At 42.4% G+C, this 57,671-nt stretch carries 54 protein-coding genes and 1 pseudogene; 48 read left to right on the top strand and 7 right to left on the bottom strand.

The window, feature by feature from the left end; genetic code table 11:
• Positions 1-247 precede the first annotated feature (247 nt).
• The 11 genes from argC to holA all read left to right on the top strand — a co-directional run bounded on the left by argC (position 248) and on the right by holA (position 11,809).
• The gene (gene argC / locus OCV88_RS14020) at positions 248-1,303 is read left to right on the top strand and encodes an N-acetyl-gamma-glutamyl-phosphate reductase (protein WP_158426072.1); all 1,056 of its coding nucleotides are present in this window, start codon (positions 248-250) and stop codon (positions 1,301-1,303) included.
• A gap of 11 nt (positions 1,304-1,314) precedes the next feature.
• Positions 1,315-1,767, top strand: coding sequence for a GNAT family N-acetyltransferase (locus tag OCV88_RS14015; RefSeq protein ID WP_158426071.1), 453 nt, complete (start codon positions 1,315-1,317; stop codon positions 1,765-1,767).
• A gap of 119 nt (positions 1,768-1,886) precedes the next feature.
• On the top strand, positions 1,887-2,786 hold the full coding sequence (argB, locus tag OCV88_RS14010; RefSeq protein ID WP_158426070.1) for an acetylglutamate kinase: 900 nt from the start codon (positions 1,887-1,889) through the stop codon (positions 2,784-2,786).
• The gene (locus OCV88_RS14005) at positions 2,779-3,978 is read left to right on the top strand and encodes an aspartate aminotransferase family protein (RefSeq protein ID WP_158426069.1); all 1,200 of its coding nucleotides are present in this window, start codon (positions 2,779-2,781) and stop codon (positions 3,976-3,978) included. Before argB ends, OCV88_RS14005 begins: the two co-directional genes overlap by 8 nt.
• 97 nt (positions 3,979-4,075) lie before the next feature.
• Positions 4,076-4,516 (top strand): DMT family transporter, encoded by a 441-nt coding sequence (locus OCV88_RS14000; RefSeq protein ID WP_158426068.1) that lies wholly within the window; start codon positions 4,076-4,078, stop codon positions 4,514-4,516.
• Between the two features lie 136 nt (positions 4,517-4,652).
• Positions 4,653-5,243 carry a helix-hairpin-helix domain-containing protein gene (locus OCV88_RS13995; protein ID WP_158426067.1) on the top strand — a complete coding sequence of 197 codons (591 nt, stop codon included), beginning with the start codon at positions 4,653-4,655 and terminating at the stop codon, positions 5,241-5,243.
• 12 nt (positions 5,244-5,255) lie between these two features.
• Positions 5,256-5,951 (top strand): response regulator transcription factor, encoded by a 696-nt coding sequence (locus OCV88_RS13990; protein WP_158426066.1) that lies wholly within the window; start codon positions 5,256-5,258, stop codon positions 5,949-5,951.
• A 10-nt stretch (positions 5,952-5,961) separates the two neighbouring features.
• Positions 5,962-7,389, top strand: coding sequence for a sensor histidine kinase (locus OCV88_RS13985; protein WP_158426065.1), 1,428 nt, complete (start codon positions 5,962-5,964; stop codon positions 7,387-7,389).
• 8 nt (positions 7,390-7,397) lie between these two features.
• Entirely contained in the window at positions 7,398-8,375 is a 978-nt protein-coding gene (locus OCV88_RS13980; protein WP_158426064.1) for a GerMN domain-containing protein, read from the top strand.
• A 4-nt stretch (positions 8,376-8,379) separates the two neighbouring features.
• Entirely contained in the window at positions 8,380-10,758 is a 2,379-nt protein-coding gene (locus OCV88_RS13975; RefSeq protein WP_262591369.1) for a DNA internalization-related competence protein ComEC/Rec2, read from the top strand.
• Positions 10,759-10,828: 70 nt separating this feature from the next.
• Positions 10,829-11,809, top strand: a complete 981-nt coding sequence (gene holA / locus OCV88_RS13970; protein ID WP_158426062.1) for a DNA polymerase III subunit delta — start codon at positions 10,829-10,831, stop codon at positions 11,807-11,809.
• 114 nt (positions 11,810-11,923) lie between these two features.
• Here holA and rpsT read toward each other — a convergent pair whose 3' ends face one another.
• Complete coding sequence (rpsT, locus tag OCV88_RS13965) at positions 11,924-12,187, bottom strand: 30S ribosomal protein S20 (RefSeq protein WP_158426061.1); 264 nt, start codon at positions 12,185-12,187, stop codon at positions 11,924-11,926.
• A 182-nt stretch (positions 12,188-12,369) separates the two neighbouring features.
• Here rpsT and gpr point away from each other — a divergent pair, with 182 nt between their 5' ends.
• The 9 genes from gpr to dnaJ all read left to right on the top strand — a co-directional run bounded on the left by gpr (position 12,370) and on the right by dnaJ (position 23,384).
• A complete protein-coding gene (gene gpr, locus OCV88_RS13960; RefSeq protein ID WP_158426060.1) occupies positions 12,370-13,329 on the top strand; it encodes a GPR endopeptidase in 960 nt (319 codons plus the stop codon).
• Positions 13,330-13,498: 169 nt separating this feature from the next.
• A complete protein-coding gene (gene spoIIP / locus OCV88_RS13955) occupies positions 13,499-14,539 on the top strand; it encodes a stage II sporulation protein P (RefSeq protein WP_262591366.1) in 1,041 nt (346 codons plus the stop codon).
• Between the two features lie 97 nt (positions 14,540-14,636).
• The gene (lepA, locus tag OCV88_RS13950; protein ID WP_158426058.1) at positions 14,637-16,445 is read left to right on the top strand and encodes a translation elongation factor 4; all 1,809 of its coding nucleotides are present in this window, start codon (positions 14,637-14,639) and stop codon (positions 16,443-16,445) included.
• Positions 16,446-16,450: 5 nt separating this feature from the next.
• Positions 16,451-17,614 carry a radical SAM family heme chaperone HemW gene (gene hemW / locus OCV88_RS13945; RefSeq protein WP_158426057.1) on the top strand — a complete coding sequence of 388 codons (1,164 nt, stop codon included), beginning with the start codon at positions 16,451-16,453 and terminating at the stop codon, positions 17,612-17,614.
• Position 17,615: 1 nt separating this feature from the next.
• A complete protein-coding gene (locus OCV88_RS13940; RefSeq protein ID WP_158426056.1) occupies positions 17,616-18,257 on the top strand; it encodes an HAD family hydrolase in 642 nt (213 codons plus the stop codon).
• 268 nt (positions 18,258-18,525) lie between these two features.
• The gene (hrcA, locus tag OCV88_RS13935) at positions 18,526-19,566 is read left to right on the top strand and encodes a heat-inducible transcriptional repressor HrcA (protein ID WP_158426055.1); all 1,041 of its coding nucleotides are present in this window, start codon (positions 18,526-18,528) and stop codon (positions 19,564-19,566) included.
• Between the two features lie 18 nt (positions 19,567-19,584).
• A complete protein-coding gene (grpE, locus tag OCV88_RS13930; RefSeq protein WP_330671978.1) occupies positions 19,585-20,223 on the top strand; it encodes a nucleotide exchange factor GrpE in 639 nt (212 codons plus the stop codon).
• Positions 20,224-20,261: 38 nt separating this feature from the next.
• Positions 20,262-22,142, top strand: coding sequence for a molecular chaperone DnaK (dnaK, locus tag OCV88_RS13925; protein ID WP_158426054.1), 1,881 nt, complete (start codon positions 20,262-20,264; stop codon positions 22,140-22,142).
• Positions 22,143-22,214: 72 nt separating this feature from the next.
• The gene (gene dnaJ, locus OCV88_RS13920) at positions 22,215-23,384 is read left to right on the top strand and encodes a molecular chaperone DnaJ (RefSeq protein WP_158426053.1); all 1,170 of its coding nucleotides are present in this window, start codon (positions 22,215-22,217) and stop codon (positions 23,382-23,384) included.
• A gap of 63 nt (positions 23,385-23,447) precedes the next feature.
• Here dnaJ and OCV88_RS13915 read toward each other — a convergent pair whose 3' ends face one another.
• Entirely contained in the window at positions 23,448-24,356 is a 909-nt protein-coding gene (locus OCV88_RS13915; RefSeq protein WP_158426052.1) for a LysR family transcriptional regulator, read from the bottom strand.
• Between the two features lie 45 nt (positions 24,357-24,401).
• Positions 24,402-24,848, bottom strand: coding sequence for a MarR family winged helix-turn-helix transcriptional regulator (locus tag OCV88_RS13910; protein WP_158426051.1), 447 nt, complete (start codon positions 24,846-24,848; stop codon positions 24,402-24,404).
• A 192-nt stretch (positions 24,849-25,040) separates the two neighbouring features.
• On the opposite strand from OCV88_RS13910, the gene OCV88_RS13905 reads away from it, so the two are divergent.
• Positions 25,041-25,802, top strand: coding sequence for an SDR family NAD(P)-dependent oxidoreductase (locus OCV88_RS13905; protein ID WP_158426050.1), 762 nt, complete (start codon positions 25,041-25,043; stop codon positions 25,800-25,802).
• 152 nt (positions 25,803-25,954) lie between these two features.
• Here the strand turns inward: OCV88_RS13905 and OCV88_RS13900 are convergent, their stop codons facing one another.
• Both OCV88_RS13900 and OCV88_RS13895 read right to left on the bottom strand, forming a co-directional pair.
• The gene (locus OCV88_RS13900) at positions 25,955-26,461 is read right to left on the bottom strand and encodes a DUF1097 domain-containing protein (protein ID WP_158426049.1); all 507 of its coding nucleotides are present in this window, start codon (positions 26,459-26,461) and stop codon (positions 25,955-25,957) included.
• A 5-nt stretch (positions 26,462-26,466) separates the two neighbouring features.
• Entirely contained in the window at positions 26,467-27,471 is a 1,005-nt protein-coding gene (locus OCV88_RS13895; RefSeq protein WP_158426048.1) for a phosphotriesterase family protein, read from the bottom strand.
• 544 nt (positions 27,472-28,015) lie between these two features.
• Between OCV88_RS13895 and OCV88_RS13890 the strand changes: the two genes are divergently transcribed.
• The 7 genes from OCV88_RS13890 to thiI all read left to right on the top strand — a co-directional run bounded on the left by OCV88_RS13890 (position 28,016) and on the right by thiI (position 35,645).
• Positions 28,016-28,372 carry a cupin domain-containing protein gene (locus OCV88_RS13890; protein WP_158426047.1) on the top strand — a complete coding sequence of 119 codons (357 nt, stop codon included), beginning with the start codon at positions 28,016-28,018 and terminating at the stop codon, positions 28,370-28,372.
• Positions 28,373-28,424: 52 nt separating this feature from the next.
• Positions 28,425-29,705: an MFS transporter gene (locus tag OCV88_RS13885; protein ID WP_158426046.1), complete on the top strand. Its 1,281-nt coding sequence runs from the start codon at positions 28,425-28,427 to the stop codon at positions 29,703-29,705.
• 161 nt (positions 29,706-29,866) lie between these two features.
• A complete protein-coding gene (locus OCV88_RS13880) occupies positions 29,867-31,471 on the top strand; it encodes a spermidine synthase (protein ID WP_158426045.1) in 1,605 nt (534 codons plus the stop codon).
• Between the two features lie 98 nt (positions 31,472-31,569).
• On the top strand, positions 31,570-32,523 hold the full coding sequence (gene prmA / locus OCV88_RS13875; RefSeq protein ID WP_158426044.1) for a 50S ribosomal protein L11 methyltransferase: 954 nt from the start codon (positions 31,570-31,572) through the stop codon (positions 32,521-32,523).
• 12 nt (positions 32,524-32,535) lie between these two features.
• Positions 32,536-33,285, top strand: a complete 750-nt coding sequence (locus OCV88_RS13870; RefSeq protein ID WP_158426043.1) for a 16S rRNA (uracil(1498)-N(3))-methyltransferase — start codon at positions 32,536-32,538, stop codon at positions 33,283-33,285.
• Positions 33,286-33,290: 5 nt separating this feature from the next.
• Complete coding sequence (locus OCV88_RS13865) at positions 33,291-34,445, top strand: cysteine desulfurase family protein (RefSeq protein ID WP_158426042.1); 1,155 nt, start codon at positions 33,291-33,293, stop codon at positions 34,443-34,445.
• 15 nt (positions 34,446-34,460) lie between these two features.
• Positions 34,461-35,645 (top strand): tRNA uracil 4-sulfurtransferase ThiI, encoded by a 1,185-nt coding sequence (thiI, locus tag OCV88_RS13860; protein ID WP_158426041.1) that lies wholly within the window; start codon positions 34,461-34,463, stop codon positions 35,643-35,645.
• 174 nt (positions 35,646-35,819) lie between these two features.
• On the opposite strand, the gene OCV88_RS13855 is transcribed toward thiI, so the two are convergent.
• Positions 35,820-36,050, bottom strand: a complete 231-nt coding sequence (locus OCV88_RS13855) for an HPr family phosphocarrier protein (protein ID WP_158426040.1) — start codon at positions 36,048-36,050, stop codon at positions 35,820-35,822.
• Between the two features lie 87 nt (positions 36,051-36,137).
• Between OCV88_RS13855 and mtaB the strand changes: the two genes are divergently transcribed.
• From mtaB to OCV88_RS13805, 10 genes and pseudogenes are all read left to right on the top strand, one after another.
• Positions 36,138-37,418, top strand: coding sequence for a tRNA (N(6)-L-threonylcarbamoyladenosine(37)-C(2))-methylthiotransferase MtaB (mtaB, locus tag OCV88_RS13850; protein ID WP_158426039.1), 1,281 nt, complete (start codon positions 36,138-36,140; stop codon positions 37,416-37,418).
• A 55-nt stretch (positions 37,419-37,473) separates the two neighbouring features.
• Positions 37,474-37,737 (top strand): IreB family regulatory phosphoprotein, encoded by a 264-nt coding sequence (locus tag OCV88_RS13845; RefSeq protein ID WP_158426038.1) that lies wholly within the window; start codon positions 37,474-37,476, stop codon positions 37,735-37,737.
• A gap of 11 nt (positions 37,738-37,748) precedes the next feature.
• Positions 37,749-38,177, top strand: a complete 429-nt coding sequence (ruvX, locus tag OCV88_RS13840; protein WP_158426037.1) for a Holliday junction resolvase RuvX — start codon at positions 37,749-37,751, stop codon at positions 38,175-38,177.
• 13 nt (positions 38,178-38,190) lie between these two features.
• Complete coding sequence (locus tag OCV88_RS13835) at positions 38,191-38,448, top strand: DUF1292 domain-containing protein (RefSeq protein WP_158426036.1); 258 nt, start codon at positions 38,191-38,193, stop codon at positions 38,446-38,448.
• A 119-nt stretch (positions 38,449-38,567) separates the two neighbouring features.
• The gene (locus tag OCV88_RS13830) at positions 38,568-40,232 is read left to right on the top strand and encodes a ribonuclease J (protein WP_330671977.1); all 1,665 of its coding nucleotides are present in this window, start codon (positions 38,568-38,570) and stop codon (positions 40,230-40,232) included.
• A complete protein-coding gene (locus OCV88_RS13825; protein ID WP_158426035.1) occupies positions 40,178-40,594 on the top strand; it encodes a YlbF/YmcA family competence regulator in 417 nt (138 codons plus the stop codon). The genes OCV88_RS13830 and OCV88_RS13825 overlap by 55 nt, the downstream gene beginning before the upstream one ends.
• Positions 40,595-40,596: 2 nt before the next feature.
• The gene (locus OCV88_RS13820; protein WP_158426034.1) at positions 40,597-41,250 is read left to right on the top strand and encodes an O-methyltransferase; all 654 of its coding nucleotides are present in this window, start codon (positions 40,597-40,599) and stop codon (positions 41,248-41,250) included.
• A gap of 14 nt (positions 41,251-41,264) precedes the next feature.
• The gene (locus OCV88_RS13815; protein ID WP_158426033.1) at positions 41,265-42,494 is read left to right on the top strand and encodes a peptidase U32 family protein; all 1,230 of its coding nucleotides are present in this window, start codon (positions 41,265-41,267) and stop codon (positions 42,492-42,494) included.
• 1 nt (position 42,495) lies between these two features.
• Positions 42,496-43,569: a lactonase family protein gene (locus tag OCV88_RS13810; RefSeq protein WP_158426032.1), complete on the top strand. Its 1,074-nt coding sequence runs from the start codon at positions 42,496-42,498 to the stop codon at positions 43,567-43,569.
• A 47-nt stretch (positions 43,570-43,616) separates the two neighbouring features.
• Positions 43,617-44,441: pseudogene (locus tag OCV88_RS13805) on the top strand (Fic family protein); the annotation flags it as partial.
• 307 nt (positions 44,442-44,748) lie between these two features.
• Here OCV88_RS13805 and aroC read toward each other — a convergent pair.
• Complete coding sequence (aroC, locus tag OCV88_RS13800) at positions 44,749-45,852, bottom strand: chorismate synthase (RefSeq protein WP_158426030.1); 1,104 nt, start codon at positions 45,850-45,852, stop codon at positions 44,749-44,751.
• A 213-nt stretch (positions 45,853-46,065) separates the two neighbouring features.
• On the opposite strand from aroC, the gene tgt reads away from it, so the two are divergent.
• The 10 genes from tgt (at position 46,066) to OCV88_RS13750 (ending at position 57,485) form a co-directional block, all read left to right on the top strand.
• Positions 46,066-47,196: a tRNA guanosine(34) transglycosylase Tgt gene (tgt, locus tag OCV88_RS13795; RefSeq protein WP_158426029.1), complete on the top strand. Its 1,131-nt coding sequence runs from the start codon at positions 46,066-46,068 to the stop codon at positions 47,194-47,196.
• 121 nt (positions 47,197-47,317) lie between these two features.
• Complete coding sequence (gene yajC, locus OCV88_RS13790) at positions 47,318-47,620, top strand: preprotein translocase subunit YajC (RefSeq protein ID WP_158426028.1); 303 nt, start codon at positions 47,318-47,320, stop codon at positions 47,618-47,620.
• A 261-nt stretch (positions 47,621-47,881) separates the two neighbouring features.
• Complete coding sequence (gene leuB, locus OCV88_RS13785; protein WP_158426027.1) at positions 47,882-48,988, top strand: 3-isopropylmalate dehydrogenase; 1,107 nt, start codon at positions 47,882-47,884, stop codon at positions 48,986-48,988.
• Positions 48,989-49,087: 99 nt separating this feature from the next.
• Positions 49,088-50,758, top strand: coding sequence for a dihydroxy-acid dehydratase (gene ilvD, locus OCV88_RS13780; RefSeq protein WP_158426026.1), 1,671 nt, complete (start codon positions 49,088-49,090; stop codon positions 50,756-50,758).
• Positions 50,759-50,863: 105 nt separating this feature from the next.
• Entirely contained in the window at positions 50,864-52,543 is a 1,680-nt protein-coding gene (gene ilvB / locus OCV88_RS13775) for a biosynthetic-type acetolactate synthase large subunit (RefSeq protein WP_158426025.1), read from the top strand.
• 31 nt (positions 52,544-52,574) lie between these two features.
• Complete coding sequence (serC, locus tag OCV88_RS13770) at positions 52,575-53,657, top strand: 3-phosphoserine/phosphohydroxythreonine transaminase (RefSeq protein WP_158426024.1); 1,083 nt, start codon at positions 52,575-52,577, stop codon at positions 53,655-53,657.
• Between the two features lie 36 nt (positions 53,658-53,693).
• On the top strand, positions 53,694-54,857 hold the full coding sequence (locus tag OCV88_RS13765; protein WP_158426023.1) for a phosphoglycerate dehydrogenase: 1,164 nt from the start codon (positions 53,694-53,696) through the stop codon (positions 54,855-54,857).
• Positions 54,858-54,970: 113 nt separating this feature from the next.
• Positions 54,971-56,239 (top strand): DUF1015 domain-containing protein, encoded by a 1,269-nt coding sequence (locus OCV88_RS13760; protein ID WP_158426022.1) that lies wholly within the window; start codon positions 54,971-54,973, stop codon positions 56,237-56,239.
• A 17-nt stretch (positions 56,240-56,256) separates the two neighbouring features.
• The gene (locus OCV88_RS13755; protein WP_158426021.1) at positions 56,257-57,171 is read left to right on the top strand and encodes a mechanosensitive ion channel family protein; all 915 of its coding nucleotides are present in this window, start codon (positions 56,257-56,259) and stop codon (positions 57,169-57,171) included.
• Positions 57,172-57,278: 107 nt separating this feature from the next.
• Entirely contained in the window at positions 57,279-57,485 is a 207-nt protein-coding gene (locus OCV88_RS13750; protein ID WP_158426020.1) for a cold-shock protein, read from the top strand.
• The last annotated feature ends 186 nt before the right edge of the window (positions 57,486-57,671 follow it).

Raw genomic sequence — 57,671 nt, 5'->3', positions numbered from 1 at the left:
ATTTTGGCGCAAGTGAAAAAATATACATATATCATACATAAATATACAATATCCTGTACAAAGAGTACAGAAATAAAAAAATGAAAGAAAATCCTTTAAATATATGAAGAAGTGTGATATATTTACTATTGTTTTTTAACTGTGGAGTATTGTTGTTGTTTTTATACAGTTAAAAATGAATAATTATGCATTATAAATGTATAAATGAATAAATCGCGGACAGGAACCGGGAAAAGAGGTCTTTAAAATGATAAAAGCAGGAATTATCGGAGCCACAGGGTATGCGGGAGCAGAGCTGGTGCGGCTTTTGCTGGGGCATAAAGAAGTGGAAATCAAATGGTATGGATCCAGAAGTTATATTGACCAGAAATATGCTTCTGTATATCAGAATATGTTTCAGCTGGTGGATGCATCCTGTATGGATGATAATCTGAATGAACTTGCAAAACAGGTAGATGTAATTTTTACGGCGACGCCCCAGGGATTTTTAGCATCTGTTTTAACAGAGGAGATTTTAAAGCAGGTAAAAATAGTAGATTTAAGCGCCGATTACAGAATTAAGGATGCAGCTGTTTATGAAAAATGGTACGGTATTGAACATAAAAGTCCGCAGTTTATAGAAGAAGCAGTTTACGGACTTTGTGAAATAAACAGAGAAAAGGTAAAAGGAGCCAGGCTGGTAGCTAATCCGGGCTGCTATACCACGTGTTCTATTTTGACAGCTTATCCACTGGTAAAAGAAGGACTGATTGATCCGGATACTCTGATTGTGGATGCGAAATCAGGTACTTCAGGGGCCGGAAGAGGAGCTAAGGTTTCAAATTTGTTTTGTGAAGTAAATGAAAATATGAAAGCATATGGTGTGGCATCCCACCGCCATACTCCGGAGATCGAGGAGCAGCTGGGTTATGCGGCGGGAAGGGAAATTGTAATTAATTTTACCCCCCATCTGGTACCTATGAACCGGGGAATTCTGGCAACAGAGTATGCTTCCCTGAAACGAAAAGCAGATGGGAGTCTGCCTTCCTCAGAAGAGATCCGGGCTGTTTATGATAAATATTATGCAGAAGAAAAATTTGTCCGGGTTCTTGATGCGGGGGTTGTTCCGGAAACCAAATGGGTGGAAGGCAGCAATTTTGTAGATATTAATTTTAAAATAGATGAGAGAACCGGACGGATTATTATGATGGGAGCTTTGGACAATCTTGTAAAAGGGGCTGCCGGTCAGGCAGTGCAGAATATGAATCTGCTGTTTGGCCTAAAAGAGTCAGAAGGACTTGAACTGGTACCTATGTTCCCGTAAGGAGGAAGAGGATGGAAATAAAAATCCGGCCGATGACCATAGCAGATTATGACTGTGTATTTGAGATATGGAAAACCATCAGGGGATTTGGCTTAAGATCTTTAGATGATTCCAGGGAGGGAACCAGGCGTTTTCTGAAAAGAAATCCAACTACCAGCATGGTAGCGGAAGCGGATGGTAAAATCGTAGGTTCTATATTGTGCGGACACGACGGCCGCAGCGGCTGCTTTTATCATGTCTGCGTAAAAGAAGAATACCGGAAACACGGGATCGGGAAACAAATGGCTACAGCAGCCATGCGTGCGCTCCAGGCGGAGCATATTAATAAAGTGAACCTGATTGCATTTAAGAAAAATGAAGTGGGAAATGTGTTTTGGGAGCATGTAGGCTGGACAAAGCGCAGTGATATTAATTACTTTGAGTTTGGGCTGAATGAAGAAAATATTACAAAGTTTAATGAGTAAAATAATACAGATGTAAGCTGATAGAATAAAAATTGCTGTACGGATTAAGCTGTGAAGTAAAAAAGATTTATCGGATGTTAACGGAATATTATAAAGAGGAAGAAAAGAGGTATTATTTCATGGAAGAGAAAAATATGGCCGAAGTTCTTGAAAAAGCAGAGGTATTAATTGAAGCGCTGCCCTATATTCAGCGTTTTAACAGAAAAATTATTGTTGTGAAATACGGCGGAAGCGCCATGATTGACGAGGAATTAAAAAAACATGTCATTCAGGATGTGACGCTGTTAAAGCTGGTTGGATTTAAGCCTATTATTGTACACGGAGGCGGAAAAGAGATCAGTAAATGGGTGGAAAAATCCGGAATGGAACCTGTTTTTATCAATGGTCTTCGAAAAACAGATGAAGCTACCATGGAAATTGCGGAAATGGTATTAAACCGCGTGGGCAAATCCCTTGTAACGCTGGTGGAAGAGCTGGGAGTAAAAGCCATCAGTATCAGCGGCAAGGATGGCGGCCTGTTAAAGGTACAGAAAAAATACAGCCAGGGAAAAGATATCGGCTATGTAGGTGAAATTACAGAGGTAGATCCCAAAATTCTTTATGATCTGCTGGAAAAAGATTTTCTTCCGATTGTATGCCCTATTGGTCTTGATGAGCAGTTTGACACTTACAATATTAATGCGGATGATGCGGCGTGTGCCATTGCAAAAGCCGTTCAGGCAGAAAAACTGGCATTTTTAACAGATATTGAAGGTGTATATAAAGATCCCCAGGACAAGAACAGTCTGATTTCAGAGCTGACAGTGAATGAGGCAAAGGAGCTTTTAGCTTCCGGAAATATCGGCGGCGGAATGCTTCCAAAATTAAACAGCTGTATTGATGCAATTATGAATGGCGTTTCGAGGGTACATATTCTGGACGGACGGATTGCTCACTGTCTGCTTCTTGAGATCTTTACAAATAAAGGTATCGGAACGGCCATTTTAGGAGAAAAGGAGACGAAGTTTTATCATGAATAAACAGGAATATATGAATTGCGCAGAAGAAGAGCTTTTGCATACCTATAACCGTTTTCCGGTGGTGCTGGAAAGGGGAGAAGGTGTGTATCTGTACGACACTGACGGAAAAAAATATCTGGATTTTGCAGCAGGCATTGCGGTAAGCGCCTTTGGATACGGGAAAAAAGAGTATAATGATGCTTTAAAAGCACAGATTGATAAGGTGATTCATACCTCTAATTTATACTATAATACTCCTGTAATTGAAGCCGCCAAAAAAGCGCTGGCAGCCTCCGGAATGGACCGGATCTTTTTTACCAACAGTGGAACAGAAGCCATTGAAGGAGCCATGAAGGCAGCTAAAAAGTATGCTTATACAAGAGACGGACATGCAGGACATGAGATTATTGCTATGAATCATGCGTTTCATGGAAGAAGTCTTGGAGCACTGTCTATTACGGGAACCAGGCATTATCAGGAACCTTTTGAACCGCTGATTCCCGGAGTGCGTTTTGCCGAATATAATGATCTGGACAGTGTAAAAAAACAGATTACAGAGAAAACCTGCGCCATTTTTCTTGAGACAGTACAGGGAGAGGGCGGTATTTATCCGGCAGAGAAAGAGTTTATAGAAGGAATCCGAAAAATTTGTGATGAACATGATATTTTGATGGTGACGGATGAAATTCAGTGCGGTATGGGGCGTACCGGAAAAATGTTTGCATGGCAGCATTATGATGTAAAGCCTGACATTATGACCTGTGCAAAAGCCTTTGGATGCGGTGTTCCTGTGGGAGCATTTTTAATGACGGAAAAAGCAGCAGAGAAGTCTTTAGTGCCGGGAGACCACGGAACAACCTATGGAGGAAATCCATTGGTGGGAGCGGCAGTCAGCACGGTTTTTGACCTGATGGAAAAAGAAAACATTCTGGAACATGTGCAGGAGGTTGCGCCATACCTGGAACATGCGCTGGACGCTCTGGTGGAAAAATATGAATTTGTATCAGCAAGACGGGGACTTGGACTGATGCAGGGGCTTGTACTTAACGTTCCGGTTGGAAAGGCTGCAGCGAAAGCTCTGGAGGAGGGGCTGATAATAATTACTGCAGGATCTGATGTTCTTCGGTTTGTTCCGCCGCTGATTATTGAAAAAAGCCACGTGGATGAGATGGCAGAGAAGCTTGATAAAGTATTTGCACAAATAGAAGCGTAAAACAACAGGATGTTTCAGATGTAAGCTTCTGTAAAACATGTATAAATCTTCCAATCACAGGAAAACCTATCAGAAAGTAAAATTTTTGGAGGCAGCTATGATTGGAATTTTTATTGCTATTTTATCGGGAGCCTGTATGAGTGTACAGGGTGTATTTAATACAGGAGTAACGAAATCCACCAGCCTGTGGGTTTCTAACAGCTGGGTACAGGCCACGGCTCTGGTGGTCTGTATTATCGGCTGGCTGGTGACAGGGAGAGATCAGTTTTCATTATTATTTAAAGTCCAGCCAAAGTACATGCTTTTAGGAGGTGTGATCGGGGCGCTGATTACATTGACTGTTATCAAAAGCATGTCTATGCTGGGGCCGGCCAAGGCGGTGCTTTTTATTGTCATTGCACAGATAGCCTTTGCCTATCTGATTGAGGTGCTTGGGTGGTTTGGAACAGAAAAAGCAGATTTTTCTATACAAAAGATCATCGGACTGGCGGTAGCCATCGGAGGTATTCTTATTTTTCAATGGGAAAGATCCTCATAAATGGCTGCGGGCATATAATGATTCACATTTCATAAATTGCACTTGTAATAAATTTAAAAGTCAGATATGATGAAAATATGCGGTGCTGAGAGACTCTTTTATTGTCAGAACAGATGATAAAGGAGGGCGCGCAAAAATGCAGAAAAAAATGCTTGGGTTGTTTGTGGCAGCAGTATTTTTTCTGTCTTCGGGATGTTCCTGGAACAGGGAAGTACTGCTGGAAACAGAGGTTTCCCAGGAAGAGCTGGAACAGTCAGATGAGAACAAGAAGGCTGAGGATGAAACGGAAGCGGAGGATACCAAAGAGATTTATGTTTATATCTGCGGAGAGGTGAAACGTCCGGGGGTATATGCTGTTTCCGGCGGGGAACGGATTTTCAGACTGGTGGAGCTGGCAGGAGGACTTACGGACCAGGCGGATATCAGCGCAGTGAACCAGGCCCAGCAGCTTTCAGACGGACAGATGGTTCGTATTCCTTCCATAGAAGAAGCAGAAAAGCAGGCAGATGGGGAAACGAAAGTGGAGGCATCTGACGGGAAGGTAAACATTAATCTGGCAGATGCTGCAAAGCTGACTTCCCTTACCGGCATCGGACAGGGCAAAGCAGAAAGTATCATCAGATACCGAGAAGAGCACGGAAGTTTTAAAAAGATAGAAGATATTATGAATGTGGAAGGCATCAAAGAAGGGACCTTCGAAAAGATCAAAGACCATATTACAGTGTAGAGAGGTGTGGACATGGCAAAGAAAGTACTTGTGGTAGATGACGAAAAATTAATTGTGAAAGGGATCCGGTTCAGTCTGATTCAGGATGGAATGGAAGTGGACTGTGCATATGACGGAGAGGAAGCACTGGCAATGGCAAAGGAAAATGAGTATGATATCATTCTGCTTGATGTAATGCTTCCGAAAATGGACGGATTTGAAGTCTGCCAGCAGATTCGTGATTTTTCTGCAGTTCCTATTGTCATGCTCACAGCAAAAGGCGATGATATGGATAAAATTCTGGGACTGGAATACGGCGCGGATGATTATATTACGAAACCCTTTAATATCCTTGAGGTTAAAGCACGGATCAAAGCAATTATGCGCCGGGTGAGCAAACCGGAAGAGAAAAAGGAAGATCCAAATGTCATTGAAAATGGTGATATTAAGATTGACTGCGAGAGCAGAAGACTGTTTATTCTTGGAAAAGAGATTAATCTGACCGCCAAGGAGTTTGACCTGATGGAACTGCTTATGAAAAATCCGAATAAAGTATACAGCCGTGAGAATCTTTTGAATCTTGTCTGGGGCTATGAATATCCGGGAGATGTACGGACTGTGGATGTTCATGTGAGACGTCTTCGTGAAAAGGTAGAAAAGAATCCAAGCGAGCCAAAGTATGTACATACAAAATGGGGTGTAGGATACTATTATCAGTCTGAGAAATAGGTGTTATTTTATGTTTAAATATTTGTACCGTTTTGTAATAAGTTTGAGATTCCGATTTTTTATCCTGTTGTTTATTTTTGGTTTTGCCCCCAGTTTTCTGCTGAGGGCAGCTCTTTTAAATACTTATGAGGAACGTGCAGTGGAGCTGAGGACGGCTGAGATTTCCAGTCAAGCCCAGCTTTTTGCAACACAGCTGGCAGGCAGTAATTATCTGGAAGATACAATGTCAGAAGAGTTAAACGCTCAGCTGACCCAGTTATCTAACTTGTATGACGGACGTGTGATGTTGATTAATAATGTTTTTCGGGTGGTCAAGGATACATATAACCTGGACCAGGACAAAACCATTCTTTCAGAAGAAGTCATTCGTGCTTATCAGGGGGAGCTGGTTACAAAGTATGATTCCGAGAACCGTTATATCGAACTTACAGTTCCTCTTACAGATGAAAAAAATAAAGAAACACTTGGGGTTATGCTGATCAGCGTCTCTACAGACAGCATACTTACTATGCTGGATGATTTGAAAAATACATATCTTGCCATACAGGTAGTCTTAGGGATTATTATATTTGTATTTGGATTTGCCATTTCCATGCGTCTTGTGCGGCCCTTCAGCAAACTTACAAAATCTATTAATGATGTGCAGTCCGGCTATGCGGATGAATTTATGAAAGTCAATTCCTTTACGGAAACTGCATTGATATCAGAGGCCTGCAAAAAAATGCTGGAGAGGATGCAGCTTCTTGATAGTTCCAGACAGGAGTTTGTTTCCAATGTGTCCCATGAATTAAAGACACCCCTGACTTCCATGAAAGTACTTGCAGATTCCTTAAACGGACAGGAAGATGTACCGGTGGAGCTTTACAAGGAATTTATGCAGGATATCGGGGAAGAAATTGACAGAGAAAATAAAATCATCAACGATCTGCTTTCACTTGTAAAAATGGATAAGTCGGCCTCCGATATGAATATTGAGACTATGAATATCAACGAACTGCTGGAACTGATTATGAAGCGGCTGCGGCCCATTGCCAAAAAAGCAGATGTGGAACTGGTTTTAGAAAGCTTTCGTCCGGTTTCGGCGGAAGTGGACGAAGTAAAGCTCTCACTGGCTCTTTCTAATCTAATAGAGAATGCCATTAAGTATAATAATCCGGAAGGCTGGGTTCACGTTTCACTGAATGCAGATTACCAGAATTTTTATGTGAAAGTGGAGGATAACGGAATTGGGATTCCGCCGGATTCCCAGGCCCATATTTTTGAACGTTTTTACCGCGTGGATAAGTCCCACTCCAGAGAGATCGGAGGGACCGGACTTGGTCTTGCCATTACAAGAAATGCGGTAATTATGCACAGAGGTGCCATTAAAGTTCACAGTATAGAAGGAGAGGGGACAACCTTTATTGTCCGGATACCGTTAAATTATATTGAGGGATAGGAAGATCAATGAAAAAGAAAGCAGGATGGATAAAAATCATTATTGCCATCATTTTAGCAGCAGCTTTTATGCCGGTCTTTGGCTGCGGAGAGGAAACAGGCAGTGCCTCAGCGTTTCATATTTTTTATCTGAATGAAAATAAAAACAGTCTTGTCCCGAAAGCATATGAGCTGAAATCGGACGATACAGAAGGTAAGATTCAGGAGATTATAAAGCGGCTTGAGGCGGATTCTCAGGATGTAGAATATACAAGGCTCTTTTCCGACGATATAAAGATTGAAAAATATGAGTATGAAGACCATATGCTGAAGCTGTATTTTAATAAAAAATATTCTGAAATGAAACCAGTGGAAGAGATTTTATGCAGAGGGGGCATTGCCCGGACATTTTTGCAGCTGGAGGAGATTACAGGGGTTTCCTTTTATGTGGACCGTGTGGCCCTGACCAATGCAAATAACGAAGTGGTAGGGGTTATGACCCGGGACAGTTTTGTGGATAATCCCGGAGAAGAGATTAAGAATGTTCAGGAATCGGACGTTACCTTATATTTTGCCACGGAAAACGGCAGAGGGCTTGTAAAAGAGACTCAGAAGGTGTATTCCAGCAGTAATGTTTCTGTGGAAAAGCTTGTGGTAGAACGCCTTATGGACGGGCCCCAGTCTTCCAATGCGAAACGGACGATCCCGGAAGGAACACAGCTGATTAATGTATCGGTTCTAGAGGGAGTATGCCTGGTAAATTTTGATAAAGGTTTTCTGGTACATGATTTTGAGGTTTCAGAGCCTGTAGTAATTTATTCCATTGTGGATTCCCTGACTGCGCTGCCCTCCATTGACACGGTACAGATTTCTGTAAATGGAGAAACGAATATGATATATCGTGAAAAATACAGCTTATCTGTTCAGTATCAGCAGGATCTAGATCTTGTGACGGAAGAAAATGAAGATGTAAAAATTGTAAATGAAGAAAAGAAGGAGGCGCGTTAAACAGTTGGACAGACGATTTGTCTGCAGTCTTGGGGTTATATTTATAACCGGAATTTTAACAGTCTCTGAGGCGGAGCGGTTTATGATTCCTGGAGGAATTGCTGCTGTAGTTTTTATGAATTATAATTGCAGAAAAGAAAAGTTACGAATGATAGTCAGAAGCGGAATGCTTCTGGCTTTCTTTTGTCTTGGAGCCTTTCGTTATGAGACAGAGTATCTGAAACTTACGAAAATACAGCAGATTGAAGAAGGCACAAATATTCGCTTTAGGGGAACTGTCAAGAAAAAAGAGGTGAAGGGTGAGCAGTTTGCTTACTATTTAAAGAATGCAGAAATTGATACAGAAGATGATACATATCCGGCAAAGCAGATTGTAGTTTATTGGGAAACAGATGAGGTGCCTGCAGGAGCAGAAGTTTTTGGCCAGGGCGGTATGACACAGTTAAGGACCGCCAGAAATCAGGGAGCTTACCATGAAAGAAATTATCAATACAGCATTGGCGTGTCAGCGGTACTTTACCCTGAGGAGCTTAGGGTAAATTCTGTTAAAAAATATTCTCTGCCGGAGGCTTTATACCGGTTAAGAAAACAGATTCGTAATGTATACAGCAGGACGCTGAGTGAAAAGGATGCGGGAATTATGGCAGCTATGGCCCTGGGAGATAAATCTCTTTTGGAAGCATCTGTGAAAGATCTCTATTCGGATTCCGGGATCTCTCATATTCTGGCCATATCCGGATTGCATATCTCTATGATTGGTATGGGAATTTACCGCATTTTAAGAAAACTAATGTTTGGCTATTTTGGAGGAGCCCTCTCCGGCGGAATTGTAGTATGCCTGTTTTGCATTATGAGCGGAGCAGGAATGTCTTCCGTAAGGGCAGGACTGATGTTTTTGCTGTTTTTGGGAGCAGAGATTCTGGGAAGAAGTTATGATTCGTTCTGCGCCCTTTCTGTGTCAGCTCTGTTTCTTTTGTGGGGCAATCCGCAGGCTTTGTGGAATGCAGGATTTTTGTTTTCTTTTCTGGCGGTGCTTGGGGCTGCGGGGCTTGGCCGGCTGTTTCAGAATAATGTTAAACACAGCAGGAAGGACAGCAGAGGTAAATTTAACAATGCCAGTAACATCAGCAATACCGTTAAAAACAGGCTGGCAGGTATTTTTAATACCATAAAAACAAGCAGCTGTATACAGCTGATGACGCTTCCGTTAAATGCCTGCTATTATTATGAGATTCCTCTGTACTCTGTACCTGCCAATGTGCTGATTCTGCCTTTTGCGGGAGTGCTTCTTGCCTTTGGTATTGCCGGCGGGATTTTGGGGGCAGCCGGAATTAAGGTCAGCTGGGTGCTGTTTTTTCCCTGTCACGGAATTCTGCGTTTTTATGAGGGGGTCTGTTTACTGATGCAGAAGCTGCCATATGCAGTATGGATTACAGGAAAGCCCGGACTGCCTGGCATTGGCATTTACTTTCTGCTTCTTGCCATTGCGTCGGCAGTGATTGTATGGCGGCAAAAGCAGAAGGACAAAAAGGGGAATATCAGAAGTAAATATATTCTGGCAGTACCAGGTATTTTTTTACTTTTGCTGCTGGGGCTGCCTGTACCGGGAAGGTTTGAACTGACTTTTCTGGACGTGGGACAGGGAGATGGAATTTTTATCGGAACGAAAGAGGGAAAAAATTTTTTTATAGACGGAGGAAGTACCAGCCAGAAAAATGTAGGAAATTATCAGATTTTATCCTTTTTAAAGTCAAAGAAAGTCAGGCGTATTGATGCATGGTTTGTTTCCCATGGGGATGAGGATCATATCAGCGGTCTTTTAGAAATTTTAGATGGCAGCTATCCGGTAAAACGCCTTGTATTATCTGAGGCTATGCCAGAAGATGAGGCGTGGAAAACACTGACAGGCAGGGCAGCTGCCAGAAATATCCCGGTGACATATATGAAAGGCGGGGACCGGATTTCTACAGAATCCCTGCAGCTTACCTGTCTTGACACAGAAAGTGCTTCTTTGGACAGAAATGAAAAATCTTTGGTTCTTTTTTTGAAATACAAGGATATTTCAGCTCTGCTGACGGGGGATATCGGGGCAGAGCAGGAGCAGCAGCTTGCAAAGCGTTACCGGCTTCCTAAAACTGATATTTTGAAAGCTGCTCACCACGGCTCTAAAGGCTCCAGCTGTGATTTATTTTTAAAGGATATCAATCCCGGCATTACAATTATTTCCTGTGGAGAAAAGAACCGGTACGGCCATCCTCACAAGGAAGCTTTGATGCGTATCAGAAAAGCAAAAAGCCGTATTCTCACCACGGCACAGTCAGGACAGATCACATTTAGCTGTCAAAATGGAGTACTGAAAGCAGAAGGATTTTTAAGAAAATAGGAACAGGCACCTGCGGCAAAGGAAGTGAGGCGGGCTTGTTCCCTTTGGTTTCGTATGCTAAAATGGAGCTATGTTAAAATTAAAAGAAGACTTAAAAAACGGAATCTATAAAAAAGCATATTTATTGTATGGAGAAGAGCGGTATCTTTTGAAGATGTATAAGGATCGCCTGTTAAATACACTGGCAGATCCTTCTGATACCATGAATATTTCAAAATACCAGGGAAAAGGAATTAACCCCAAAGAGATTATTGACCTTGCAGAAACTCTGCCTTTTTTTGCAGAGCGCCGGGTAATACTGGTGGAAAACAGCGGATTTTTTAAACACGCCTGTGATGATCTGGCCGCGTATCTTCCCGACATGCCGGAATCATCTGTGCTGATTTTTGCAGAGGAAGAAGTAGACAAGCGGGGAAAAATGTACAAGGCTGTTCATAAGATCGGCGGGACGGCAGAATTTCGAGTCCAGAGAGATGAAGTTCTGGCAAAATGGATTCTGCAGAATCTGAAAAAAGAGAATAAAAAGATTACCGGAAATGTACTGCAGCAGTTTATGGCCCAGGCAGGAACTTCCATGGAAAACATAGAACGGGAGCTTGAAAAGCTGATCTGCTATACCTGGGGAAGAGATGTCATTGAGGCGGAAGATGTGGCAGCTGTCTGCTGCGGACAGACTACCAATCAGATTTTTGCAATGGTAGATGCTATTGCCAAAAAAGAGCAGAAACAGGCTCTGGATTTATATTATGACCTTGTTGCGTTAAAGGAGCCTCCCATGCGGATTTTGTTTTTGATTGTCCGGCAGTTTCAGATTCTTCTGCAGGTGAAAACACTGGCGAAAAAAGGATATGACAATCGGACTATTGCGAAAAAAGCAGGAGTGCCGGAATTTGCTCTGAAGAAAAATATTCAGCAGGCAAAGAACTTTAATCTTGAGCAGGTAATGGAAGCCATAAAGGCCGGAATACAGGCGGAAGAAGATGTGAAAACCGGGCGGATGGGAGATCAGCTGGCAGTAGAATTGCTGATTGTAACCTGCAGCGGGAAATAGGCGCATTTTAGATGCAGTGAGAATATGGGAAACAAAAAAAGGCAGCTGACTGACGGGATCAACTGCCTTTTTTGGTGATAGGAAGTTCTTTAAACTCCCCTGTAATGCTTAAAATTAAGCCATTGTATTTACTAATTTAGCTAAACGAGCTACTTTTCTAGAAGCATTGTTTTTATGATAAACACCTTTGGATGCTGCTTTATTGATTTCAGATGTTGCAGCAGCTAAAGCTGTCTGTGCATCATCTTTATTTCCAGCAACAACAGCTGCTTCTACTTTTTTCATAGCAGTCTTTACTGCTGAACGGATAGATTTATTTCTTTCTGTTTTAGTAGCTGTAACTAAAATTCTTTTCTTTGCTGATTTAATGTTAGCCAATCTGTACACCTCCCATGCTTGGAATATCGTTTGATTGTTTCATTAAAGCCGGACACGGACGTTCTAATGTAAACATACTCATATATGATAATTCACGTTATTCTAAATGTCAATACATATTTCCCTTATTTTTGCGAAAAATAATGAAAAATCACAGCATTGTGAAAGGAGAAGGGGAAATTATGAATCAGGTCAGAACGGATCTTGCACTGGAGGAAAATGAACGGATCCAGGAAAAGCAGGAGGAAACAAAAGGGGTACGGGTGGAAGAGTCTTATATAGAAAAGGATGATATCAGAATTACAACGGTACACATTGAGACTGAAAATGCGGCAAAGCAGATGGGAAAGCCAAAGGGAGTTTATGTAACCTTAGAAGCATCCGCCATGAGCCAGCCGGATGAGAGAGGACACAGGGAAGTATCCATTCAGCTGTCGGAGGTTTTAAAGAAAATGATTCCCGATAAAAACAAGGAAAAGCTGTCCGTGCTGATTGCAGGTCTCGGGAACCGTATGGTAACGCCAGATGCCCTTGGTCCTCAGACTGTGGACCACCTCTGTATTACAAGACATATGATCAAAGAATTTGGACATTATGCCTATGAGGATCCGGATACCCCTTATATCAGCAGTATTGTTCCCGGGGTTATGGGACAGACCGGAATGGAAACCGTCGAAATAATCCAGGGAATTGTAGAAAATATAAAACCTGATGTACTGATTGTCATTGATGCACTGGCGGCCAGAAGCGCCAGACGTCTTGGACGAACCATACAGATTACTGATACAGGGATTAATCCGGGGTCTGGAGTTGGCAATCACCGCAATAGTATTACAAGAGATACCATCGGGATTCCGGTGATAGCTATCGGCATACCTACAGTTGTGGAGGCGGTGACCATTGTTAATGATTCTATGAGCAGCTTAGTGGACGCCCTGGCGGAGTCAGAATCCATGCGGGTGCTGAGCAGTTCCTGGAATGCATTAAATGAAGCAGAACAAAAAGATCTGGTGCGGGAATTATTGTCTCCTCAGCTGAATAATATGTTTGTGACACCGAAAGATATTGATGCTTCCATTAATCAGATGAGTTTTACCGTTGCGGAAGGGTTAAATATGGCTTTTTTGGGACAGGTGTCATAATTTCAAAAATTCACTCATATATTAAATAATGGTGACCAGTTGATAAACCAAACATGAGTGTGAGATGGGGAAATGAATGAAGCGACAAAAATATTGGAGAAAAAAATACCATATAAATCAAAAAAAAGCCGCAAAAAAGCTGTTATGCAGTATAGCAGCTTTTTTGTGTATGTTAATTTTAGTGACCAGGTTTGAGTTCGGAGAGTTCTTTCAGAATATTAAGTATGAAACCTGTTTTTCCATGTTCCAGAATATATCACCTGCTTTAGCAGCAGAGAATCCACTGTATACAGAGACAGCAGCAGAAACTATCTATAAAACCCAGACAGAAAGCGATCTGGATTACGAGACAATTCTCGCCCAGGAAGCGGCGTCTGAAAATGAAGCGGCGGTTTCCGAGGAAACTGTAATAGAAGAAAACGAAAAAAGCAGTAAAAAAGATCAGCCTGTTACTATATCCAAAGATAAATTAAAGGATTTTGACTACCTGCTTCAGAAATTTTATACAGTGGATAAAACCACAACGATTAAGAGCTCTCAGCTGAATGCAGATAGTCTGCTGAAAAAAGACTGTAAATTATCTCAGGATAATTCAAAACCCCAGATTCTGATTTATCATACCCATTCCCTGGAAGGGTATAAAGACAGCAAGAGTGGTGATCTGTCCACCACGGTAGTAGGAGTGGGAGATTATTTGACGAAACTTCTGAAAGAGAAATATGGCTACAATGTGATTCATGACCGGGGAACGTATGACAAGGACCGGGATAATGCCTATTCGGTGGCCGGGCCGGCGCTGGAAAAAATTCTGGCCAAAAATCCAAGTATTGAAGTTGTCATTGACCTTCACCGGGACGGGGTAAATGGAAATACGAAACTGGTGACAGAGACCAATGGAAAGAAAATGGCTCAGGTTATGTTTTTTAATGGTTTAAGCCGCACCACTGCGGTGGGGGATATCGACTATTTACATAATCCGTATATTGCGGATAACCTTGCTTTCTCCTTTCAGCTGCAGCTTCAGGCCACCCAGCAATATCCGGGATTTGCAAGAAAGATTTATTTAAAAGGATATCGGTATAATATGCATTACCGTCCAAAATCACTTCTGGTGGAAGTGGGTGCCCAGACAAATACGCTGCAGGAAGCGAAAAACGCCATGGAACCCTTAGCAGAGGTGCTTGACAGCGTTCTTTCCGGTGAGAATTAGCCTTTACAAATAAAATCTACACATGCTATACTAGCTCTGATTAAAATGAGTTTGACGGCGGCCTGGCTGCCGGTTGAGAAAGCAGAGGGATGAAACTGTGATAGATCAGAGTAAAATCAGAAATTTTTGTATTATAGCCCATATTGACCATGGAAAGTCCACGCTGGCAGACCGGATTATAGAAAAAACAGGACTGCTCACCAGCCGGGAGATGCAGGCGCAGGTGCTTGATAATATGGAGCTGGAGCGGGAGAGAGGAATTACCATCAAGGCCCAGACTGTCCGGATTATCTATAAAGCCAGAGACGGGGAAGAATATATTTTTAACCTGATTGACACACCGGGGCATGTGGACTTCAACTATGAGGTGTCAAGAAGTCTTGCAGCCTGTGACGGCGCCATTCTTGTGGTGGATGCGGCCCAGGGGGTAGAGGCCCAGACACTGGCCAATGTGTATCTGGCGCTGGATCATGATCTGGATGTCATGCCTGTCATTAATAAAATTGATCTGCCCAGTGCAGAGCCCCAGCGTGTTATTGATGAGATTGAGGATGTTATCGGCCTTGAAGCCCAGGATGCCCCGCTGATTTCCGCAAAAACAGGTTTGAATATTGATGAGGTGTTAGAGCAGATCGTAACAAAGATTCCGGCTCCTGCCGGGGATCCAAAAGCGCCTCTTCAGGCGTTGATTTTTGATTCCCTGTATGATTCTTATAAAGGCGTCATTGTCTTTTGCCGGATCAAGGAAGGGACGGTAAAAGCCGGGACTCCTATTAAAATGATGGCCACAGGAGCCAGTGCAGATGTGGTAGAGGTAGGATATTTTGGAGCGGGACAGTTTATTCCCTGTGAAGAGCTGTCTGCAGGCATGGTTGGATATATTACTGCCAGTCTGAAAAACGTGAAAGATACTCAGGTGGGGGATACGATTACCAATAGAAAAGAGCCCTGCAGCCAGCCTCTTCCCGGGTATAAAAAAGTAAATCCTATGGTTTACTGCGGACTGTATCCTGCAGACGGGGCCAAGTATCCGGATCTTAGAGACGCTCTGGAGAAACTTCAGTTAAATGATGCGTCTTTACAGTTTGAACCGGAGACATCAATTGCCCTGGGATTTGGTTTCCGGTGCGGATTTTTAGGACTGCTGCATCTGGAAATTATCCAGGAGCGTCTGGAGCGGGAATATAATTTGGATCTTGTAACCACTGCTCCGGGGGTAGTGTATAAAGTTCATAAAACCGATGGCACGGTCATAGAGCTGACCAATCCCTCCAATCTTCCGGATCCTTCGGAAATAGATTTTATGGAGGAGCCCATGGTTTCGGCGGAAATTATGGTAACCAGCGAATATATCGGTGCTATTATGGATTTGTGCCAGGAGCGCAGAGGCATTTACTTAAGTATGGAATATATGGAAGAAACCCGTGCGCTGATCAAATATGATCTGCCGTTAAATGAGATCATTTACGATTTCTTTGACGCGCTGAAATCCAGGTCCAGAGGGTATGCATCTTTTGATTATGAGATGAAAGGCTATGCCAAGTCAGAACTTGTAAAGCTGGACATCCTTATAAATAAAGAAGAAGTAGATGCTTTGTCCTTTATTGTATTTTCAGGAAGCGCCTATGAGCGCGGCAGAAAGATGTGCGAGAAATTAAAAGAGGAAATTCCCCGTCATTTATTTGAGATACCCATCCAGGCTGCGGTAGGCGGCAAAGTCATCGCCAGAGAAACAGTAAAGGCCATGCGAAAAGATGTACTTGCAAAATGCTATGGCGGAGATATCAGCCGAAAACGAAAACTTCTGGAAAAACAGAAGGAAGGAAAGAAGCGGATGCGTCAGATCGGAAATGTGGAAATTCCCCAGAAGGCATTTATGAGCGTTTTGAAGCTGGATGATAAATAGAAGGGATGACATTGAAAAAGTTAGAATTGTATGTACACATTCCATTTTGTGTGCAGAAATGCTCGTACTGTGATTTTTTATCTATGCCTGCAGACAGTTTGGTGAAGCAGGCATATGTGCGGCGGCTGAAAGAGGAAATTAAAAAAAAGGCCGGGAAATATAAAGACAGAAAGGTATGTTCTGTCTTTTTTGGAGGCGGAACGCCGTCGATTCTTCCCACGGGAGATATCAGAGGAATCCTGGATTGTCTGAGAGAAAATTTTTTTCTGGACCGGGAAGCTGAGATAACGGTTGAGTGTAATCCGGGAACCCTGGATGCCGGGAAACTGAAAAGTTATAAACATGCAGGGGTAAACCGGCTGAGCATGGGACTGCAGTCAGCTGAAAATAAGGAGCTGAAGCTCCTTGGAAGAATCCATACGTATGAAGATTTTCTGGAAAGTTTTGACTGTGCAAGAAAATGCGGATTTCATAATATTAATGTAGATCTTATGTCGGCCCTTCCAAGGCAGACATTGCAAAGCTGGGAGCGGACTCTTAAAAAAGTGGTTTCTTTAAAACCGGAGCATATTTCCGCTTACAGTCTGATCATTGAGGAAGGTACGCCATTTTATAAAATATATGGCTATGATGATGAGACCAGACAAAAGGGCGGACAGCCTTTGTTTCTGCCCACAGAAGAAGAGGAGCGGGAAATGTACCGTTTTACAAGAGAATTTTTGGCTGAGAAGGGATATGAACGGTATGAAATATCCAATTATGCCAAACCCGGCAGACAGTGTATCCATAATATAGGATACTGGAACCGGACAGATTACCTAGGCCTTGGAATCGGTGCATCTTCTCTGATTGATAACTGCAGGTTTGCCAATGAGGGCAGTCTTTCTTCCTATTTAGATGGCACCATTGGGGAAGAGGAACCTCAGAAACTGACCAAACAGGAACAGATGGAAGAATTTATGTTTCTGGGGCTGCGTTTGATGCAGGGAGTTTCCGGGGCGGATTTTTTGAAACATTTTTCCGTCAGCCTTAAAAATGTTTATGGTGAAGTGCTTCAAAAGCTTGAGGGAGAGCGGCTGCTAGAAGAGCACCAGGGAATGATTCGTCTTACGGAACAGGGAATTGATATCAGCAACTATGTATTTTCACAGTTTTTAATGGAAGAGTAATATGATAAAAGCAGTATTATTTGATATGGACGGTGTGGTGCTGGATACGGAAAAACTGTATACCAGGTTTTGGAATGTGGCTATTGAGGAATGCGGGTATTCGGTGACCTTAGAACAGCTGCTGCATTTAAGGAGTCTGGGGATAGAATATGCCCCTGCTTATTTTAAAGAGATTCTAGGAACTGATAAGGACGCTGAAAAAATCCGGATGGTCCGCAGGAAGAGAATGAAGGAATATACAGATAAATATGGAATAGAAGCAAAGCCCGGCGTTGGTGAAACTGTCAGCCGGCTGAACAAAATGGGAATAAAAACAGCAATTGCCACTGCCAGTGACAAAACCCGGGCGGAAGAATTTTTAAAGCAGACAGGGGTATATTCGCTGTTTGACCGGATTTTGACTACTTCTATGGTAAAGCATGGGAAACCCCAGCCGGATATTTATCTGTCAGCCTGTGAACAGCTTGGGATTGCTCCAGAGGAGGCCATGGCTGTGGAGGATTCGGATAACGGAGCGCTATCTGCCATTCGGGCAGGATGCAGAACTGTCGTTGTTGTAGATCTGGCTTTGCCCAAAGAAGAGATTGTACCAATGCTGTATGGTGTTGCCCAGACACTGCCTGAAATTTTAAATTATTTATAGTATATTAATAGGAACAGGAATCCGAAAAAGCCGGGTTCTTGTTTTATTATAGGAAAGTTTCCAAACTTCCTGACAGCATAAGCATACACTTTGGGTGGCGGCGGGTACTGGTGCAAAGTGCAGTCGTCTATCGTATAGTTAAATCACTGAGAAAATTTTAAAACTTTAAAAAATAGTGTTGACAATGCTATTTGTTGGTGCTACATTATGTACAGAACATATTAGCACTCTAATTTAATGAGTGCTAACAAGAACAGGGAGGTCCGGAATGAATGAATTGGATGAAAGAAAAACAAAAATTTTGAATGCAATTATCCGGACATATCTGCAGACCGGGGAGCCGGTTGGGTCTAGAACCATTTCAAAATATTCGGATCTGAGTTTGAGTTCAGCTACCATTCGAAATGAAATGTCTGATTTAGAAGAGTTAGGATACATTGTACAGCCCCACACATCTGCCGGCAGGGTTCCCTCTGACAAAGGTTATCGTTTTTATGTAGATAATCTGATGCTGGAAAAGGAGCGGGAAGTTACAGAGATGAAAGCCTTTGTGATTGAGCGCACCGAGAAGATGGAGCAGGTGTTGAAGCAGGTGGCCAAAATGCTGGCGGCAAATACTAATTATGCCACAATGATTTCTGCGCCTCAGGTTCACAGTGGAAAAGTGAAATTTATCCAGCTTTCAGCTGTGGATGAGACACAGGTTCTAGCGGTGATTGTTCTTGACAATAATATTGTGAAAAACCGGATGATTCAGATAGATGAGCTCCTTGATAACGAGGCGATGTTAAAGCTGAATATTTTATTAAACAGCAGCTTGAACGGTCTGATGCTGGAACAGATTAATCTGGCTACGATTTCCAGATTAAAAGAACAGGCCGGCATCCACAGCCATATCGTCAATGATATTCTGGACGCAGTGGCTGAGGCCATACGGGAGGATGAGGAGCTAGAAGTATATACCAGCGGAGCAACCAACATCTTTAAGTATCCGGAGTTAAGCGATTCTCAGAAGGCAAGCGAGCTGATTTCCGCATTTGAGGAAAAACAGGAACTGAAAGATTTCCTTGCGGAAACGATGTCAGGTGAGGAAAATACAGGGATACAGATATATATTGGAAATGAAAGCCCCATTCAGAAAATGCGTGACTGCAGTGTAGTTACCGCTACCTATGAATTGGGAGAAGGAATCCAGGGAACCATCGGTATTGTAGGACCGAAGCGGATGGATTATGAGAATGTGGTAGATAATCTAAAAACTCTGAAAGTTCAGCTGGATGAAATGTTTAAAAAATCGAAGGATGAGTAGACGGAAAGGAGAAGTCCGATGGCAATGAATGAACAGAATCTGGAAACAGAGGAAGTAAAAGACAACATGCAGGAAGAAGCTGCCGGCTGTGAGACAAAAGAAGAAGCGTGTGCACAGGCCGATACACAAGATGCAGCACAGGAAGCTGTGAAAGAAGAGGAAACAGAACAAGGGGATAAAAAAGAAAGAAAATTCCGTAAAGATAAAAAAGAAAAAAAGGATAAAAAAGATCTTCAGATTGAAGAACTTACAGATAAAGTGAAGCGTCAGATGGCAGAGTTTGATAACTTCCGTAAAAGAACAGAAAAAGAAAAATCCCAGATGTTTGAGACCGGTGCCAGAAATATCATTGAAAAGATTCTGCCGGTTGTAGATAACTTTGAAAGAGGTCTTGCTGCTGTACCGGAGGAAGAAAAAGAGAATCCATTTATAGATGGTATGGAAAAGATTTACAAACAGATGATGACGGTTTTAGAAGAAGCCGGGGTCTCAGTGATTGAGACAGAGGGAAAAGAATTTGATCCGAATCTTCACAATGCGGTAATGCATATTGATGATGAAAACTTCGGTGAAAATATAATTGCTGAAGAATTCCAGAAAGGTTATATGTATCGGGATTCTGTCGTAAGACACAGCATGGTTAAGGTTGCCAACTAATTTAAAGATAGAATTGATTGAAACAGGAGGAATTTATTATGAGTAAAATCATTGGTATTGACTTAGGAACAACAAACAGCTGCGTAGCAGTTATGGAAGGCGGTAAACCGGTAGTTATCGCAAATACAGAAGGTGCAAGAACAACACCATCCGTAGTAGCATTTACAAAAACAGGTGAAAGACTGGTAGGTGAGCCGGCAAAACGTCAGGCTGTAACAAACGCAGAGAAAACAATCTCATCCATCAAAAGAGAGATGGGTACAGATTACAAAAAAGAGATTGAAGGAAAGAAGTATTCTCCTCAGGAAATCTCTGCAATGATTCTTCAGAAATTAAAAGCAGATGCAGAGAATTATCTTGGAGAAAAAGTATCAGAGGCAGTTATTACTGTTCCTGCATATTTTAACGATGCTCAGCGTCAGGCTACAAAAGACGCAGGTAAAATTGCCGGACTGGAAGTAAAACGTATTATCAACGAGCCTACAGCAGCAGCCCTTGCATATGGACTGGACAATGAAAAAGAACAGAAAATCATGGTTTATGACTTAGGCGGCGGTACCTTCGATGTTTCTATTATTGAAATCGGCGAGGGTGTAATCGAAGTATTATCCACATCCGGTGATAATAAACTGGGCGGCGATGATTTCGATCAGAAAATTACAGATTATATGCTGGCTGAGTTTAAGAAACAGGAAGGCGTGGATTTGTCCACAGATAAGATGGCGCTTCAGAGACTGAAAGAAGCGGCTGAGAAAGCGAAAAAAGAACTTTCTTCTGCAACTACAACAAACATCAACCTTCCGTTTATTACAGCTACATCTGAAGGTCCGAAACATTTTGATATGAACCTGACAAGAGCAAAATTTGACGAGCTGACACATGATCTGGTAGAAAGAACAGCAGCACCGGTTCAGAACGCATTAAGAGATGCAGGGCTGACAACTGCTGACCTTGGCCAGGTACTGCTGGTAGGTGGTTCTACACGTATTCCTGCTGTTCAGGATAAGGTAAAACAGCTGACAGGCAAAGAGCCCAGCAAATCATTAAATCCTGATGAATGTGTTGCATTGGGAGCATCTATCCAGGGCGGTAAGCTTGCAGGTGATGCAGGTGCCGGTGAAATCTTACTGTTGGATGTAACTCCATTATCTCTCTCCATTGAAACAATGGGCGGTGTAGCAACAAGACTGATTGAGAGAAATACAACAATTCCTACAAAGAAAAGCCAGATTTTCTCTACAGCAGCAGATAATCAGACAGCAGTAGATATCAACGTTGTACAGGGCGAGCGTCAGTTTGCAAGAGACAACAAATCTCTAGGACAGTTCCGTCTGGACGGAATCCCTCCAGCACGCCGTGGAGTACCTCAGATTGAAGTTACCTTTGATATTGATGCCAACGGTATCGTAAATGTATCTGCAAAAGATCTTGGAACAGGAAAAGAGCAGCATATTACCATTACAGCCGGTTCTAATATGTCTGATGAAGATATTGATAAAGCAGTAAAAGAAGCTGCAGAATTTGAAGCTCAGGATAAGAAGAGAAAAGAAGCAATTGATGCAAGAAATGATGCGGATTCCTTTGTATTCCAGACAGAAAAAGCGCTGGAAGAAGTCGGTACAGGGGTTTCTGACGGGGACAAAGCAGAAGTACAGGCTGATCTGGATGCTTTAAAAGCTCTTCTGGAGGCACATCCGGATGCAGAGCAGATGACAGATGCAGAAATTGATGAGCTGAAAGCTGCAAAAGAAAAACTGATGAACAGCGCTCAGAAGGTTTTCCAGAAAATGTATGAGCAGGCTCAGGCTGCCCAGGGCGCTCAGGGAGCTGCCGGTCAGGGTGCAGGTCCGGATATGGGTGGATATAACCAGGCAGGTCCGGACGACGACGTGGTAGACGCAGATTACAAAGAGGTATAATAAACTTAGATTCATTTGGAAAGGGGCTCTGAAATTATTTCAGCCTCTTTCCTGTTGTAAGAGGGAATTCATATGGCAGAACAGAAAAGAGATTATTATGAGGTTCTTGGCGTTGACCGCGGAGCTGATGATGCCGCAATTAAAAAAGCGTACAGACAGCTGGCAAAAAAATATCATCCGGATATGAATCCGGGAGATAAAGAGGCTGAAAAGAAATTTAAAGAAGCCTCCGAAGCCTATGCTGTACTCAGTGATGCCGATAAGAGACGGCAGTATGACCAGTTTGGCCACGCGGCATTTGAGGGCGGAGCAGGCGGTGCAGGAGCAGGCGGCTTTGATTTTTCCGGTATGGATATGGGAGATATCTTCGGGGATATTTTTGGAGATTTCTTTGGAGGCGGCTCTAGACGTCAGGCAAATAACGGCCCCATGAAGGGCGCTAATATACGTACCAGTGTGAGAATTACATTTGAGGAAGCGGTATTTGGCTGTGAGAAGGAAATCGAGCTTGTTTTAAAGGATGAGTGTGAGACCTGTCACGGCACAGGTGCAAAACCGGGAACCTCTCCGGAGACCTGTCCAAAATGCGGCGGCAAGGGTAAAGTTGTATTTTCCCAGCAGTCATTGTTTGGTATGGTACAGAATGTACAGACCTGTCCGGACTGCGGCGGCAAAGGGAAAATTGTACGGGATAAATGTACAAACTGCCGGGGAACCGGATATGTTTCCAGTAAGAAAAAAATTAAGGTCAGCATTCCGGCCGGTATTGATCACGGCCAGAGCGTACGGATTCGTGATAAAGGAGAGCCGGGAATCAACGGCGGACCAAGAGGAGATCTGCTGGTAGAAGTAGTAGTATCCAGACATCCGGTATTCCAGAGACAGGATATGAACATTTATTCTACTGCACCCATTTCCTTTGCTCAGGCGGCATTGGGCGGGGAAGCCAGAATCAGCACCATTGACGGAGATATTATTTATGAGGTGAAACCGGGAACTCAGACAGACACCCGGATTCGTCTGAAAGGAAAAGGCGTGCCTTCTCTGAGAAATAAAAATATCAGAGGAGATCATTATGTAACACTGGTGGTACAGGTTCCAACAGGATTGAATGCGGAAGCAAAGGAAGCTCTGCGGGCATTTGACGCAGTCAGCGGAAATTCCTTAAAATCAGGTTCGGGAAGTGAGGAGAAGACTTCCAGACATAAGAAAAAAGGATTTTTTAATAAGGACAAAGAATAAAAAGAAAGACAGGACATGGATTTTCTATGATAAAAATCTATGTTCTGTCTTTTACTATATTGCTTATGTATTCTGACTGTATTCATCACTCTGGATAAAGGTGTTAAACTCTTTTTTGAATATCGGAATAGAAGGATTTGGACTGTGCTTTTTCCATACCAGATTCAGTGCGATAGAGCAGGATTCATCTTCTAGAGGCAGTACGCAAAGTCCCGCCGCCATAAACTTCAGATGGGATGGTATAATGAAAATTCCTTCGTTGATACTTGCAAAAAAGAATGCGGTTTCCATATTGGGAGTTTCCCGGGCAATATTGTAATGGGCATTTGCTTTTTTAAACAGCTGTTTGTGAAAATCATGAGCCAGAGGATTGGTCTGCTGGGAAAACGCAATAATGGGGATTCCCGACAAATCCTGTAGTGACAGACTTGTCTTTTGCGCTAGGGGATGAGCAGGATTTACAACAGCCATCAGCCGGTCTGTAAGAATCGTCTCGCTTTCCAGGCCGGAGAAGAAAGAACGGTCCACATGAGTGACAAAAGCGATATCAATGGCATCCTCATTCAGATTCTTAGTAAGAGTATCAATGTCGTTACATTGAAAGGTAAGTTTAATCTGTGGATGAGTTGCAGCAAATGTTGTAACAAAATGAGAAAGAAAGGGCTGGACAGCGGCGCCCAAAAAACCGATGGTAAGCTGTCCGGTTGTATTTGAAGACGCTTCCTTTACAAGGTCTAAGGCATGCTGATAACGGTTTACGATTTCTTTGGCTTCCTGGAAAAACAGTTCACCTATGGGCGTCAGATATACATTATGAGTATCTCTGATAAACAGCTGTGCATCCAGTGTGTTTTCAAGATCATGAATATGGCGGCTTAGAGCCGGCTGGGTTAAATAAAGCTGATTTGCCGCTTTGCTGTAATTAAGATGGGTAGCCAGTACGATAAATTCATTTAATCTGTTAATGTCCATATGTATAGCTCCTTTTATGAATAAATATAAAACAACAGTTTATCTTCAGGATTTAAGCTGCTGATGATAGGAGAGCGTGGTGTTAAGAAACATGCCGATAATTTCTGACAGGTTATCCGGATGATTTTTTAGAAAGGAATCATTCAGTTCCTGAAAAAAACCATGTATCAGCTTATGAAAATTTTCTGCCTGCCTCCGACCTTCCGCTGTAAGATAAATAAGGGATGTCCGGTTATCGTTAGGGACCGCCTCTTTGTATACAAAATGTGCTTTTTCAAGATTTCTGACAGATACGGAAAGGCTTGGCATACCAAGTTTCGTAAGTTCGGCCAGTTTTTTCAGAGAAATACCCTCCTCTGTCATAAGGACTGTAAGAATACGGGGCTGTCCGCTGTAAAGAGATGTCTTTTGGCAGATCAGCCGTTCCAATTTGTCAAATTCATTCATAAAAGAAAAAAAGGTATCTCCATATTCAAATTTTTGTGTCTGCATAATCAGATTGCCTCGGTTTTGTAATTTCTCTATTAGTAGTTGTATAAAAGATAATAAATTCGTATACAAAATATCTCATATATTGTGCAATAAGTCAATACATGTTCTTGACAAAAAGCAAAATTTTCCATATAATTCGTATACAAATATTTTTTTGCACAAATAATTCGTATACGAAACAGGAGGCGGAACATGGGATTATTAGAAGGAAAAACAGCTGTTATTACGGGAGCTAATTCAGGAATTGGTAAAAAAACAGCTATTATGTTTGCCAACGAAGGGGCAAATGTGGTTTTGGCGGCCAGGCGGCTGGAGAAATTAAAGGAAGTGGAAGCAGAAATAGTAAAAAATGGCGGCAGGGCCATATCCGTGCAGGGAGATGTCAGCGTAAAGGAAGACTGTGAAAAAATTGCAGACACAGCCTTCCAGTTTTTTGGGGCAGTTGATATTCTGGTGAATAATGCGGGAATGGCTGATAAGCACCGGCCGATTACCAGATGTTCTGATGAGTGGTGGAAAGAAATCTGTCAAGTGAATCAGGATTCGGTATTTTATATGACACGGGCGGCGCTGAAATATATGGAAAATCAAAGTTTGGCTTCTATTGTCAATGTGTCTTCTATCGGCGGTGTATTTGCTAACAGCGGTATTGCATACAGTGCTACAAAGGCGGCGGTAATTGCCATGACCAAGAATGTTGCAATCCAGTTTGCGGGAAAAGGAATCCGCTGTAACGCAGTTTGCCCGGGGCCCACACCGACGCCTTTAAATACACCGGAGCAGCTTGCCACATTTGATAAAGAGTTCGCAGATCTTTGCTCGGAACATATGTATATGCAGGTGCCGGAAGCCAGTGTGGAGGATCAGGCAAATGCAATTCTTTATTTTTCTTCCGATATGTCAAAAGCAGTTACCGGACAGGTCCTTGTAGTAGACTATGGATGCACCCTGTAACAAAAGTATTTAAAATTACATAAGGCATCGGCACTTTTCAGCTTTATCACAACACAGTATTTCCTATAGAGTAAAAAAAGCCGTCACCTTCCATTTTGTCTGGAAAGTGACGGCTTTTTAAAATCCGCAGATTACAGTGTGCAATTATATGACTAAGACTGAGATTCTAACGGAAATTTCTTCATTAAAAACCGCTGTCCTCCGGAGCAGAGCGCTGCCAGCAGGATTCCCAGGAAAAATGTAACAGCAAGGCCGATGATGTTTTCGCCTCCCTGAGAAAAAGTTAAGCAGACTCCGGCAAAAATAATTGGCATGTGTCTCAGTGGTGTGTTTTTCAGTATCTGCAAATGTATGTACATGCTGACTGTTGTGCCCAGCACAATGGAGAGAAAACTTCCGGCGGCAGTACCAAGGCCCATGAGGGTACCGAATACAAAAATCAAAAGGAAATCAAACTGTCCCCATGCAAGGCCGCAGTAAGCTGACAGTAAAAGGCCGGGAGACTGTTTGGGAGCAAGATCCATGGCAAAATAAATTCCAAGACATACAAACATCACCCAGGGAATGCCGAAATCTGTCCAGCTGTTATAAAAATGATAAAAGACTGCAGAAAGAAAACTGGTCCAGATAGAAAATAGTATAATTGTTTTTCGACTCACTGAAATTACCTCCCGGCTTTTACTTTGTCAGAAAAGATTTCTTTTGGATTGTCAGTAAGCAGAGCTTCAATCTGGCAGTCAGACAGTCCGCGCTGTTTTAAGCCTGGAAGTACTTTACAGCCGATCGTGCGGATATTGGCGTCTTTTAAGGCCTCTTTCATAAAATCGGTCATTACAATAGGCCGGCCCAGGTTTACGTTTACAGAATCGTGTCCCAGCAGGATTTTATTTCCATAGCCTTTTTCTGCCAGTGTCTGGATCAGATTCATTCTCTGTTCATCTGTAGGTGTATGGAATAAATCACCTTGAAGACCAAATCTGTCCAGGTTGATATAAACGCCATAAGATAAAACTTCTTCATGATAAGCAAGATCAAGACTGCCGCACATATGCCCGATAGCAATTTTTGACGGGTCTGCACCATTTTCAATCAGCAGTCTGGCCTGTGCAGGTCCCATAGTTCCCTGCTGGGTATGGGTAATGATAACTACTCCGGTTTCTTTCTGAACCCGGGCAGCAGCCTTAAAGAAATGTTCTTCCATAGGAGTGATCTGGTCTTTGCTGCTGGCAAGCTTAATGACCCCGGCTTTGATATCGGTGCCCTCGATTCCGCAGGTTATCTCAGCTTTCATCATTTCATAGATTTCCTGTTCAATATCGGCAAACCCGCTGCGGAACTGCCAGTAAGCAAAAGAACTTTCGGCTTCGAAATAGTAGCCGGTAGAACAGATAATCTGCATTCCAGTCATTTCAGACAGCTTTTTTAGAAACTTAACATTTCTGCCGCATTCGTTGGTGGTTGCGTCTACAATGGTCTGAATGCCATAAGACTTTGCATCCGCAATGGCCTGTAAGCAGGCAGACAGATAAGCTTCTTCCTGAAAACCGCCTAAAGTAGCGTCTCCCTGGAAACCGCAGTAACCAAATAAGAAATGCTCATGCATAAGAGTACGGCCCAGCTGGTCAGTGCTCAGAGGACCTGTTACAGAATTGATTGTTTGATTGTTCATTAAAAATAACCTCCTGAATGTTTTTGCCTGAAAACGATACGGAGTTATTTTTGTCTGTGTCTTCAGTATAAAGGAAGCAGCTTGAAACGGTCAAGAAGCAGGGATCAGATCCCGGAAACGATTCGTTATAAGGTTATTCGCAAACTGTATTTCAACCTTTTTATCAGATCAGTTATACTTTAACTTGCCTGAAACAAATAAATAAAAAAGATGATACGGGGTTTTTCGTCAAAATATAAGTTGATAATTAAATATAGTAAAAGTATGTGTTTTTCTGATCTGCTGTTTGCAGCAGACAGATCCGAAGACATATGCACCAAAGCCACAGGATAAAATTCAGTTATGTTCTGTGGCTTTTTGTTTTAAAGCTTTTTGTTTATAGTTTGTTTTTATGCTTTTTGGATAAAGATTTTAGGTAGTTCCTATCTGGTGACTGGTTATTCTGTTCTGACATAAGCATTAGCAAAAAAATGAATTTCCAATTCAAAAAGGGGTTTGATACAATTCTCACAACAAAGCTGTTAGATGAAAGGAGAACTAAACAATGAGAAAAGTAGAAGTAAACGAGGCAGTAGCCTACAATGCACCGGGACATTTTGATATGCGTGCAATCAGACTTCACAGTGTAGAGGAGAGCGGATGTGAAAACTTCACATTGGGAATGTCACATTTTCTTCCGGGGGGTGGAACAGAATATGTGGAGCCGCCGGTAGAACTGATTTACTTTGTACTGGAAGGAGAAATGACTGTTTCTGATAAAGATGGAAATGAAATCTGTGTACTGAAGAAACATGATTCTATGCATTTTGATACAGGAGAAGGAAAATCCATTCTGAATAAAACAAATTATCCGGCTACCATGCTGGTAATCGCAAGTATGCTTCCTGCAAATCTGCAGTAAATTGGGGAAATGATGTAAGGTAAGGGACTACATCATTGATAGGAGAGGTTAGATGAATCAGAATAAAGTAAGTTATAATTTCGGAAAAAAAGGCTGGGGAATTATTGGTTATGAAGTAATTCTTCTGTTCTTTATGACAGGTATGACGGTAGATGGTCTTAACATCATCGTACCGAATATGGCGGCATTTAAAGGCTGGGATGCAGATTTACTGCTCTCTATATCCACACCGGCACAGATTATTGCTCTGTTTTTAGTGGTGTTCTGGGGCGGCCTGATTAAAAAGTTTGGATTAAAGAGGGTTACGGTAATTACCATGTTTCTGGCGGCGGCAAGCACCATACTTTATGGAAACTCCATGTCAGTGGCTATGTATGCAGTTATGCTGGTTTTAATGGTTGTATTTATCAATGCGTTTGCTCTTAACTGTGGTTTTGCTATCTGTGCCAACTGGTTTCCTACCCAAAAGGGAATTGTTATGGGATTTGTTACCATCGGAATGAATCTGGCCAGCGCTATTATCAATCTGATTTTAAATGCGTTAACACAGCGTTTAAATATTTCCTGGGCGATTTCAATTATGGGTATTGTAATTGCCATTGTAGCGGTATTTATTATCCTCTTTGTAAAAGCAACACCGGAAGAGGCAGGATGTCTCCCTGATAATGATCCGGAGGTTGCAGCGCTGATACATAAAGAAGAGGCAGAACTGAAAAATGTGGAGACATTGTCTTATAAAGATGCGTTAAAAAATCCAAAGGTATGGGTTCTTGGAATCGGATACGGATGTTTTGGACTGGCAACCTTAGGCATTATGTCCCAGCTGGTTGATTATTTCCAGACAGCAAGAGGATTTGGCGTAAATACTGCTATGTATACAGTTACTATTGCTGCGATTATCGGTATGGTTGGCTCCTGGCTCTGGGGTGTTGTAGATCAGAAGATCGGAACAAAGCTGACCTCTGTCATTTTCGGATTCTGGTATTTTGTAGGTATTGTATTTTTGATTCTTCCGTCTAGTTTCTGCATGTATATTGGTATTTTTATGCTGGGATTTGCAATTGGAGGAAACGGAAACTTCCCGCCTTCCATGGCAAGCTATGTATTCGGACGCCGCGACTTTACTGTTTCATACAGCTGTATGAATATGGTAGTGGGCGTTGTAAGATCACTTTCTTTCGTACTGCTGGCAGTTTTCAGAGGCAGATTTGAGGGATATACCATTCCATATCTGCTCTTTGCATCCATCAGTATTGTGGGAGCAATTCTGATTGCTTTCGTAAAAGTAAAAGGAGCAGTAGGAAGCTCACTGGAGCAGCAGAGCGAGACTTGAAAAAAATAAGTCAACAATTTCAATGAATATTTACCATTTGAAAGCCGGGGAGAAATCTCCGGCTTTCAGCATGTGAAGTTATCTCTTTCGTTCTATGATTGACAATAATTTCCTTTGTCTATACTATAATAATCAGAAGCTTAGGAAAGATGAGGAAATCCATGAAAGAACGGAAATTGTTAAAAAACAAATACTATTTATATCTTACAGAATTTTTTGCGGGCATGTCAGTTATGGCGGTGGAGCTTGGAGCCAGCAGGCTTTTGGCTCCTTATTTCAGCTCCTCCCAGATTGTCTGGACCATTATTATCGGAACGATTATGATTGCCATGGCTCTGGGAAATATCTGGGGCGGCAGAAGCGCGGATAAAAACCCAAACCCGGACAAGCTGTATGCAAGGCTTTTGTTTGCGGCGGTCTGGATTGCCGCAATTCCTGTGCTTGGAAAATATGTTGTGCTGGGAATTTCGGCAGCGCTGGTATTTACCATTAACAGTAATTTTCTTGTGTGGGCGGCATTTTTAGCCTGTATGATTATTTTTGTATTTCCGCTGTTTTTGCTGGGGACAGTAACTCCGTCTCTGGTGAAATATTCTGTGGATAATTTAGAAAATAACGGAAAAACTGTGGGAACTTTAGGGGCTTTTAATACCATCGGAAGTATTATCGGTACCTTTCTTCCCACCTTTGTGACCATTCCGGCTGTGGGTACTGCCGTTACATTTTTTATCTTTGCGGGAATCTTACTTGTTCTGGCTTTGATTTATTTTCTGAGTGTAAAGGTAAAGATCGTAAAATGTATTGTTGGAATTGTCCTGTTTCTCATCTGCGCACTGTTTGGCACTTCCTTTCAGAGCTTTGCATTCTGGGAGAAAAACCTGCTGTACGAAGGAGAGTCTATTTACAATTATCTGCAGGTAAAAGACACAGATGACAGTGTGATTCTTTCCACAAATGTCCTGTTTGGCGTTCAGTCCATTATGAAAAAAGACGACAGTCTCACCGGCATGTATTATGATTATGCACTGTCAGCACCGGTGATGGCTCATATTTCCCAAAAGGAAGATCCAACGATTCTGGTTCTTGGGATGGGCACAGGAACCTTTGCCAGCCAGTGCAGAAAATATTTCCCCAATGCATCTGTGGAGGGCGTAGAAATTGATCAGAAAATCACAGATCTGGCCAGAGAACATTTTGAATTAGCAGAGGATATTCCTGTAACAACATATGACGGACGAGCTTATCTGCAGGCAGTAGATAAAAAATATGATGTTATTATGGTGGATGCTTATCAGGATATTACCATTCCTTTCCAGATGTCTTCACAGGAATTTTTTACTATGGTAAAAGATCATCTCACAGAAGACGGGGTGATGGTTGTCAATATGAATATGCATACGGAGGAAAAGGGAAACATCAATGAATATCTCTCAGACACCATTGCTTCCGTATTTCATGACGTGGTAACTGTGGATGTTCCCTACAGCACCAACCGGGAGCTGTTTGCCGGGAGCAGTGAAGATCTTGCAGAAGAACTGAAAGCAGGAGCCGCTAAGATTACCGATCCAAAATTAAAGGGCCTGATGGAGGAGACAGCATCCGGGATTCATAGGTATCAAAAAGGGAATTACCTGCTGACTGATGATCAGGCGCCGGTGGAACTGCTGGGGATGCGGGTGATTGATGCGCTGATTCAGGATGAAGTCAGCTACTATAAAGAGATATTTAAAACAGAGGGCATTGGGGGACTGCTAAACAGTTTTTAAAGGAAGAAAAAATATCTTGTTTCAAAGCTTCCAATCAGTTATGATAAAAAGTAATGCAAATCGTTAAAATTGTGAAGTAAGTAAAAAGGGTGAAAAACATGAAGTGGAATAAATATACGATAGAGACTACCACAGCGGCGGAAGATTTTATCAGCAGTATGCTCTCGGATCTTGGAATTGAGGGCGTGGAAATTGAAGATAACATTCAGCTGTCCCAGAAAGATACTGCCAAGATGTTTATCGACTTTCTTCCGGAACTGCCTCCGGATGAAGGGGTAGGAAAGGTCAGCTTTTATCTGGATGCCGGGGAAGATCATACGGAAATTTTAAAACAGGTGAAAGAAGAGCTTGAACAGCTGCGTCTGTTTACAGATGTGGGAGCGGGAACCATTACAGAAAGCCAGACAGAGGATGTAGACTGGATTAATAACTGGAAGGAGTTTTTCCATTCCTTTACTATTGATAATATTGTTATCAAACCTACCTGGGAACCCCTGGAGGATGGGGATAAGGATAAGATTCTGATAGAGATTGATCCCGGAGTTTCTTTTGGAACCGGCAAGCATGAGACCACACAGCTTTGCATCAGACAGCTTGGAAAATTTTTAAAAGCCGGTGATCAGGTGCTGGATTTAGGATGCGGCAGCGGGATTTTATCCATTGTCAGTTTAAAGCTTGGGGCGGCCCATGTAACGGGAACTGATATTGACGACGACTGTATGATTTCTACTTATGATAATATGGAAGTGAACCATCTGCCAAAAGAGCAGGGAACCTTTTATGTAGGAAATCTGATTGATGATATCGATCTTCAGCAGAAGGTCGGAACAGAAACGTATGATGTTGTTGTGGCAAATATACTGGCGGATGTGATTATTCCAATGGCGCCGGTGATTCCGGCAAGAATGAAATCCGGAGGGATTCTGATTACATCCGGTATTATTGATTTTAAAGAAACAGAAGTAAAAGAAGCCATTGAATCTGCAGGTCTTGAGGTCATAGAGATTGCACATCAGGGCGAGTGGGTCAGTATTACAGCGCAGAAAAAGTAAGCAGGTGAATCAATGCATCAGTTTTTTGTAGATGATAGTCAGATCGGTAAGGAGTATGTAACTATTACCGGCTCTGATGTGAATCATATCAGAAATGTGCTCCGCATGAAGTGCGGTGAGAAAATCAGAATCAGCAGCACGGGAGGACAGAATTTGTACTGTGCGGTTGCAGAGGTTGGAGAAGATTTTGTACAGGCAGATATTTTACAGGAAGAGGCCGTATTGACGGAACTGTCTTCTAAAATTTATCTGTTTCAGGCGCTTCCAAAAGGAGACCGGATGGAAATGGTAATAGAAAAGGCTGTGGAGCTTGGGGTGTATGAGATTATTCCGGTTGCCATGAAATACTGCGTGGTGAAGCTGGATGAAAAAAAAGCAGCCAACAAAATCCGCCGCTGGCAGGCGATTGCAGAGAGCGCTGCAAAGCAGTCCAAGCGGAGTATGATCCCACAGATACATCCTGTTATGAGTTACCGGGATGCCCTTCAGTATGCCAAAACCTGTGAGATTAATCTGGTTCCTTATGAAAATGAACGGGGAATGAAAGCTACAAAGGAGGCTCTTGATGCAATAGAACCGGGAAAGTCTGTAAGTGTGATCATCGGTCCCGAAGGCGGATTTTCAGAAGAGGAGATTGCGGCTGCCAGAGCGTCCATGGAGGTCATATCCCTTGGCAAGCGGATTTTAAGAACCGATACGGCAGGGATTTGTGTGATGTCTCTTGTGATGTCAGCCATTGAAATGAAAGAAATGCAGGAGTAAGTGTGATGGAAGCTTATTTAGATAATTCAGCTACAACAAAGTGTTCAGAGACCGTCAAAGATTTGATGATGAAAGTTTTGATTTCTGACTATGGAAATGCTTCTTCCATGCATATGAAGGGCGTGGAAGCGGAGCGGTATATCAAAACGGCGGCGTCTCAGATCGCAAAAACTCTCCGCTGTTCGGAAAAAGAAATTATATTTACATCCGGAGGGACAGAGTCCAACAATCTGGCTCTGATTGGGGCTGCTATGGCCAACCGCCGGGCGGGGATGCATCTGATTACCACCTCTGTGGAGCACCCTTCTGTGAAAAATACCATGCTTTTTTTAGAGGAGCAGGGGTTTCGGATTACCTATCTGAAGGCAGACCGGGATGGAATCCTTGATCTAGAGCAGTTAAAGGAAGCAGTCTGTGAGGATACGATACTTGTTTCCATGATGATGGTAAATAATGAAATGGGAGCAGCAGAACCCATTGAAGAGGCGGCAGAAATCATTCATAAGAAAAATCCTAAAACCCTGGTTCATGTGGATGCTATTCAGGCTTATGGAAAATATAAAATTGTACCTAAAAGACTGGGGATTGATTTGATGTCTGTCAGCGGACATAAAATACATGGTCCCAAAGGAATCGGATTTTTATATATCAGAGAAAACACAAAAATAAAACCCATCAGTTTCGGGGGAGGACAGCAGCGTGATCTGCGTCCGGGTACGTTAAATACACCTGGCATTGCAGGACTGGGACTGGCGGCTCAGGAAGCATATGAAGACTTTGATGAAAAAATAGACCATCTATATAAAATAAAGCAGCAGTTTGTGCAGGGTGTACAGGCGGTGGAAGGCGCAGTTGTAAATGGAAAAACAGGAAGAGATTCGGCGCCGCAGATTGTAAGTGTCAGTTTTAAGGGGGTTAGAAGCGAAGTGCTGCTTCATGCGCTGGAGGATTGTGGGATTTATGTATCTGCTGGAAGCGCCTGCGCCTCTAATCACCCTTCGGTGAGCAGTACTCTGCAAAGCATTGGACTGCCAAGAGAGCTTCAGGAGTCAGCCATCCGTTTTAGTTTCAGCATCCACACGCAGCCAGAAGAGATTACATATACATTGAAGGAACTTTCAAAGTTAGTTCCCATGCTTCAAAGATACCGCAGGCATTAAAAAGAGGAGAACATTATGATATTTCATTCATTTTTGATAAAATACGGAGAAATCGGTATTAAGGGAAAGAACCGTTATCTGTTTGAGGATGCACTGGTTTCCCAGCTTACATTTTCATTAAAACCGGTGGAAGGTGAGTTTGAGATTACAAAAGAGCAAGGACGCATTTATGTCAATGCAAAGGGAGAATATGATTATGATGAGGCTATGGAGGCCATGACAAGAGTCTTTGGTGTTGTTGGCGTCTGCCCTATGGTTCAGGTGGAGGATCAGGGCTTTGAGCAGTTGTCAAAAGATGTTCTTGCTTATCTGGAGCAGGTTTATCCCGATAAAAACAAAACCTTTAAAGTCAATTCCAGAAGAGCCAGAAAGAATTTCCCGCTGGATTCACAGGAAATTAATATGGAACTGGGAGGAATCATTCTGGATGCATATCCGGAAATGAAGGTAGACGTTCATCAGCCGGATATTATGTTAAATATTGAAATCCGAAATATGATCAATATCTATTCGATAATTCTTCCGGGCCCGGGAGGAATGCCGGTGGGAACCAACGGAAAAGCAATGCTTCTGCTTTCAGGAGGAATTGATAGTCCGGTGGCGGGTTATATGATCGCAAAGAGGGGCGTTCAGATTGACGCTGTTTATTTTCATGCCCCCCCTTATACAAGCGAGCGCGCTAAACAAAAGGTAATTGATCTGGCAAAAATTGTTGCCCGTTACAGCGGCCCCATTCATTTAAAGATTGTAAATTTCACAGATATTCAGCTGTACATCTATGATCAGTGCCCCCACGAGGAACTGACTATTATTATGCGGCGCTATATGATGAAAATAGCAGAACATTTTGCCGGAGAGGACAGATGTCTTGGACTGATTACCGGAGAAAGTATCGGACAGGTGGCAAGCCAGACCATGCAGTCTCTTGCGGCCACCAATGAAGTATGCACCATGCCTGTATACCGTCCGCTGATTGGTTTTGATAAAAATGAAATCATAGCTGTTTCAGAGAAAATCGGAACGTATGAAACTTCCATCCAGCCCTTTGAAGACTGCTGTACAATTTTTGTGGCAAAGCATCCGGTTACAAAACCGAATTTGAATATTATTAAAAAGTCGGAAACAAAACTGCAGGAAAAAATTGATGAGCTGATGAAGACAGCCATAGAGACAACAGAAACAATTGTAGTGGAGGCATAAAAAGAAACCTGCCTGCGGCGGATGCATCAGCAGCATATATGCTGTCCGCAGCAGTGCGCCTCCCTGAGGAGAGGGTTATACAATAGGAAACTTTAATTTCCTATTGTATAAAAAACGGACCAGCAGATAATTGCTGATCCTTTTTCCTTTGTATATTCTTGGATTGTTTTGAAATTAAATAATATATGGTTTCAGTTTCTCCATAATGGCATCTGAGTTTGATGATGTATGAATGGAAAGATCCAGTGGTTTGGAAAGATCCAGACTGAAGATGCCCATAATAGATTTTGCATCAATCACATATCTTCCGGAGATTAAGTCAAAGTCACAATCAAATTGTGTAATTGTATTTACAAAGCTTTTAACTTTATCAATTGAATTTAATGAAATCTGTACTGTAATCATGTATTAGTCCTCCTAGAAAAATAAATTGATTCTGCATTAATAGTAACTTTTTTCAAACTAAAAGTCAATAAAATAGAGGTAAAGAAAATGAAAAAAGCAGCATTGCATAATCTTGGATGTAAAGTCAATGCTTATGAGACAGAAGCCATGCAGCAGATGTTAGAGCGGGCGGGATATGAGATTGTTCCGTTTTCGGCAAAAGCTGATATCTATATAGTGAATACCTGTTCTGTGACAAACATTGCAGACAGAAAATCCCGGCAGATGCTTCACCGGGCAAAAAAAATGAATCCGGACAGTATTGTAGTGGGTACCGGATGTTATGTGCAGACGGCCTTTGAAGAGGCCCAAAAAGATCCGCTGGTAGATATTTTAATCGGAAATAACTGCAAAAAAGATCTGCTTGAGCTGATTTGGAAATTTGAACAGGAGCATCAAAACGAGCATCGCTTCATAGATGTAAATCAGGGCGTTATAGAATATGAAGAGTTGTACCTTACCAAAGCAGCAGAGCATACAAGAGCTTTTATAAAAGTCCAGGACGGGTGCAACCAGTTCTGCAGCTATTGTATTATTCCTTACGCAAGAGGCCGGGTGCGCAGCAGAAAAACAGAGGATATTTATAAAGAGGCGTTAAGTCTTGCACAAAACGGATACCAGGAGCTGGTGCTTACCGGAATCCATTTAAGCTCCTTTGGGCTTGACCACAAAGAATCTCTGCTGACATTGATTCAGACCCTTCATGGGATTGAGGGCATCCGCCGGATTCGCCTGGGGTCTTTAGAGCCGGGCATCATAACAGATGAATTTGTTTCGGAATTAAGTAAACTAAAAAAGGTCTGCCCGCATTTTCATCTGTCTTTACAGAGCGGCAGCGGTACGGTGTTAAAACGTATGAACCGGAAATACACGCCGGAAGAATACAAAGACAAATGCCGGATTTTAAGAACCTATTATGAACATCCGGCACTTACTACAGACATTATCGTTGGTTTTCCCGGGGAAACAAAAGAAGAGTTTCAGGAGACACTTGCATTTGCCGAAGATATCAGATTTTATGAAATTCATGTATTTAAGTATTCGGTACGAAAAGGAACCCGTGCGGCTGTTATGCCCGGGCAGGTTTCAGATCATTTAAAAAATGAACGCAGCAGCAGATTAATTGCTCTGGCAGAAAAGCTGAAACAGGAGTTTGTCCGCTGGTATCAGGGAAAAAGCGTGTCTGTTTTATTTGAAGAAGAGGAAGAAATAAACGGGCAGCGCTATATGAAAGGATTCACTCCAGAATATGTAAAAGTCAGTCTGCAGACCCGGGAGCATCTGGAAAATCAGATAATGGAGGTTGAATTTTCGGGGGATTTATATTAAAATAACAGAGAAATGTTATTGGACATACGGATAAAAAGCGAATGAGGTTATTAATATGCAGGACATGAGTCATACACAATATTTTAAAGTACAGAAGGAACCGGAGCTGGGAATCAGCGATATTCTGGAAGTCGTTTATCAGGCAATGTCTGAGAAAGGCTACAATCCGGTGAATCAGATTGTTGGATATATCATGTCCGGCGATCCAACCTACATTACCAGTTATAAGAATGCCCGTAATCTGATGATGAAAATTGAGCGGGATGAGCTAGTAGAAGAAGTGCTGAAATATTATATCAAAAAACATTCCTGGGAATAGGCGGTTAAGATATGCGTATTATGGGATTGGATTTTGGTTCAAAGACAGTGGGAGTTGCAGTCAGCGATGCTTTGTTAATTACTGCCCAGGGGGTGGAGATTATCCGCAGAAAAGCGCCCGGCAAGCTGCGGCAGACTCTTGCAAGAATTGATGAATTAAAAGAAACATACGAAGTTGATAAGATTGTGCTGGGATTTCCCAAGAATATGAACAATACCCAGGGGGAACGCTGTGAGAAGACCCTCCAGTTTCAGGAGATGTTAGAAAAGCGTACGGGGCTTGAGGTAGTATTGTGGGATGAGAGGCTGACAACTGTTGCGGCTGACCGGGCAATGATGGAAGGCGGCATCCGCAGAGAAGACAGGAAAGATTATGTCGATAAGCTGGCTGCCACTTTTATTTTGCAGGGCTATCTGGATTATCTGCATAATCAGATGTAATTTAGAGGAAAATATGGAAAAAATAATGTTAAACGCTCCGGACAGCGGAGAAGCAATTGAATTATTTGTGTTAGAGCAGACCTGTATTAATGGCAGAAATTATCTTCTGGCAACGGAAGAAGAGGAGGCGGACTCTGACGCATATATTTTAAAAGAGATTCAGACAGAGGGTGAGGACACTGTCTATGAATTTGTAGAAGATGACGTGGAACTTGATGCCATATCCAGAGTTTTTGAGGAGATGCTGGAAGATGTTGGTATTGAAAGATAAATGAAAAAGATACGATAATGTTTTAAGCTGAAGCGGGAGAGACAGGAGAATAACCTGCGCCGGCATTAAGACATTGAAAACAAAAAGAATAATTGAACGGAAATAATGGAGGTGCTTTTTTGAGCAATACAAAGAAAAGTAAATTACGGATTATTCCACTGGGCGGATTAGAAGCCATTGGAATGAACATTACTGCCTTTGAATACGAAGACAGTATTATTGTCGTGGACTGCGGTTTATCATTCCCGGAGGATGATATGCTGGGAATTGACCTGGTAATCCCGGACATCACATATTTAAGAGATAATATTGAAAAGGTAAAAGGCTTTTTTATTACCCACGGACATGAGGATCATATCGGCGCTCTGCCGTATGTATTAAGAGAAATCAATGTTCCTATTTATGCCACAAAGCTGACCAATGGGATTATTGAGCATAAATTAAAAGAACACAGTATGCTGACAAAAGTAAAGCGTAAAGTTGTGAAATATGGACAGCATATTAATCTTGGGTGTTTCAGAGTGGAGTTTATACGGACAAACCACAGTATCCAGGATGCGGCAGCTCTTGCGATTTATTCCGGTGCGGGCACCATTGTTCACACCGGAGACTTTAAAGTAGATTACACGCCTGTATATGGAGATGCCATTGATCTTCAGCGCTTTGGAGAGATTGGAAAGAAGGGCGTGCTGGCGCTGATGTGTGACAGTACCAATGCGGAGCGGCCGGGATTTACTATGTCTGAAAAGACTGTTGGAAAAACCTTTGACAATATATTCAGTGACCATAAAAACAACAGAATTATTGTAGCTACCTTTGCATCCAATGTGGACCGCGTACAGCAGATTATTAATACGGCTTATAAGTTTGACCGGAAGGTTGTAGTAGAGGGAAGGAGTATGGTAAATATTATTGCCACTGCTTCTGAACTGGGATATCTGAATATCCCAGACAATACTCTGATTGAGATTGAACAGCTGAAAAACTATCCGGATGAGAAAACTGTTTTGATTACAACCGGAAGCCAGGGGGAACCGTTAGCAGCGTTGTCTAGAATGGCCAGCGGTATGCACCGCAAGGTAAAAATTCAGCCAAACGACCTGATTGTATTCAGCTCCAATCCGATTCCGGGCAATGAAAAGGCTGTTTCAAAAGTAATTAATGATTTATATGTTCAGGGAGCAGAGGTTATCTTCCATGATACTCATGTATCCGGACATGCCTGCCAGGAAGAAATGAAGTTGATTTATTCTCTGGTACGGCCCAAATATTCTATTCCTGTACACGGTGAGTATAAGCACCGGAAAGCACAGGCCCAGGTTGCCCAGGAGCTTGGAATCAGCAAGGAAAATATTTTAATGCTCTCTTCCGGAGATGTGCTGGAATTAGATGAAGAGGGAGCGAAGGTAGTAGATAAGGTACAGGTAGGCGCAGTTTTCGTGGACGGTCTTGGGGTTGGCGACGTAGGAAATATTGTTATGAGAGACCGCCAGCATCTTGCGGAAGACGGCATTATTATTGTGGTATTAACATTAGAGTCAGGTTCCGGACAGATACTGGCTGGACCGGATATTGTTTCTAGAGGTTTTGTCTATGTCAGAGGATCTGAAAGTCTTATGGATGAGGCGCAGCATGTATTAAATGATACGGTATATCAGATTTCTGAAAAAGGAATTACCGACTGGGGTAAAATAAAGACAGAAATTAAGGATTCTCTGGGTGAGTATGTATGGAAGAAAACCAAGAGAAGACCAATGATTATGCCGATTATAATGGAGGTGTAGATCATTTCATGAACGATATTGAGAAAGCTGCAAATTCTTTTCTGGCAGCAGTAAAAAACAGCAGTGAATATCAAAGATACCAGAAAGCCCGGAGTGAAATCAGGCAGTATCCGGAAAAAGTGCAGAAGCTTTATGAGTTTAAGAAAAGGAACTATGAGCTGCAAAACAGCGGTGACCGTATAGATCTTTTTTCGGAACTGGACCAGCTTCAAAAGGAATATAATGAGTTCAGAAATGATGCCGTGTGGAATTATCTGGAGGCAGAGAGCACTGTCTGTAAAATGATTCGTCAGATCAACTGGATGCTGGCAGAGAATCTGGAGATTGAAACTGTACTGCCGGATGATGAGCGGCAGGGATAAGAATGATAATTAACGAAAGACTTGTAACATACATCAATTCCCTAAAGGATGATAATACTGAGCTTTTAAATTGTATTGAAAAGGAGGCTCTTGAGGCATTTGTTCCCATTATCCGGCCGGAGATGCAGACCTTTTTGAAAGTGCTGCTGGCACTAAAGCGCCCCGGACGGATTCTGGAGGTGGGAACAGCTGTGGGATTTTCTGCTCTCTTGATGGCGGAATATAATCCGATTCTGGCAGAGATTGTAACCATTGAAAATTATGAAAAACGGATTCCCATTGCCCGGGCCAATTTTAAGCGGGCAGGGCGCCAGGAGCAGATCACTCTTTTAGAAGGGGATGCGGCGGACTGGCTGAAAAAATTGGAAGAACCTTTTGATTTTATTTTTATGGATGCGGCAAAGGGACAGTATATTCACTTTCTGGATGATGTTTTACGTTTGTTAAATCCAAACGGAATTTTGATTTCAGATAATGTGCTTCAGGATGGAAATATTATAGAGTCGCGGTTTGCAGTGACAAGACGGGACCGCACCATTCATAAACGTATGCGGGATTATCTGTATCAGCTGACCCATCACAGACAGCTTCAGACATCGGTACTGCCTTTTGGAGACGGAGTTACAGTCAGTGTGAAATCAGAACAAGAGAAATGACAAGAGGAAAAGATATGAAACGTCCTGAATTACTGGTTCCGGCCAGCAGCCTGGAAGTATTAAAAATAGCGGTAGTATTTGGAGCGGATGCCGTATATATCGGCGGCGAGGCTTTTGGCCTCAGAGCCAAAGCCAAAAACTTTACGCTGGAAGAGATGCGGGAAGGAATTGAGTTTGCCCATGAGCATCAGGTGAAAGTATATGTAACCGCCAATATTCTGGCTCATAATGATGATCTAGAAGGGGTGCGCACTTATTTTCAGGAGTTAAAAGAGATAAAGCCGGATGCCCTGATTATTTCAGATCCGGGAGTATTTATGATTGCCAGGGAAGTATGCCCTGAAATTGATATTCATATCAGTACCCAGGCCAATAATACCAATTACGGAACTTACCGTTTCTGGTATCAGCAGGGGGCGAAACGTGTAGTGACAGCCCGGGAGCTTTCTGCGGAAGAATTGACGGAAATCAGAGAGAAAATTCCAAAAGATCTGGAAATGGAAACGTTTATTCATGGCGCTATGTGTATTTCCTATTCCGGCAGGTGTCTGCTGAGTAATTATTTTACAGGCAGAGACGCCAACCGGGGAGCCTGTACACATCCGTGCAGATGGAAGTATTCTATTGTGGAGGAAACCCGTCCCGGAGAATATATGCCGGTATATGAGAATGAACGTGGAACATATATTTTTAATTCCAAGGATTTGTGCATGATTCAGCATATTCCTGAAATGCTTGCCACTGGGGTGGACAGTTATAAAATCGAAGGGCGTATGAAAACAGCTCTTTATGTGGCAACAGTGGCCAGAACCTATCGGAAGGCCATTGATGATTATCTGGAAAGTCCGGAGAAATATAAAGAGAATATGCCCTGGTATCTGGATCAGATTTCCAACTGCACATACCGGCAGTTTACAACGGGATTTTTCTTTGGAAAGCCGGATGATACCGCGCAGATTTATGACAATAATACTTATGTAAAGGAATATACGTACCTGGGAATTGTAGGAGAGTGCACAGAAGAGGGCCTCTATCGGATTGAGCAGAGAAATAAATTTTCCGTAGGTGAAATCATTGAAGTTATGAAGCCAAATGGAGATAATATAGAAGTAAAGGTTCGTCAGATTTTGGATGAGGAAGGAAATGCACAGGAATCAGCGCCGCACCCCAAACAGGTGCTGTATATTGATCTTGGACAGCCTTTGGAGAAATTTGACATTCTGCGAAGAAAAGAGGAGGACTAAAATGGCGAAGGAATCATATGTGGCCTATGTAGGAACTTATACCAGAAGCAGCAGTCTTGGCATTCACATCTTTGATATTGATACAGATAACTGGAGCATGAAGGAACGGAAAGTTGTTCCAATTAATAATCCGTCAGATCTGATTGTATCTGCCAACGGGAAATATTTGTATTCTATTGCTGATGAGGGTGTGAGATCTTTTAAGATTCTGCCGGACGGAGATTTGAAACCTATGAATGCGGCATGGATTGGCGGGATGCGGGGCTGTTATCTGGAAGTAGATGATTTGAACCGTTATCTGTTTGTTGCAGGCTATCATGACGGCCGCGTTACCATGATGCACCTGAATGAGGATGGAACCATTGGCAAGCTTGCCTGCGGAATTTTTCATGAAGGAGTTGGCGGCAGTGTGGCTGAACGTAATTCCATCGCTCATGTTACCTGTGTGAAAGTGACCATCGACCAGAAATATCTGTGCGCTGTAGACAGCGGTATTGACCAGGTTAAGGTGTATGAAATTGATTATGAAAAAGGGAACTTAAAGCTCTGTGATATTTTGAGAGGTCATCTGGATAACGGGCCTAGAATGATTCGGTTTCGCAAAGAATTAAACTGCGCATATGTTTTATGCGAAAGAAAGAACTGTGTGTATGTTTACCATTATGATAAAAATGACTGTATGAAAGAGCGTATGGAACTGATTCAGGAGGTTCCAACAGTGGAAGCGGCAGAAGTAGAGCGGTGTGCGTCTTCCGGAATAGAGTTTTCCCCGGATGGAAAGCATCTGTTTGTTTCAAACGCCGGAGTAAATTCTGTTACCGTGTATTCTGTAGATCAGGAAACCGGGCTTTTGACAGAAATCTGTCAGAACAGTACCAGACAGGATTATCCAAAAACCCTGGCAGTTATGCCGGATAACGAGCATTTTGTAGTGCTGAACCACAGCAGCAATCAGATCTGCTCTTTTAAAATGAATTATGATAAAAATTATTTTCTGATGGATTCAAAACCAATTGATATTCACCGGCCCAATTGTATCTTTATTCATAAGCTGGGTGATACATCAGCGTCTTAGGACGGGATGGTTTGAATAATTTTTCAAATTATGAGCGAGGTGTGGATATGGAAAAAGATCCTTTTGGGGAATATCTAAAAGAGTCCGAGCCGGCTCAAGCCTATAAAGGTTATATGTGGAGTACGGCCATTGGGCTTCAGGCGGTGGACGGACTTAAACCATCTCAATATTTGATTGACACTGCCGTTTTAAATATTGAAGGGAAAATTACGCTGAATGAGGTTCAGAGCCTTATTGAGAGCTATTATGAAGAAAAACCTGCTCATATAGCGGATGATGAACGTACCGAGGAAGCTGATAAGGTGTCTTCGCGTATTGTTAAAATATTGTCCGAGGAAGCATTTTCTTTCACTCCAAATGAGTATATTTCTATTCATCGTAAGTTGTTTCAGGGGATTTATAAACACGCCGGGAAGATAAGAGACTATAATATTACGAAAAAAGAATGGGTATTAGATGGAGCAACTGTTCTGTATGGAAGTGCAACAGAGCTGAAAGCTACACTGGAATATGATTTTTCACAGGAAAGAGATTTCAGTTATCAGGGGCTTTCCATGGATGAAATTATCCGTCATCTTGCCCTGTTTATTTCCAGGCTGTGGCAGATTCACATTTTTGGAGAAGGCAATACACGTACTACAGCAGTGTTTTTTATTAAATATTTAAGGTCTCTTGGTTTTGCGGCAGCCAATGATATTTTTTCGGAGAATGCATGGTATTTTAGAAATGCCCTTGTCCGTGCAAATTATACGAATCTGCAAAAAGGTGTGTATGAAACAACAGAATACCTCGAAGCATTCCTCAGAAACCTTCTTTTGAATGAAAAAAATGAACTTCTTAACCGTAATTTACACATACGGAAATCCCGGGAAAATAAAAATGTGGATATTTAGGATAAAATAAATGGATACGGAAAATGTTCCATATGAAAAAAAGATTCTCACAGAAAAATCAGGTGTTGAAAATTCTTGATTATTCTGTGAGATTCTTTTTTGCTCTGTAGGAAATACTGTGTTGTGATAAAGCTGAAAAGTGCCGATTCCTATAGAACAAAAAAACGCTCCGCTGTGGATCGCACTGCGGCGGAATGGAGTCATGTCGCAAAAGCGACCCGCCGCAGGCGGAGAATCCTGCCGCTGCAGGAATCTTTTTTAATTAATGCAGAGTTTTATTTTTTGTCTATTTCTGATAGAAGTCCAGAATTTTTCTATTGTCTGCACTCATATTTTTTAAGATCATATCCGCCAGGGTCAGTGCAGTCATGGTTTCTACTACAACTACTGCCCGGGGAACGATAATTGGATCATGACGTCCTTTGATTTCCACGGTGATTGGAGTCCCATCTGTGCGGACTGTCTGTTGAGGTGCGCCAATGGACGGAGTAGGTTTGATGGCTGCCCGGAAAATAATAGGAGAGCCGTCACTGATGCCGCCTAAAATGCCGCCGGCGTGATTTGTTTTTTTGGAGATGTTTCCCTGATCGTCTGTGCAGAAAGCATCGTTATTGGTGAGGCCTGTAGCGTCTGCTGCCAAAAAGCCGTCCCCGATTTCAAAACCTTTCACGGCGCCAATGGAAAAAATGGCTTTTGCCAGATTGGCATCCAGTTTTTCAAATACCGGGTCGCCGATTCCGGCAGGAACTCCGGTGATTACACATTCGATAATCCCTCCGCAGGAGTTTTTTTCTGCCATACACTGGTCCAGATAGTCTGCGGCCCTTTTTGCGGCCTGAGCATCCGGCATACACACACGGTTGTTTAAAATTTCTCTGGCATTAAAGTCTGCCATGTTACAGTGAATAGGACCAATTGATTTTGTATATGCGGTAATATGGATTCCCAGCTGTTTTAAAAACAGAGAAGCAATAGCCCCTCCGGCTACACGGCCGATAGTTTCACGCCCGGAAGAGCGGCCGCCGCCCCGGTAATCCCGGAAGCCGTATTTGGCATCAAAGGTAAAGTCTGCATGTCCGGGGCGATAGTATGATGCGATTTCACTGTAATCTTTGGACTTCTGGTTTTCATTTCGAACCATCATGGAAATTGGGGTTCCGGTTGTTTTTCCTTCAAAGACGCCGGAGAGGATTTCCACCTGGTCAGATTCTTTTCTTGGGGTAGTATATTTTGATTGTCCCGGTTTTCGGCGGTCAAGATATTCCTGGATCATGGATTCATCCAGAGGAATACCTGCAGGACATCCGTCTGCCACTACACCGAGACCTTTTCCATGGGATTCTCCCCATGTTGTAATTTTAAAAATTGTTCCGTAATCAGATCCGGCCATAAATGCCTCCATATTATAAAGTATTGTAATGCAGACAGCCATATGCTGTCAGAGTGTATCATAAACAGTTTAACGATAAATGTATGATCTGACAATAAGTAATTGGGATTTTAGACTATACTTTTTTTTCTGCCTTCGCTATAATAGGAACCGTTGATTAAGATGAAATAAAAGGATAAAGAACCATTTTTACCTGAAGAGAGGATGTTAAAAATGTACAGAATTATAAAAAAGGATGGTCTGGCCAAGAGAGGAGAGCTTCAGACCGTTCACGGAACCGTTCAGACACCGCTGTTTATGAATGTAGGTACGGCGGCAGCCATCAAAGGAGCTGTGGCCACCACTGATCTTTTGAAGATTAAGACTCAGATTGAACTTTCAAATACGTACCATCTCCATGTGCGGCCGGGAGATAAGCTGATCAAAGAACTGGGAGGACTTCACAAGTTTATGGTGTGGGACAAACCAATTCTCACGGATTCCGGCGGATTTCAGGTGTTTTCACTGGCGGGGCTTAGAAAAATCAAAGAAGAAGGCGTTTATTTTAATTCCCATGTGGACGGACGGAAAATTTTTATGGGGCCGGAAGAGAGTATGCAGATTCAGTCTAATCTGGCGTCAACCATTGCCATGGCTTTTGACGAATGTCCCTCTGCTGTTGCAGACCGGGGATATGTGCAGAATTCTGTGGACAGAACGTTCCGCTGGCTGGGGCGGTGCAAGGATGAGATGCAGCGGTTAAATGGTCTTGAGGATACCATTAATAAGCATCAGATGTTGTTTGGTATTAACCAGGGGGCCATTTATGATGATATCCGTGTGGACCACGCCAAAAGAATCAGTGAGCTGGATTTGGACGGATATGCCCTGGGAGGACTGGCAGTGGGCGAAAGCCACGAGGAAATGTATCATATTCTGGATGTGACAGTCCCCCATCTGCCTGTTGACAAGCCAACATATCTCATGGGAGTAGGAACGCCGGCAAATATCCTAGAAGCTGTGGACAGGGGCGTGGATTTCTTCGACTGCGTATATCCAAGCAGGAACGGCCGTCACGGACATGTATATACAAATTATGGCAAGTTAAATCTTTTTAATCAGAAGTATGAGAAAGATATGCGTCCCATTGAAGAAGGATGCCAGTGTCCCGCATGCCGCACTTACAGCAGAGCTTATATCCGGCATCTGCTGAAGGCCAAAGAGATGCTTGGTATGCGTCTGTGTGTTCTCCACAATCTCTATTTTTATAATACGATGATGGAAGAAATCAGAGAAGCTATTGAGCAGGAGCGGTATCGGACATATAAGGAAGAAAAACTATACCGGATGAGTCAGGGAAAGTAGCAGTTTCCTGAGGTTTCTTTAATATTTTACGAAAAAGGCTTGATACAGCAGGTTTTTTCATGTAGAATAAAAAAAGATTTGATTATCAAATAAAAAGTTAGATATTTGAGGAGGATTTTTCATGTTAGCAAGTGGTGCTGGACAGTACAGCTCATTAATTATTTGGGTTGTTATTTTAGTAGCTTTCATGTTCTTCTTTATGATTAGACCTCAGAAGAAAGAACAGCAGAGAAAAAGAGATATGTTATCCCAGATGGAACCTGGCGATACAGTACTTACGTCAAGCGGTTTCTATGGAACATTAATTGATATCATGGACGACACTGTAATCGTAGAATTTGGAAATAACAAGAACTGTCGTATTCCTATGCAGCGTGCGGCAATTGCTCAGATTGAGAAAGCAAACACCGGTGCAGAAGAGTAAGCAGCGGAATCTTATTGTAAGAAAATGACAATGCTTCTGAAATATAAATGTTAAACATTTTATGTTTCAGAAGCTTTTTCATTTACTGTAAAGATCGGGGGAGTATAGCAGTATCCAAAAAAACACTAGTTGAAATTGTAATATAAATGTAATATTATAGGTACTATCAAGTTTTGGGAATGCAGATAGAGTGCCCGAAAGGTTAGGGCGCAGTGAAAGGGAACGCTGGAATTTGTTATAAAGCAGGGAGGAAATTGTGATATGACATTTCATATAGGAGTTATTTCTGGGGACGGTATCGGACCGGAGATTGTTACAGAAGCCAGAAAAGTACTAGATCGAATCGGGAACATATTTGGACATCAGTTTGAATATGAAGATATTTTGATGGGAGGCTGTTCTATTGATGCCACAGGCGTACCTCTCACAGAGGAAGCCATCTGTCAGGCGAAATCTTCAGATGCGGTACTTATGGGCTCCATCGGAGGAAATACCTCTACTTCGCCCTGGTACAAGCTGGCGCCGGAGCTTCGGCCGGAGGCAGGTCTGTTAAAGCTTCGGAAAGCTTTAAATCTGTTTGCAAATTTAAGACCGGCCTATCTGTATGAAGAGTTAAAAGAAGCATGTCCTCTGCGGGAAGACATTATTGGAAGCGGATTCGACATGATGATTATGCGGGAGCTGACCGGCGGATTATATTTCGGAGCCCGTAAAACAGAGCCGGTGGACGGTGTTATGACAGCTGAGGATACCCTTACATATAATGAGAATGAAATCCGCAGAATTGCGGTAAAAGGATTTGAGATCGCACGGAAGCGCCGGAATAAGGTAACAAGTGTAGATAAGGCCAATGTCCTTGACTCCTCCAGACTCTGGAGAAAGATTGTGGAAGAAGTTGCAAAAGATTATCCGGAAGTTTCTTATGAGCACATGCTGGTAGACAATTGTGCTATGCAGCTGGTTAAAGATCCCAAGCAGTTTGATGTAATCCTTACGGAAAACATGTTTGGCGACATTTTATCAGATGAAGCAAGCATGGTAACGGGATCCATAGGTATGCTCTCAAGTGCAAGCCTTAATGATACAAAGTTTGGTTTATATGAACCAAGCGGCGGTTCTGCTCCGGATATTGCCGGGCAGGGGATAGCAAATCCTATTGCCACCATTCTTTCGGCTGCAATGATGCTGCGGTATTCTTTTGATCTGGATCAGGAAGCAGATGCCGTGGAGGAAGCAGTAAAGCAGGTATTAAAAGACGGGTATAGAACCATAGATATTATGCCCCAGGAAGCGGATAAAAAAGCGGCTGTGACACAGGTGGGTACAGCTTTGATGGGTGATCTGATCTGTGAACGTATTCATAACTAGGAAGCAGGCCACAAATAACAAGTTATAAACAGGCGGACAAGCCGTTTTAGAAGTCCCAAAAGATGCGGGAAAGATATATATAAATTAAGGAGAAAATTTATGAGAAGTGATAATGTAACAAAAGGAATCCAGCAGGCGCCTCACAGATCTTTGTTTAATGCTCTGGGTTTCACAAAGGAAGAGCTGGAAAGACCTCTGGTTGGTATTGTAAGTTCTTATAATGAAATTGTGCCGGGCCATATGAATATCGACAAAATTGTTGATGCTGTAAAAATGGGCGTTGCCATGGCCGGCGGTACTCCAATTGTGTTCCCTGCCATTGCGGTATGCGATGGTATTGCTATGGGACATACAGGAATGAAATATTCTCTTGTAACTAGAGATCTGATTGCCGATTCAACAGAATGTATGGCACTGGCGCATCAGTTCGATGCTCTTGTAATGGTGCCCAACTGTGATAAAAATGTTCCGGGACTGTTAATGGCAGCTGCAAGACTGAACATTCCAACTGTATTTGTAAGCGGCGGTCCGATGCTGGCCGGAAAAGTAAAAGGGAAAAAGAGAAGCCTTTCTTCTATGTTTGAAGCAGTTGGTTCTTACGCTGCAGGTACAATGTCAGAAGATGAAGTGCTTGAATATGAAAATAAAGTGTGTCCTACCTGCGGATCCTGTTCCGGTATGTACACTGCAAACTCCATGAACTGTCTTACAGAGGCCATCGGTATGGGACTTCAGGGAAATGGAACCATTCCGGCCGTTTATTCTGAAAGATTGAAGCTTGCAAAACATGCAGGTATGAAGGTTATGGAGCTCCTTGAGAAAAATATCCGCCCAAGAGATATTATGAATGAAAAAGCATTTATGAATGCACTGACCATTGATATGGCCCTTGGATGTTCTACAAACTCCATGCTGCATCTTCCTGCTATCGCACATGAAGCAGGCGTGGAAATTAACCTGGATATCGCCAACGAATTAAGTGCCAAGACGCCAAACCTTTGTCATTTAGCGCCGGCAGGTCCTACTTATATGGAAGACTTAAATGAAGCAGGCGGCGTATATGCAGTGATGAATGAGCTTGATAAATTAGGACTTCTTTATACAGACCTGATTACTGCTACCGGAAAAACAATTGCAGAAAACATAAAGGGCTGTGAGAATAAAAATCCGGAAGTAATTCGTCCAATTGACAATCCTTACAGCAAGACTGGCGGAATTGCAGTGCTGAAAGGAAATATTGCACCGGATTCTGCAGTAGTAAAACGTTCTGCAGTAGTAGAAGAAATGATGGTTCACCAGGGACCTGCCCGTGTATTTGACTGTGAAGAAGATGCAATCGCAGCAATCAAAGGCGGAAAAATTGTGGCCGGTGATGTTGTTGTAATCCGGTATGAGGGGCCAAAAGGCGGACCTGGTATGAGAGAAATGTTAAATCCTACTTCTGCAATTGCAGGTATGGGCCTGGGTTCTTCTGTAGCGCTGATCACAGACGGCCGTTTCTCAGGTGCATCTAGAGGCGCATCTATAGGACATGTATCCCCGGAAGCCGCAGTGGGCGGACCAATTGCTCTGATTGAAGAGGGCGATATTATTAAAATCAATATTCCGGAAAATACATTGAATGTTGATGTATCTGATGAAGAGATGGAAGCGCGCCGTGCAAAATGGGAACCAAGAGAACCGAAGATCACAACCGGTTACCTGGCTCGTTATGCATCCTTAGTTACTTCCGGAAATACAGGAGCTATTCTTAGAACACCTGAAAAATAAAAAAAGAAAGTTCGGAAGAGAGAACATAAAAATTGATCGGTGGAGACGGATGAACCTTCTGTCTCCACCTTAAACTTATAGAAGAAGAAAGCGGGGACTTGGAACATGCAGCTGACAGGCGCACAGATAGTAATAGAATGTTTGAAAGAACAGGGCGTGGATACTGTATTTGGTTATCCGGGCGGAGCGATTTTAAACTTATATGATGAGCTGTACAAACACAGCAGTGAGATTCACCATGTATTAACTTCCCATGAGCAGGGAGCATCTCATGCCGCAGACGGGTATGCCAGAGCTACCGGAAAAACAGGAGTATGTTTTGCCACATCAGGACCGGGAGCTACAAATCTGGTAACCGGCATTGCCACTGCCTATATGGATTCTGTTCCAATGGTGGCAATTACCTGTAACGTTGGAGTGCCGCTGCTTGGGAAAGACAGTTTTCAGGAGATAGATATTACAGGAATCACAACTCCTATTACAAAGCATAATTTTATTGTGAAGGACGTAAAGGACCTGGCCGGTGTAATAAGGAGAGCTTTCCGTATAGCAGGGAAAGGGCGTCCGGGGCCGGTGCTTGTGGATATTCCTAAGGATGTGACGGCAGAAGTAACAGAATACACCTGTCAGAAAATAGATCCCATTGCCCGGGTGACGGATAAGATGACAGATGAAGATATCCACAGGGCAGTGGAAATGATACAGCAGTCAAAGCGGCCGTTTATATTTGCAGGCGGAGGCGCTGTGATAGCAGATGCAGACCAGGAGCTTTTAGAGTTTGTTTCAAAAGTTCAGGCTCCGGTTACGGATTCCCTCATGGGAAAAGGCGCTTTTTCCGGGACAAATGAACTTTATACCGGAATGCTTGGTATGCACGGAACAAAGGCATCTAACTACGGCGTCAGTGAATGTGATCTTTTGATTGCTGTAGGTGTCCGGTTCAGCGACCGTGTAACGGGAAATGCGAAACGTTTTGCAGACAAAGCAAAGATTCTGCAGTTTGATGTGGATCCGGTTGAAATCAATAAAAACATTGTGACCGATGCCAGTGTTATGGGTGATATCCGGGAAATTTTAAAAGCTGTCAATAAAAAGCTGCCTCAGCAGAACCATGATGAATGGATTGAAAAAATCAAAGAATATAAATTAAAATTCCCTATGAAGTATCCGGCTGAGGGGTTAAGCGGTCCGTATATCATGAAACAGATATATGAAAAAACCGGCGGAGATGCTATAATTGTCACAGAAGTAGGACAGCACCAGATGTGGGCCGCACAGTTTTACAGATATCAAAAACCAAGAACCTTTATTACTTCAGGGGGACTTGGCACAATGGGATACGGCCTGGGCGCAGCCATCGGAGCACAGCTTGCAAGACCGGATAAACGGGTAATAAATATCGCCGGTGACGGCTGTTTTCGAATGAATATGAATGAGATTGCCACAGCGGTAAGAGAACGGCTGCCTTTGATTCAGGTAGTTGTGAATAATCATGTGCTGGGTATGGTACGTCAGTGGCAGAATCTGTTCTATGAAGAACGATACTCACATACTGTTTTAAATGACAGTGTGGATTTTGTAAAACTGGCAGAGGCTATGGGAGCAGACGGCGTCCGGGTGACAAACCGTCAGGAGCTTGATGCGGCTCTTGAGAAGGCCCTTGCCATGAAAACACCGATTTTAATCGACTGTATCATTGACTGTGACGAGAAGGTATGGCCTATGGTAGCTCCGGGAGCCGCCATCAGTGAAGTCTTTGATGAGCAGGACATGAAACAGTCTTAAAATAGCTTATAAAAGCAGGAGGATAAAAATAATGAGCAGAGTGTATAATTTCTCAGCTGGTCCGGCAGTATTACCGGAAGAAGTATTAAAAGAAGCTCAGGAAGAAATGATGGATTACCGTGGATGCGGTATGTCTGTAATGGAAATGAGCCATCGTTCTAAAATGTTTCAGACGATTATTGATGAGGCTGAAGCAGATCTAAGAGAACTGATGAATATTCCTGATAATTACAAGGTACTGTTTTTACAGGGCGGAGCTGCACTGCAGTTTGCAGGGGTTCCTATGAATCTGATGAAAAACGGTGTGGCTGACTATATTGTTACCGGCCAGTGGGCGAAAAAGGCCTATGTAGAAGCTCAGAAATACGGAAAGGTAAATAAAGTTGCTTCCTCAGAAGATGAGACTTTTTCCTATATTCCGGATTGTTCTGATCTTCCAATTGATGAGGATGCAGACTATGTCTATATCTGTATGAATAACACAATTTACGGAACGGTATTCCATGAACTTCCGAATACAAAAGGGAAAACCCTTGTAGCAGATATTTCATCCTGTTTCTTATCAGAACCCCTTGATGTAACAAAATTCGGTCTGGTATACGGAGGCGTTCAGAAAAATGTAGGACCTTCCGGAGTACAGATTGTAATTATCCGGGAAGATTTGATCCGGGAAGATCTCCCACAGTGGGTACCGACTATGATGTCCTACAAAGTACAGGCAGACAATGGTTCTATGTACAATACACCGCCATGTTACGGTATTTATATCTGTGGAAAAGTGTTTAAATGGATCAAGGGCCTTGGCGGTCTAGAAGCAATGAAAAAACGCAATGAAGAAAAAGCAGCGGTTCTTTATGATTTCCTTGACAGCAGTAAGATGTTTAAAGGAACAGTTAGAAAAGAAGACCGTTCTCTTATGAATGTTCCGTTTGTAACAGGAGATAAGGATCTGGATGCAAAATTTGTTGCAGAAGCAAAAGAGGCAGGCTTTGAAAACCTCAAAGGCCACAGAACTGTTGGCGGTATGAGAGCTTCTATTTACAATGCAATGCCAAAAGAAGGCGTTGAGAAATTGGTAGAATTTATGAAAAAATTCGAAGCTGAAAATGCTTAAAAATAAAAAGTGTGTTGAGAGAAAAGAGGAAAAATCATGATTCAGTATAATTGTTTAAATCCAATCGCTGCCTGCGGTTTAGATCTGTTTACAGATGCATATCAGAAAACAGATGATATCAATGAGGCCAGAGCAGTTTTAGTAAGAAGTGCGGCTATGCATGATATGGAGCTTCCAAAGTCTTTGGAAGTAATTGCCCGTGCAGGAGCAGGGGTGAATAATATTCCCCTGGATAAGTGCGCAGAAAAAGGAATCGTTGTATTTAATACCCCGGGTGCAAATGCAAACGGTGTAAAGGAGCTTGTAATTGCAGGAATGCTTCTGGCTTCCCGTGATATTACCGGAGGTATTGACTGGGTAAAAGAGAATGCAGCTGACGAAAACATTGCAAAAGCTGCCGAAAAAGCCAAAAAAGCTTTTGCAGGAACAGAAATTATGGGCAAAAAGCTTGGAGTTATTGGTCTGGGAGCCATCGGCGTCAGAGTTGCAAATGCAGCATGTGCACTGGGGATGGAAGTTTACGGATATGATCCGTATCTTTCTGTAAATGCAGCCTGGAATGTAGACAAAGCTGTAAAACATGTGATCACAGCAGAAGATATTTACAGAGAATGTGATTTTATTACCATTCATGTGCCTTTGCTGGATACTACAAAGAAAATGATCAACAAAGAAGCAATTGATATGATGAAGGATAACGTTGTATTTTTAAACTTCTCCAGAGATACGCTTGTAGATGAAGAAGCAATGGCAGCTGCTTTAGAAGCAGGAAAAGTAAAAAAATATGTAGTTGATTTCCCCACTCCTGCTACAGCAGGAAAAGAAGGCTGTCTTGTAATTCCACACCTGGGAGCTTCCACAGAAGAGTCTGAAGATAACTGTGCAGTGATGGCGGTAAAGGAAATTATAGATTATATTGAGAACGGAAATATTACAAATTCCGTAAATTATCCCAACTGCAATATGGGAGTATGCAGCGGAGCAGCTCGTATTGCTATCCTCCACAAAAATGTTCAGAATATGATTGCTCGCTGTACATCCGTTTTGGGTGAAGCCGGCATTAATATTTCTGATATGACAAATAAGAGCCGCGGCGATTATGCATATTCTCTGTTTGACCTGGATGCGTCTGCCACAGCGGAAGTAACTGAGAAGCTTGCTGCTTTGGAAGGCGTATTAAGAGTCAGAGTAATTAAATAATTCAGTGTGATTTAAGCTCCACATTCTGAGCAACTTTAGAAACTGCTGCAAAACAGGTATATATTCCTCATATTTGCAGCAGTTTTTCATATAACAGGAAAGGAAATGAAAATATGGCAGTAATCAGACCCTTTGCGGGCATCCGGCCCTGCAGAGAAAAAGCAGAAAAAATAGCGGCGCTTCCCTATGATGTTTACAACAGAGAAGAAGCGAAAAGAGAAGTGGAAGGGGAGCCGGAATCCTTTTTAAAAATTGACAGAGCGGAAACACAGTTTGATGATTCTGTAGATACTTATGCGCCAGAGGTTTATGAAAGAGCCCATGATACTTTATGGAAAATGGTAGAAGACGGTGATTTTATCAGAGATGAAAAGCCCTGTTATTACGTTTATGAATTAACTATGGATGGAAGGACCCAGACGGGAATTACAGCCTGCGCTTCCATTGACGATTATCAGAATGGCGTGATTAAAAAGCATGAGAATACAAGGGAGGAGAAAGAGCAGGACAGGATCCGGCATGTGGATGTCTGCAATGCTCAGACAGGTCCTATTTTTCTGGCTTACCGGTCCTGCGAAACAATAAATCGAATTGTGGAGCGTACGAAACAGAATGAGGCAGAATATGATTTTACTGCTTCTGATGGAATCCGCCACAGAGTATGGATAATTCAGAAAGAAGGAGATATTAAAGCTTTAAAAGAAGCATTTGAAGGGATTCATGAGATTTATATTGCAGACGGCCACCACCGGGCAGCCTCAGCTGTGAAGGTAGGTCTGAAACGAAGAGCAGAGCATCCGGGATATTCCGGAGAGGAAGCCTTTAATTATTTCTTGTCTGTGCTGTTTCCTGATGATCAGCTGATGATCCTTGATTATAACCGGGCAGTCAAAGATTTAAATGGAATGTCTGAAGAAGAATTTCTGAAAAAAATGGGAACAATATTCCATGTGAAGCCGGTAGCTGAAGAATTTCGGAAACCGGAGAACGCAGGTGAGTTTTCTATGTATCTTGGAGGTAAATGGTATCTTTGCACCATTGATGGCAAAGATATTCCGGATGACCCTGTGAAGTCTTTGGATGTGTCGCTTCTGCAGGAGCTCCTGCTGGATCCTGTGCTGGGGATTTCTGATCCGAAAACCGATACACGGATTGATTTTGTAGGTGGGATCCGGGGGCTTGATGAGTTAGAGCGCCGCTGCAGTCTTGACTGTAAAGCTGCTTTTGCTATGTATCCAACCGCCATTGGACAGCTGTTTGCAGTGGCTGACGCAGGACTTTTGATGCCGCCGAAATCTACCTGGTTTGAACCAAAGCTGCGAAGCGGCCTGTTTATTCATTATATAGGGAAGCCTGGGGAGTTTCCTGTAAGCTGTATTTAAAATAACTGGAGATAACTATGTTTTTTTTATCATCGAATCACAATATTGTTGATACTGTGACAGAAACGCTGTCTGAAAATGTAAATATTATCAGCTGGAAAACATTTGAAAAATACTTTGCGGATAAAGCGCCGGAAGTGATAGATTTTCTTGTAAAGCTTTTGATTGCGGTAATTGTACTGCTGATCGGGATCAGAGTTATTAAATTTATAAGAAAGCTTGTGAGGAAAACACTTGCAAAAACAAATCTGGATGAAGGATTAAAACAATTCCTGGATCATCTGCTGAATGTGGCTTTGTACTTTTTTCTGATTATGATTGTGCTGGGTAAATTCGGGATTACAGCAAGTTCCGTGATAGCAATTATCGGGTCGGTAGGATTGTCGGTGGGACTGGCACTGCAGGGAACGTTGTCCAATTTTGCCGGTGGTGTTCTGATCTTACTGTTAAAACCTTTTGTTGTAGGGGATTACATTAAAGAAGATACTCATGGCAACGAGGGAACAGTTTCTGAGATACAGCTGTTTTATACAAAGCTTGTTACGGTGGATAATAAAACGGTGATTCTGCCAAATGGGGCCCTGTCAAACTGCAGCCTGATTAATTTCACACATCAGAACAAACGTATGATTGACATGAAAGTAGGGGTATCTTATCAGTCGGACCTAAAAAAAGCAAAAGAAGTGATTTCGGAAGTGGTAAAGCAGGACCCTTCCCGTCTGCCGGAGGAAGAATTTCAGGTATTTGTATCTGAACTGGCAGATTCTGCAGTTATGATCGGCATTCGCACCTGGGTTTCAACAGAAGAATATTGGAAAGCCAGATGGCGGATTACAGAGCAGATAAAGTATACACTGGATGAAAATGGGATTGAAATCCCCTTTCCACAGATGGATATTACGGTTCACCAGGATACCGAACGTAAAAGTTAGTTAAATTCTAGGTTTCGATTGACAAATATTGACGAATGTGTTAAATTGAAATTGTGAAACATGCACAAAATGTGCAATTTTTTAGAAGGTATTAGGAGGAAGTTTTTATGCAGCAGGGAACTGTAAAATGGTTTAATGCAAAAAAAGGTTATGGGTTTATTTCTGATGCAGAAGGAAATGATGTATTTGTACATTTTTCCGCATTAAACATGGATGGATTCAAGGAATTAAAAGAGGGAGAACCGGTTGAATTTGAAGTTGTTGAGGGGGACAAGGGTCCTCAGGCAGCCAATGTAAATCGTCTCGAAGCTTAATTCTTAACAATAGTATTAATAGATGATGTAATCTGTTGTTGAATTTTTTTGCAGAAAACAAAGACAAAAGAGGGTACCGATTTCGGACAAGTCCAAAATTGATATGCTCCCTTCTAGGTAGACAAGTGAAATAATAAAAACTTGTTTGCTTAGGAGGGAGCATTTTCTATGTCAAAAATATCAGCA

This window comes from Brotonthovivens ammoniilytica, assembly GCF_025566885.1.
GTDB lineage: Bacteria > Bacillota > Clostridia > Lachnospirales > Lachnospiraceae > Brotonthovivens > Brotonthovivens ammoniilytica.
Note: the sequence above shows the minus strand (reverse complement) of the source record. Positions and strands in the feature narration are given on the sequence as shown.

What these genes read in the sequence shown, in the direction of transcription:
- OCV88_RS13750 (WP_158426020.1), top strand. Translation starts at nt 57,279, where the DNA reads ATGCAGCAGGGAACTGTAAAATGGTTTAATGCAAAAAAAGGTTATGGG.
- mtaB (WP_158426039.1), top strand. Translation starts at nt 36,138, where the DNA reads ATGAAAAAAGCAGCATTGCATAATCTTGGATGTAAAGTCAATGCTTAT.
- leuB (WP_158426027.1), top strand. Translation starts at nt 47,882, where the DNA reads ATGACATTTCATATAGGAGTTATTTCTGGGGACGGTATCGGACCGGAG.
- serC (WP_158426024.1), top strand. Translation starts at nt 52,575, where the DNA reads ATGAGCAGAGTGTATAATTTCTCAGCTGGTCCGGCAGTATTACCGGAA.
- argC (WP_158426072.1), top strand. Translation starts at nt 248, where the DNA reads ATGATAAAAGCAGGAATTATCGGAGCCACAGGGTATGCGGGAGCAGAG.
- hemW (WP_158426057.1), top strand. Translation starts at nt 16,451, where the DNA reads ATGACATTGAAAAAGTTAGAATTGTATGTACACATTCCATTTTGTGTG.
- OCV88_RS13760 (WP_158426022.1), top strand. Translation starts at nt 54,971, where the DNA reads ATGGCAGTAATCAGACCCTTTGCGGGCATCCGGCCCTGCAGAGAAAAA.
- thiI (WP_158426041.1), top strand. Translation starts at nt 34,461, where the DNA reads ATGATATTTCATTCATTTTTGATAAAATACGGAGAAATCGGTATTAAG.
- gpr (WP_158426060.1), top strand. Translation starts at nt 12,370, where the DNA reads ATGAATCAGGTCAGAACGGATCTTGCACTGGAGGAAAATGAACGGATC.
- OCV88_RS13865 (WP_158426042.1), top strand. Translation starts at nt 33,291, where the DNA reads ATGGAAGCTTATTTAGATAATTCAGCTACAACAAAGTGTTCAGAGACC.
- OCV88_RS13915 (WP_158426052.1), bottom strand. Translation starts at nt 24,356, where the DNA reads ATGGACATTAACAGATTAAATGAATTTATCGTACTGGCTACCCATCTT.
- holA (WP_158426062.1), top strand. Translation starts at nt 10,829, where the DNA reads ATGTTAAAATTAAAAGAAGACTTAAAAAACGGAATCTATAAAAAAGCA.
- ilvB (WP_158426025.1), top strand. Translation starts at nt 50,864, where the DNA reads ATGCAGCTGACAGGCGCACAGATAGTAATAGAATGTTTGAAAGAACAG.
- prmA (WP_158426044.1), top strand. Translation starts at nt 31,570, where the DNA reads ATGAAGTGGAATAAATATACGATAGAGACTACCACAGCGGCGGAAGAT.
- OCV88_RS13765 (WP_158426023.1), top strand. Translation starts at nt 53,694, where the DNA reads ATGATTCAGTATAATTGTTTAAATCCAATCGCTGCCTGCGGTTTAGAT.
- OCV88_RS13985 (WP_158426065.1), top strand. Translation starts at nt 5,962, where the DNA reads ATGTTTAAATATTTGTACCGTTTTGTAATAAGTTTGAGATTCCGATTT.
- OCV88_RS13990 (WP_158426066.1), top strand. Translation starts at nt 5,256, where the DNA reads ATGGCAAAGAAAGTACTTGTGGTAGATGACGAAAAATTAATTGTGAAA.
- aroC (WP_158426030.1), bottom strand. Translation starts at nt 45,852, where the DNA reads ATGGCCGGATCTGATTACGGAACAATTTTTAAAATTACAACATGGGGA.
- OCV88_RS13825 (WP_158426035.1), top strand. Translation starts at nt 40,178, where the DNA reads ATGGAAGAAAACCAAGAGAAGACCAATGATTATGCCGATTATAATGGA.
- dnaK (WP_158426054.1), top strand. Translation starts at nt 20,262, where the DNA reads ATGAGTAAAATCATTGGTATTGACTTAGGAACAACAAACAGCTGCGTA.
- OCV88_RS13890 (WP_158426047.1), top strand. Translation starts at nt 28,016, where the DNA reads ATGAGAAAAGTAGAAGTAAACGAGGCAGTAGCCTACAATGCACCGGGA.
- spoIIP (WP_262591366.1), top strand. Translation starts at nt 13,499, where the DNA reads ATGTTAATTTTAGTGACCAGGTTTGAGTTCGGAGAGTTCTTTCAGAAT.
- OCV88_RS13895 (WP_158426048.1), bottom strand. Translation starts at nt 27,471, where the DNA reads ATGAACAATCAAACAATCAATTCTGTAACAGGTCCTCTGAGCACTGAC.
- OCV88_RS13980 (WP_158426064.1), top strand. Translation starts at nt 7,398, where the DNA reads ATGAAAAAGAAAGCAGGATGGATAAAAATCATTATTGCCATCATTTTA.
- OCV88_RS13845 (WP_158426038.1), top strand. Translation starts at nt 37,474, where the DNA reads ATGCAGGACATGAGTCATACACAATATTTTAAAGTACAGAAGGAACCG.
- OCV88_RS13810 (WP_158426032.1), top strand. Translation starts at nt 42,496, where the DNA reads ATGGCGAAGGAATCATATGTGGCCTATGTAGGAACTTATACCAGAAGC.
- hrcA (WP_158426055.1), top strand. Translation starts at nt 18,526, where the DNA reads ATGAATGAATTGGATGAAAGAAAAACAAAAATTTTGAATGCAATTATC.
- argB (WP_158426070.1), top strand. Translation starts at nt 1,887, where the DNA reads ATGGAAGAGAAAAATATGGCCGAAGTTCTTGAAAAAGCAGAGGTATTA.
- OCV88_RS13835 (WP_158426036.1), top strand. Translation starts at nt 38,191, where the DNA reads ATGGAAAAAATAATGTTAAACGCTCCGGACAGCGGAGAAGCAATTGAA.
- OCV88_RS13885 (WP_158426046.1), top strand. Translation starts at nt 28,425, where the DNA reads ATGAATCAGAATAAAGTAAGTTATAATTTCGGAAAAAAAGGCTGGGGA.
- OCV88_RS13940 (WP_158426056.1), top strand. Translation starts at nt 17,616, where the DNA reads ATGATAAAAGCAGTATTATTTGATATGGACGGTGTGGTGCTGGATACG.
- OCV88_RS13755 (WP_158426021.1), top strand. Translation starts at nt 56,257, where the DNA reads ATGTTTTTTTTATCATCGAATCACAATATTGTTGATACTGTGACAGAA.
- OCV88_RS13910 (WP_158426051.1), bottom strand. Translation starts at nt 24,848, where the DNA reads ATGCAGACACAAAAATTTGAATATGGAGATACCTTTTTTTCTTTTATG.
- OCV88_RS13820 (WP_158426034.1), top strand. Translation starts at nt 40,597, where the DNA reads ATGATAATTAACGAAAGACTTGTAACATACATCAATTCCCTAAAGGAT.
- OCV88_RS13855 (WP_158426040.1), bottom strand. Translation starts at nt 36,050, where the DNA reads ATGATTACAGTACAGATTTCATTAAATTCAATTGATAAAGTTAAAAGC.
- OCV88_RS13870 (WP_158426043.1), top strand. Translation starts at nt 32,536, where the DNA reads ATGCATCAGTTTTTTGTAGATGATAGTCAGATCGGTAAGGAGTATGTA.
- ilvD (WP_158426026.1), top strand. Translation starts at nt 49,088, where the DNA reads ATGAGAAGTGATAATGTAACAAAAGGAATCCAGCAGGCGCCTCACAGA.
- OCV88_RS14000 (WP_158426068.1), top strand. Translation starts at nt 4,076, where the DNA reads ATGATTGGAATTTTTATTGCTATTTTATCGGGAGCCTGTATGAGTGTA.
- OCV88_RS13880 (WP_158426045.1), top strand. Translation starts at nt 29,867, where the DNA reads ATGAAAGAACGGAAATTGTTAAAAAACAAATACTATTTATATCTTACA.
- OCV88_RS14005 (WP_158426069.1), top strand. Translation starts at nt 2,779, where the DNA reads ATGAATAAACAGGAATATATGAATTGCGCAGAAGAAGAGCTTTTGCAT.
- OCV88_RS13815 (WP_158426033.1), top strand. Translation starts at nt 41,265, where the DNA reads ATGAAACGTCCTGAATTACTGGTTCCGGCCAGCAGCCTGGAAGTATTA.
- ruvX (WP_158426037.1), top strand. Translation starts at nt 37,749, where the DNA reads ATGCGTATTATGGGATTGGATTTTGGTTCAAAGACAGTGGGAGTTGCA.
- tgt (WP_158426029.1), top strand. Translation starts at nt 46,066, where the DNA reads ATGTACAGAATTATAAAAAAGGATGGTCTGGCCAAGAGAGGAGAGCTT.
- OCV88_RS14015 (WP_158426071.1), top strand. Translation starts at nt 1,315, where the DNA reads ATGGAAATAAAAATCCGGCCGATGACCATAGCAGATTATGACTGTGTA.
- OCV88_RS13905 (WP_158426050.1), top strand. Translation starts at nt 25,041, where the DNA reads ATGGGATTATTAGAAGGAAAAACAGCTGTTATTACGGGAGCTAATTCA.
- yajC (WP_158426028.1), top strand. Translation starts at nt 47,318, where the DNA reads ATGTTAGCAAGTGGTGCTGGACAGTACAGCTCATTAATTATTTGGGTT.
- grpE (WP_330671978.1), top strand. Translation starts at nt 19,585, where the DNA reads ATGGCAATGAATGAACAGAATCTGGAAACAGAGGAAGTAAAAGACAAC.
- dnaJ (WP_158426053.1), top strand. Translation starts at nt 22,215, where the DNA reads ATGGCAGAACAGAAAAGAGATTATTATGAGGTTCTTGGCGTTGACCGC.
- OCV88_RS13995 (WP_158426067.1), top strand. Translation starts at nt 4,653, where the DNA reads ATGCAGAAAAAAATGCTTGGGTTGTTTGTGGCAGCAGTATTTTTTCTG.